This is a genomic window from Maridesulfovibrio spiralis (SeqCode), assembly GCF_048571135.1.
Taxonomy (GTDB): domain Bacteria; phylum Desulfobacterota; class Desulfovibrionia; order Desulfovibrionales; family Desulfovibrionaceae; genus Maridesulfovibrio; species Maridesulfovibrio spiralis.
Genome location: NZ_CP182344.1, coordinates 4,204,214 through 4,261,884, shown reverse-complemented (window position 1 = coordinate 4,261,884; position 57,671 = coordinate 4,204,214). Strand labels below are relative to the sequence as shown.

41 protein-coding genes (2 of these 41 running past the window's edge) are annotated in these 57,671 nt (G+C 47.8%); 10 read left to right on the top strand and 31 right to left on the bottom strand.

Features of this window, described 5'->3' with window-relative positions; translation table 11 throughout:
• Nucleotides 1–399 carry the 5' portion of a cytochrome c3 family protein gene (locus ACNI29_RS19100; RefSeq protein WP_419779957.1) on the bottom strand. 348 nt of this gene lie to the left of the window's left edge, so only the first 399 of its 747 coding nucleotides appear in the window; the start codon lies at nucleotides 397–399; its stop codon lies beyond the left edge, outside the window.
• 334 nt (nucleotides 400–733) lie between these two features.
• Here ACNI29_RS19100 and ACNI29_RS19095 point away from each other — a divergent pair, with 334 nt between their 5' ends.
• The 3 genes from ACNI29_RS19095 to ACNI29_RS19085 all read left to right on the top strand — a co-directional run bounded on the left by ACNI29_RS19095 (nucleotide 734) and on the right by ACNI29_RS19085 (nucleotide 4,235).
• Nucleotides 734–2,248 (top strand): alkaline phosphatase, encoded by a 1,515-nt coding sequence (locus ACNI29_RS19095; protein ID WP_419779956.1) that lies wholly within the window; start codon nucleotides 734–736, stop codon nucleotides 2,246–2,248.
• 100 nt (nucleotides 2,249–2,348) lie between these two features.
• Nucleotides 2,349–3,476 (top strand): YibE/F family protein, encoded by a 1,128-nt coding sequence (locus ACNI29_RS19090; protein WP_419779955.1) that lies wholly within the window; start codon nucleotides 2,349–2,351, stop codon nucleotides 3,474–3,476.
• Between the two features lie 153 nt (nucleotides 3,477–3,629).
• Nucleotides 3,630–4,235, top strand: a complete 606-nt coding sequence (locus ACNI29_RS19085; protein WP_419779954.1) for an HAD family acid phosphatase — start codon at nucleotides 3,630–3,632, stop codon at nucleotides 4,233–4,235.
• Nucleotides 4,236–4,389: 154 nt separating this feature from the next.
• Here ACNI29_RS19085 and ACNI29_RS19080 read toward each other — a convergent pair whose 3' ends face one another.
• From ACNI29_RS19080 to ACNI29_RS19070, 3 genes are all read right to left on the bottom strand, one after another.
• On the bottom strand, nucleotides 4,390–5,301 hold the full coding sequence (locus ACNI29_RS19080) for an NAD(P)/FAD-dependent oxidoreductase (protein ID WP_419779952.1): 912 nt from the start codon (nucleotides 5,299–5,301) through the stop codon (nucleotides 4,390–4,392).
• Nucleotides 5,302–5,410: 109 nt separating this feature from the next.
• Nucleotides 5,411–6,172, bottom strand: a complete 762-nt coding sequence (locus ACNI29_RS19075; RefSeq protein ID WP_419779951.1) for an HD domain-containing protein — start codon at nucleotides 6,170–6,172, stop codon at nucleotides 5,411–5,413.
• A gap of 3 nt (nucleotides 6,173–6,175) precedes the next feature.
• The gene (locus tag ACNI29_RS19070; RefSeq protein ID WP_419779950.1) at nucleotides 6,176–6,502 is read right to left on the bottom strand and encodes an SHOCT domain-containing protein; all 327 of its coding nucleotides are present in this window, start codon (nucleotides 6,500–6,502) and stop codon (nucleotides 6,176–6,178) included.
• A 222-nt stretch (nucleotides 6,503–6,724) separates the two neighbouring features.
• On the opposite strand from ACNI29_RS19070, the gene ACNI29_RS19065 reads away from it, so the two are divergent.
• Together ACNI29_RS19065 and ACNI29_RS19060 are read left to right on the top strand one after the other, a co-directional pair.
• Entirely contained in the window at nucleotides 6,725–7,660 is a 936-nt protein-coding gene (locus ACNI29_RS19065; protein ID WP_419779949.1) for a Tim44 domain-containing protein, read from the top strand.
• Between the two features lie 128 nt (nucleotides 7,661–7,788).
• Nucleotides 7,789–8,085: an Hpt domain-containing protein gene (locus ACNI29_RS19060; protein ID WP_419779948.1), complete on the top strand. Its 297-nt coding sequence runs from the start codon at nucleotides 7,789–7,791 to the stop codon at nucleotides 8,083–8,085.
• Between the two features lie 7 nt (nucleotides 8,086–8,092).
• Here the strand turns inward: ACNI29_RS19060 and ACNI29_RS19055 are convergent, their stop codons facing one another.
• Complete coding sequence (locus tag ACNI29_RS19055; RefSeq protein ID WP_419779947.1) at nucleotides 8,093–9,235, bottom strand: HD-GYP domain-containing protein; 1,143 nt, start codon at nucleotides 9,233–9,235, stop codon at nucleotides 8,093–8,095.
• A 429-nt stretch (nucleotides 9,236–9,664) separates the two neighbouring features.
• Here ACNI29_RS19055 and ACNI29_RS19050 point away from each other — a divergent pair, with 429 nt between their 5' ends.
• Together ACNI29_RS19050 and ACNI29_RS19045 are read left to right on the top strand one after the other, a co-directional pair.
• Nucleotides 9,665–10,600 carry a MerR family transcriptional regulator gene (locus ACNI29_RS19050; protein ID WP_419779946.1) on the top strand — a complete coding sequence of 312 codons (936 nt, stop codon included), beginning with the start codon at nucleotides 9,665–9,667 and terminating at the stop codon, nucleotides 10,598–10,600.
• Nucleotides 10,601–10,698: 98 nt separating this feature from the next.
• On the top strand, nucleotides 10,699–11,127 hold the full coding sequence (locus ACNI29_RS19045) for a hypothetical protein (protein ID WP_419779945.1): 429 nt from the start codon (nucleotides 10,699–10,701) through the stop codon (nucleotides 11,125–11,127).
• A 31-nt stretch (nucleotides 11,128–11,158) separates the two neighbouring features.
• Here the strand turns inward: ACNI29_RS19045 and ACNI29_RS19040 are convergent, their stop codons facing one another.
• From ACNI29_RS19040 to ACNI29_RS18980, 13 genes are all read right to left on the bottom strand, one after another.
• Nucleotides 11,159–11,563 carry a PqqD family protein gene (locus ACNI29_RS19040; RefSeq protein ID WP_419779944.1) on the bottom strand — a complete coding sequence of 135 codons (405 nt, stop codon included), beginning with the start codon at nucleotides 11,561–11,563 and terminating at the stop codon, nucleotides 11,159–11,161.
• Nucleotides 11,547–12,443 carry a hypothetical protein gene (locus ACNI29_RS19035; protein ID WP_419779943.1) on the bottom strand — a complete coding sequence of 299 codons (897 nt, stop codon included), beginning with the start codon at nucleotides 12,441–12,443 and terminating at the stop codon, nucleotides 11,547–11,549. Before ACNI29_RS19035 ends, ACNI29_RS19040 begins: the two co-directional genes overlap by 17 nt.
• Before the next feature lie 174 nt (nucleotides 12,444–12,617).
• Nucleotides 12,618–14,579, bottom strand: a complete 1,962-nt coding sequence (locus tag ACNI29_RS19030) for an OPT family oligopeptide transporter (RefSeq protein ID WP_419779942.1) — start codon at nucleotides 14,577–14,579, stop codon at nucleotides 12,618–12,620.
• A 230-nt stretch (nucleotides 14,580–14,809) separates the two neighbouring features.
• On the bottom strand, nucleotides 14,810–16,783 hold the full coding sequence (locus ACNI29_RS19025) for a DUF6785 family protein (protein ID WP_419779941.1): 1,974 nt from the start codon (nucleotides 16,781–16,783) through the stop codon (nucleotides 14,810–14,812).
• A 17-nt stretch (nucleotides 16,784–16,800) separates the two neighbouring features.
• The gene (locus tag ACNI29_RS19020; RefSeq protein ID WP_419779940.1) at nucleotides 16,801–21,669 is read right to left on the bottom strand and encodes an FtsX-like permease family protein; all 4,869 of its coding nucleotides are present in this window, start codon (nucleotides 21,667–21,669) and stop codon (nucleotides 16,801–16,803) included.
• A 19-nt stretch (nucleotides 21,670–21,688) separates the two neighbouring features.
• Nucleotides 21,689–22,423, bottom strand: coding sequence for an ABC transporter ATP-binding protein (locus ACNI29_RS19015; RefSeq protein WP_419779939.1), 735 nt, complete (start codon nucleotides 22,421–22,423; stop codon nucleotides 21,689–21,691).
• Nucleotides 22,424–22,462: 39 nt separating this feature from the next.
• Nucleotides 22,463–23,137 (bottom strand): ABC transporter permease, encoded by a 675-nt coding sequence (locus ACNI29_RS19010; protein WP_419779938.1) that lies wholly within the window; start codon nucleotides 23,135–23,137, stop codon nucleotides 22,463–22,465.
• 295 nt (nucleotides 23,138–23,432) lie between these two features.
• Nucleotides 23,433–24,218 (bottom strand): polysaccharide deacetylase family protein, encoded by a 786-nt coding sequence (locus ACNI29_RS19005; RefSeq protein ID WP_419779937.1) that lies wholly within the window; start codon nucleotides 24,216–24,218, stop codon nucleotides 23,433–23,435.
• On the bottom strand, nucleotides 24,218–25,369 hold the full coding sequence (locus ACNI29_RS19000; protein WP_419779936.1) for a glycosyltransferase family protein: 1,152 nt from the start codon (nucleotides 25,367–25,369) through the stop codon (nucleotides 24,218–24,220). Before ACNI29_RS19000 ends, ACNI29_RS19005 begins: the two co-directional genes overlap by 1 nt.
• Nucleotides 25,366–25,983 carry a histidine phosphatase family protein gene (locus ACNI29_RS18995; RefSeq protein ID WP_419779934.1) on the bottom strand — a complete coding sequence of 206 codons (618 nt, stop codon included), beginning with the start codon at nucleotides 25,981–25,983 and terminating at the stop codon, nucleotides 25,366–25,368. The genes ACNI29_RS19000 and ACNI29_RS18995 overlap by 4 nt, the downstream gene beginning before the upstream one ends.
• Nucleotides 25,983–27,101: a glycosyltransferase family 4 protein gene (locus tag ACNI29_RS18990; RefSeq protein ID WP_419779933.1), complete on the bottom strand. Its 1,119-nt coding sequence runs from the start codon at nucleotides 27,099–27,101 to the stop codon at nucleotides 25,983–25,985. The genes ACNI29_RS18995 and ACNI29_RS18990 overlap by 1 nt, the downstream gene beginning before the upstream one ends.
• A 290-nt stretch (nucleotides 27,102–27,391) precedes the next feature.
• Nucleotides 27,392–28,654 (bottom strand): glycosyltransferase family 4 protein, encoded by a 1,263-nt coding sequence (locus tag ACNI29_RS18985; RefSeq protein WP_419779932.1) that lies wholly within the window; start codon nucleotides 28,652–28,654, stop codon nucleotides 27,392–27,394.
• Nucleotides 28,654–29,820 (bottom strand): glycosyltransferase family protein, encoded by a 1,167-nt coding sequence (locus ACNI29_RS18980; protein WP_419779931.1) that lies wholly within the window; start codon nucleotides 29,818–29,820, stop codon nucleotides 28,654–28,656. Before ACNI29_RS18980 ends, ACNI29_RS18985 begins: the two co-directional genes overlap by 1 nt.
• Nucleotides 29,821–30,068: 248 nt before the next feature.
• Between ACNI29_RS18980 and ACNI29_RS18975 the strand changes: the two genes are divergently transcribed.
• Entirely contained in the window at nucleotides 30,069–31,244 is a 1,176-nt protein-coding gene (locus tag ACNI29_RS18975) for a hypothetical protein (RefSeq protein ID WP_419779930.1), read from the top strand.
• Nucleotides 31,225–31,938 (top strand): class I SAM-dependent methyltransferase, encoded by a 714-nt coding sequence (locus ACNI29_RS18970; protein ID WP_419779929.1) that lies wholly within the window; start codon nucleotides 31,225–31,227, stop codon nucleotides 31,936–31,938. The genes ACNI29_RS18975 and ACNI29_RS18970 overlap by 20 nt, the downstream gene beginning before the upstream one ends.
• A gap of 11 nt (nucleotides 31,939–31,949) precedes the next feature.
• Here ACNI29_RS18970 and ACNI29_RS18965 read toward each other — a convergent pair whose 3' ends face one another.
• The 13 genes from ACNI29_RS18965 to ACNI29_RS18905 all read right to left on the bottom strand — a co-directional run bounded on the left by ACNI29_RS18965 (nucleotide 31,950) and on the right by ACNI29_RS18905 (nucleotide 57,317).
• Nucleotides 31,950–32,741: a LytR/AlgR family response regulator transcription factor gene (locus tag ACNI29_RS18965; RefSeq protein ID WP_419779928.1), complete on the bottom strand. Its 792-nt coding sequence runs from the start codon at nucleotides 32,739–32,741 to the stop codon at nucleotides 31,950–31,952.
• Between the two features lie 163 nt (nucleotides 32,742–32,904).
• The gene (locus ACNI29_RS18960) at nucleotides 32,905–34,599 is read right to left on the bottom strand and encodes a coiled-coil domain-containing protein (protein ID WP_419779927.1); all 1,695 of its coding nucleotides are present in this window, start codon (nucleotides 34,597–34,599) and stop codon (nucleotides 32,905–32,907) included.
• A gap of 166 nt (nucleotides 34,600–34,765) precedes the next feature.
• Nucleotides 34,766–36,763: an HD domain-containing phosphohydrolase gene (locus ACNI29_RS18955; RefSeq protein ID WP_419779926.1), complete on the bottom strand. Its 1,998-nt coding sequence runs from the start codon at nucleotides 36,761–36,763 to the stop codon at nucleotides 34,766–34,768.
• A 20-nt stretch (nucleotides 36,764–36,783) separates the two neighbouring features.
• Nucleotides 36,784–38,076 carry an HlyD family type I secretion periplasmic adaptor subunit gene (locus tag ACNI29_RS18950; RefSeq protein WP_419779925.1) on the bottom strand — a complete coding sequence of 431 codons (1,293 nt, stop codon included), beginning with the start codon at nucleotides 38,074–38,076 and terminating at the stop codon, nucleotides 36,784–36,786.
• 2 nt (nucleotides 38,077–38,078) lie between these two features.
• A complete protein-coding gene (locus ACNI29_RS18945; protein WP_419779924.1) occupies nucleotides 38,079–40,256 on the bottom strand; it encodes an ATP-binding cassette domain-containing protein in 2,178 nt (725 codons plus the stop codon).
• 10 nt (nucleotides 40,257–40,266) lie between these two features.
• On the bottom strand, nucleotides 40,267–41,205 hold the full coding sequence (locus tag ACNI29_RS18940) for a hypothetical protein (protein ID WP_419779923.1): 939 nt from the start codon (nucleotides 41,203–41,205) through the stop codon (nucleotides 40,267–40,269).
• 31 nt (nucleotides 41,206–41,236) lie between these two features.
• Nucleotides 41,237–49,444, bottom strand: coding sequence for an Ig-like domain-containing protein (locus ACNI29_RS18935; RefSeq protein WP_419779922.1), 8,208 nt, complete (start codon nucleotides 49,442–49,444; stop codon nucleotides 41,237–41,239).
• A gap of 2 nt (nucleotides 49,445–49,446) precedes the next feature.
• Entirely contained in the window at nucleotides 49,447–50,856 is a 1,410-nt protein-coding gene (locus ACNI29_RS18930) for a TolC family protein (protein ID WP_419779921.1), read from the bottom strand.
• 162 nt (nucleotides 50,857–51,018) lie between these two features.
• Nucleotides 51,019–52,101, bottom strand: a complete 1,083-nt coding sequence (locus ACNI29_RS18925) for a hypothetical protein (RefSeq protein ID WP_419779920.1) — start codon at nucleotides 52,099–52,101, stop codon at nucleotides 51,019–51,021.
• 595 nt (nucleotides 52,102–52,696) lie between these two features.
• Entirely contained in the window at nucleotides 52,697–53,593 is an 897-nt protein-coding gene (locus ACNI29_RS18920) for a phosphatidylserine decarboxylase (protein ID WP_419779919.1), read from the bottom strand.
• A gap of 123 nt (nucleotides 53,594–53,716) precedes the next feature.
• Nucleotides 53,717–54,553 (bottom strand): nitroreductase family protein, encoded by an 837-nt coding sequence (locus ACNI29_RS18915; RefSeq protein ID WP_419779918.1) that lies wholly within the window; start codon nucleotides 54,551–54,553, stop codon nucleotides 53,717–53,719.
• 38 nt (nucleotides 54,554–54,591) lie between these two features.
• On the bottom strand, nucleotides 54,592–56,805 hold the full coding sequence (locus ACNI29_RS18910) for a mechanosensitive ion channel family protein (RefSeq protein WP_419779917.1): 2,214 nt from the start codon (nucleotides 56,803–56,805) through the stop codon (nucleotides 54,592–54,594).
• 185 nt (nucleotides 56,806–56,990) lie between these two features.
• Nucleotides 56,991–57,317: a winged helix-turn-helix transcriptional regulator gene (locus tag ACNI29_RS18905; protein ID WP_419779916.1), complete on the bottom strand. Its 327-nt coding sequence runs from the start codon at nucleotides 57,315–57,317 to the stop codon at nucleotides 56,991–56,993.
• A 242-nt stretch (nucleotides 57,318–57,559) separates the two neighbouring features.
• On the opposite strand from ACNI29_RS18905, the gene ACNI29_RS18900 reads away from it, so the two are divergent.
• On the top strand, nucleotides 57,560–57,671 hold the 5' portion of the coding sequence (locus ACNI29_RS18900; protein ID WP_419779915.1) for a DUF3431 domain-containing protein. Its footprint extends 554 nt past the window's final position; 112 of the gene's 666 nt are visible here — the first part of the coding sequence; the start codon lies at nucleotides 57,560–57,562; its stop codon lies off the right edge, out of view.

Below are 57,671 nucleotides of genomic sequence, written 5' to 3'. Positions count from 1 at the left end.
GTGACATGTCTGACAGTCGTCTTCTGCATATTCTTCGTGGGCGGCGTGGTCGAAGTTCAGCCTGCCCAGTTCTGCGTGGTGGCATTTGCTGCAATAGCTGGTGTCAGGAAAGGAACGGATGTGCTCTCTTACGTAGTCTTTATCGAATGATTCCGGGTGACAGGCCCCGCATGGCAGTGGTTCCTGATCGCTGGTTTCACGTTCATGATGGCATTTTTCGCATGGAATTTCATAGTCCCGGTGGTGGCGTATATGAGTGAATATTACTTTTCCGCCACTGTTCTTAAACATAATGCGAACAGGCATTTTTTCTTTTTTTTCAGGGGTGACATATCCGGCAACAGCCAGCCCGAATAGAATGATCAGTATAACAATAATGGGAAGGAATTTCTTACGCACCGAACTTATCCTTACTTTGTTTAACAATATTAAGTGGATATTGTATACTTAATGTGGGTGGAATTGTCCAGTCATAAAATGTTTATGTTCAAAAAGTAACATGCTGTATCTGCCTGATATAATAGCATATGCATAGGATAAATATAAGCACTGGTGAATGTTTATAGAAATCGGTTCTGTTACACATAACATTTATTCATGGATAATGGCTACTTCGTTTTCATAATATCCTTATGTCTGTGACATAATAGACACATCCTGCTGATAATACTGCCACTTGAAACGGGGCGGGGGTCCCATTTTAGAATCATAAATTAATTATCAGGAGAAAGTGATGAGATTTTCCAACAAACTCAGAGTATTGATGGCTTTCATGCTCTGCGCAGTGATCATGGCTGCTGTTCCTGCATACGCTAAGGCCAAAAAGGTCCGCGTATACAAAGGCAAGTCAGCCAAGTACGTTTTCCTCTTTATCGGTGACGGTATGGGACTGCCCCAGAAAAGTGCCACCGAAGCATTCACCGGTGAACAACTCACCATGAATACCTTTCCCGCCCAAGGCATGACCACTACCTCTGCGGCTAACAGATTTATCGTTGGTTCTGCAGCGGCAGCAACCGCAATCGCCAGCGGTCAGGAAACCAATATCGGTATGCTCGGCATGGCCCCCAGCCAGAAGCATGTGAAATCTATTGCTGAAATGGCTAAAGCCGACGGAAAAAAAGTCGGTATTGTTTCCAGCGTATCCATAGACCATGCAACTCCCGCTGCTTTCTACGCGCACGTTCCCACCCGCGGACAGTACTACGACATCGATGTTGCTCTCTCCGAAAGTAATTTTGATTATTTTGCTGGCGGCGGTCTGAAAGACATCACCAACAAAAAGAAGAACTCCAAGAACTTTAAAGGTAATGCTCTCGATCTGATCAAAGAAGCCGGCTACAAAGTTGTTACCGACAAAGAAACTTTCAATGCAATCAAACCCGGTGACGGTAAGGTTATCGCATGGAACGCCTGGTTGCAGGATTCCAAGGCTCTTCCTTACGCAATGGATATGACTGAAAAGGACATCACCCTTCCCGAATTCACTGCTAAAGCAATTGAAATGCTCGACAACCCCGAAGGTTTTTTCCTGATGGTTGAAGGCGGTAAAATCGACTGGGCCTGCCACGCTAACGATGCTGCTGCTTTCATTCACAATACCGTTGCTTTCGACAACTCCATCAAAGAAGCTGTCGAATTCGCTAAAAAGCACCCCAATGAAACTCTTATCGTTGTTACCGGTGACCACGAATGTGGTGGTCTTACCCTCGGTTTCGCAGGAACCAAGTACGGTTCCTACTTTGATGCGCTTCAGCCCCAGACTATCTCCTTCCAGCAGTTCTCCGACGAAGTTGTTAAACTCTGGAAAGAAGAACATAAGGGTGAAGCAGGCTTCGAAGATTTTCAGCCTACTATCACCCACTTCTTCGGTCTTGAGTTCGAAGGTGATTCCAAAAAGAATCCGCTGGTTGTAAAAGACTACCAGCTTGCGATGCTCAAGGACGCTTACGCGCGTACCATGAATGGCGAGACGGAATTCAAGGACCCTGAACTGTACAATCTTTACGGCGGATACGATCCTTTGACCGTAACCATTACCCATGTTTTGAACAACAATGCAGGTCTCGGTTGGACTTCCTATAAGCACACCGGTGTTCCCGTTGCTACTTCCGCTATGGGTGTTGGTTCTTCGTCCTTTAACGGTTACTATCATAACACTGATATCGCTTACAAAATCATGTCCATCATGGGTATGACTCCTAAAGTGCATGCCAGCATCAACAATGCTGAGTTTGCTGCAAAATAGCACTCTCTTCGTACTTTAACTGTTTTGGGCGGGGCATCTCAAGATGTCCCGCCTTTAGCTTATCTGCAACTCCAGCAAGTAAAATTTAACCCCTGAGATTATGTCCGGATTACTTAAAAACAGAGAGTTTATTCTTGTTACGGTTTTTGCGGTTTTGACCGCCATTCTTTATTTCATCCCCACAGAATTTGACCAGCGTGTTGCCGGGAATGCCGAGCGTTGCCGGGCGGAAATCCTTACTGTGGATAACGCGGATATTGATCAGTTCGGCATAGTAAAAACCGGACCGCAGAGCGTGACCATGAAAATCCTTGATGGACGTTTCGCAGGGCAGGTTTTGCAGGGAACAAACGAACTGCTCGGCCAGATGGATAAAGACAAATTTTTCGTTGTCGGTGATGAAGCTCTTGCGGTTGTCACTTATGATGCTGAAGGCAGGCCCATGTTCGCTGTGCCGCAGGATCATTACCGTATTGATCTTGAGCTGACCATGCTGCTTCTCTTTTCTTTCCTGCTGCTGGTCTTCGGTGGCTGGACCGGGGCAAAGGCTCTTTTCTCCTTTATGTTTACCGCACTTGTGCTCTGGAAGCTGCTTGTTCCGGCTCTTCTGGAAGGGACTGATCCGGTCTGGATTACCTTGGCGGTGGTTGCAGGGTTGTGTGCGGTAATCATTTTCATGGTCGCCGGGTTGAACCGTAAGGGGGTAGTTGCATTTCTGGGATCGTTTCTCGGCGTGTTTACCAGCTGCCTGTTGGCAATCTATTTTACCGGAGAACTGCATCTGCATGGTGCGGTGATGCCCTTTGCGGAGACTCTGCTGTATTCCGGTTTCGGGCATCTGGACCTGACCCGTATTTACATTGCCGCCGTGTTTCTGGCCTGTTCCGGTGCGGTGATGGACCTGGCTATGGATGTGGCGGCCAGCATGGATGAAGTTGTCCGCGCCAACCCCGAGATTACCCCGGTGCAGGCTCTTGCGTCCGGTATCCGTGTCGGCAGGGCGGTTGTGGGGACTATGACCACAACTTTACTGCTCGCTTATTCCGGCGGCTTCATTACTCTGCTGATGGCATTTATGGCTCAGGGAGTTCCGCTCATGAACACTTTTAACTTTGTTTATGTCTCCGCTGAGATTCTAAAGACTTTGGTAGGCAGTTTCGGGTTGGTAACAGTCGCTCCCTTTACCGCTCTGGCCGGGGCCTTTGTCTTTGTTAACAAAAACAGATAGCTGCATTTTGCAACTTGTCGGATATGATCTCGTTGTGCTAATTTCTCTTTATCTTGTCGTTTTAGGTGGAGGGAAATTATTTTGAGATTTAAGCTTTTATGTATTTGTCTGATCTTTGTCTGTTGCAACGGATGTGTTGCAGCTAAATCACAAGTGGCTGAATCAGCTGGTGCGATGATTTCCCTGCCGGAAGCCCGAGAGCGGGTTGTTGTTTATTACGAAAGCGGCAAATACGAGAATGTTGTAGAGCAAAGCACAGAAGCAGTAGCTCAAACTGCAATTAAGGCCATTGGGGAAAAGGTTAAGTTTCCCGCGGTGGTGATGGTGGTGGAAGACGTGCTGCTATCTACCTACAAGGCACGTAAAAAGCAGGACTTCTCAGGGAATGCTGCTGCAAAGACTGATCTGGAAAATCATGTCATTTTAAGTGCGCTGCCACCTATTAAACCTTCTGTCGAGTTGATGGATACCTTGCTGCAACGCAATATTCCGGTCTTTCTGGTCTCCTACAGGCCGGAAAATATCCGTGTTCCGGTGATAGAGAATCTTTCCAAGGCCGGAATATCCGGATGGACCAAGCTGTTCATGCTGCCACCTAATTATCCGAAAAACAAAAGTTTTTGTGAAGAAGTTCGCAAAGGGCTACAGGTTTCAGGATACAACATAATCGCAACCCTCGGGGTTTTACCGGAAGATGTTATAGGTAAGCCAGCTGGAAGAGCGGTTTTGCTTCCTAATTACATTTATTCAAAACGCTAAAAAAACCGGATTAACTCAAGAGTTAATCCGGTTTTCATTTTGTACAAATTCCAAAACGAAGCGGCGAAGCCCCGTCAAAAAGTTTTGGGATTCTTAAACCCTTTTTCAAAAGGGTTTAAGGCCTCCGGCAGGATCGCCGAAGGCAAACTTCCTATCAAGTCTTGCGAACATATTTAGCGGCACTCAAGCCCGCAACACAACCTTCACCGACGGCTTTTGCCATTTGGAGCGGCGGCCCGCAGATATCGCCCGCTGCAAAAATACCGGGCACGTTGGTGCGCTGCTGTTTGTCGGTTTCGATAAATTTCATGGACTCATCAAGCTGGATACCGAGTTCAGCAGCAAGTGACATAACACCTTTCGCACCCAGTTCTATGAAGACTCCGGTTACCCCAAGTTTTTCTCCATCTTTGAACACGAGACCGTCAACTCCGCTTCCGCCGGTGATTTTTTCAACTTCAACACCTTCGTGGATGGTGATGTCTGCTTCTTTGAGTTTTTCCATCAGTTCCGGTGCAAAGTTGAACTCTTTGGAAACAAGATGAACTTTGGATGCAAGATGTGACAGGTGGAGAGCACCACCTGCGGCTGCGCTTTCGCCTCCGACAATAGCGACCTCTTCACCGCGGAAGAAGTTGCCGTCGCATTCAACGCAATAGCTAACGCCTTTGCCGAAAAGATCTTTTTCACCGGGGACACCGAGCTTGTTGCGGGTCGTTCCGGTGCAGATGATGATGGCTTTGGTTTTGAATTCCTTTGTTTCGGAAGTAATAGTGAAACCGCCACCGCCGAGGTCCATCAGGTCCGGGGTCTTAATTTTAAGGACGTCTTCGTTGAAAAAGACCGCACCGAAGCTTTCAGCCTGTTGCTGACCTGTCTTCAGAATCTGTTCACCGGAGATTTCCAGTGTGCAGCAGAAGTTTTCAATATGTGCCCACCAGAGACTGCTCTTGTCGTTTTTGCCGAGGATGAGGACTTTGAGTCCTTTTCTCGCTGAATGAATAGCAGCCTGCAATCCTGCAGGGCCTGCTCCTAAAATAATGATGTCGTAATTGGTTTCGGTCATTGGCAGCTGTCCGTTAGTGAGTTGTTATGTTTAAAAAGTATACTTGGAAATGTAAGTTTCAATTAACATATGACAAGAGCGGGTTACCCACATTATTCCATAAAATCTATCAAGAGTTAAGCTGTTCTATTACCTGCTTGTGGACAGCATGTACCTGACCTGTGTCAGGCAGTTGGGAAATAAGGGTCGCAACGTATCCCCGCTTGATCATCTCCTGCCGTGACCACACAAAGTTCAGATCGTATGCCCAACTCAACAGGAGCAGGCGGAAGTCATTAAGGCAGCGCATTTCGCTATAAATAGCAGGTTCTCCTTTTTTAAGGGAGAGCAGAATTGAATCAGTTATTTCATCGGGCTTTTCGGTTAGGCCCATGAGCGGAGCTTCGTTGCCCGGTCGAATGTCGGTCATGTGTGGAATCAGAACTTTGATGATGTCTATCTTATCAGAGTCACGCACGATTTCTGTGCATGTTCTAAGTTCATAGGAGATGAAGCCGGGCAGGGTGGTGCGGTTATGAAGGGCGATTGCGCCAATGACGGTATTGCGCTGTTTGCGGGGCAGGTTGTCCAGAAGCTTGTGCCGCAGCACTGTTCGTGCGCCGAGTGTCCCATGGTTGCAGGATTCGGCGTCTTTGAACGTGCCGTATTTTTCGTACTGCGGGAATCTTCCGGTGTCGTGAAATAAGGCTGCTATGCATGCGGATTGTGCAAGTTCATCGGATAACTGCTCAGACTCACAAATACTGCAGCTGTTTTCGAAAACATCAAAAGAGTGGTCGAACTTCAGTAGGAAGTTCGACTTCTCGTGCTCACGGGCATTTTGCAGGTAGGGACGTGCAAAATGCGTGAATATCTTTTTGTAGGTGTCCATGAACTAATGCATAATTCTTTTTTTCTTAAATTTGTAGTCAATCTCTGAAATATTTCCGGCAGCGAGATCTTCTTCAAGCTGTGCCAGTGCTTTTTCACGCATTTCAGCTGCCTCGCGGTCGAGGTCCGGGTCACGGAATTTTCCGTTAGGCCCGAAGAGGACGCGCAAAAAGAGTACAATCACACCTAGAATAGCGGCCACGAAGAGCATTTTTGTAATTGAGGCCCAGAAATCACCGTAACCTGGACCGAACGGCCAGTGGTCCCAGTGAGGGTTAGCTTCATATTTGCCGGATATAAAAGAAAATATGGAAAAAAATGTTTGAATCATGAGTACTTCCTGTTCTGTTTTTGTGATTATCTAACTCTCATTTCAAGTCTCCGCAAGATAAACCGGAAATGATAAAATTATGATTTTTGAAAGTGAACTTCCGGTTGTGAAAAAAATCATGAAATAGCTCCGATATTACTGGACAGGTTTGATTAGCGTACTTATCTAAAGGACTGCGGCTTCGGTCGCAGTTTTTTTATAACTTAAGAAATGAGGTATTAGATGAAACTACTCGGGCATTTGGTTCTTCCCCTCACAATAGCCTGTCTGCTGGTCTTCTCGGCCGGAAATGCGGATGCAAAAAGAATGGGCGGTGGAAAATCATTCGGCAGCAAGCCATCTTTTTCTAACACTTACAAAAAGCCGACTTCAACAACTTCTACCCAGAAGCAGGCAAGTGGTACCAACAAGCAGCAGGGTGGTATTGCCCGTCCCGGTATGGGGCTGCTCGGCGGTCTTCTGGCAGGAACCTTTCTCGGTTCTATGCTCGGCGGCTTTGGCGGTATGGGCGGAGGATTTTTCAATATCCTGATCATCGGTCTGCTCGTTTATCTTGGATTCAAGTTCTTTAAGTCCCGCAGGCGTGGGGCAGATGATATGTACCAACAGGGCAATTATCAGCGCGGTCCAGACCGTTCTCAGCCCACTCGTAATATGAATGCTGATCCTCACGCGCGTAGGGAACAGAATGCGCAGAATGCTTGGGAACACCTTTCTTCTAATCCCGCATCCCAACCTGCTGCTGATTCTGCGGCCCCTCAGAGCGGCCCGGTTGTGAATACTCCCGCCGACTTTGATGAAGAAGATTTCCTTGAAGGCGCAAAAGCTGTTTATGCCCGTCTTCAGAAATCATGGGATAACCGTGATATGGCGGATATCGAACAATTCGCTACTGCCGGAGTTGTTGGCGAGATTAAACAGCAGGCCAAGGAAGATCCCGGTCCTTCTCAGACTGATATCTTGATGGTTAACGCTCGTTTGCTGGAAGTGAAGGAAAAAGAAGGAGTAACTCACGTTACCGTTTTCTATGACGTACTGTTGCGCGAAGATTCTTCCCAGTCTCAGCCGAGTCAGGTGCGCGAAGTCTGGCATTTCATCAAGCCTGTTGATTCTGATGGCATGTGGAAGCTCGACGGTATTCAGCAGCTCGAAGAGTAGTCATTATAGTATAAAACTATGGGCAAATTATTTTTGCCTGTGAATTCACAAATTGTTAAAAGAAAGGGTGTCGTTTTATTAACGGCATCCTTTTTTGTTTATTAAACTGGTGGTTCTGGAGGGGAGTTTTGAAGATTGTTGAAAATATTGATGGAGATTTGAAGGGCTTGATTCCGGTTTTTATGGAAATCACACATCAGGAAATTGAAGATCTCAGGATGGCATTGGATGCAGGAGACTTGGAAACCGCTTCCAGAATAGGGCACAATATTAAAGGTTCTGCCTTAAACTATGGTTTTCAGCATCTTGGTGCGATTGGTCGCAGGATAGAATCGAAATCGATACAACAGGATTTTGAAGGAGTCCGTGTGGAATTTGAATTGCTTCAGCAATACGTCAAACAGGTAAAGGTGGAGTTTAATTAACCTCGTCTTACCAGAGGAATCTATCCAGCTCCAGCTTGAACGTCTTGGGGTGAATGCATTCCACAATTTCCAGATTTTCACCTTCCATTTGCTCTGAGCGTTTAGCCAGATCTACGAATTCGGGATGAATAGCACGGAATCTGCTGTTGAAGACAATCTTTACCTGCGGTAGCAGGGGGGCTTTGGGCGTATTGGTGACAACGACCCCGTATCTTCCGTCAGAGAGCTTTACAAAGCAGCCTACTGGATAAATTCCTACACATTTAATGAAGCTCTCCAGATATCTGGGGTGAAATGCGGAATTCGCCATGGAGTATAAATGTTTGATGGCCGAATTCGGGGTGAGTGCTTCACGGTAGGGGCGGTCAGAAGTCATTGCATCATAGGAATCACATATTGAAATTATGCGAGCGAACTGCGGGATGTCATTCCCGGAAAGGCCTTCGGGGTAGCCGGTTCCATCATATTTTTCATGATGCGACTGCACTGATTTGAAAATAGTTTCAGGTGTGTTTTGGCTGAGAAGGTATTTACTTCCTTTCAGGGTGTGCTGCTTAATCAGCTGAAATTCTTCTCTGGACAGTTTTCCTTTCTTTTGCAGCAGTTTCTCAGGCATCCAGACTTGGCCTACGTTCATAAGCATTGCGGCCATGGAGAGTTCTTCTACCATTTCATGCGAAAGCCCCATGTAGCGCCCGAGAATAGCACTCAAGATTGCAGTATTGAGGCTGTGTGTAAAAAGATATCTGTCTGAACGGGCAAGAACTGTCAGGCTTGCTGCTGCACTGCTATTTCTGTTTATAGATTCGATAAGCGGGCTGACATCTTTTTTGTATTCGGAAATTTCAAGGTCGCCCTTGTTCTTGATGGTTTCATATATCTTATGAATGCAATTGAGGGCACTGTTGTATGCTTCGCGCGCAAAAAGAATTTCCTCAGAGTAGGTTGTCTGGGGAAAGCTGTTCTGAATAGAGCTTTTTTCGGAATCGATTAGAACTTCGCTGATGTTCAGCTGGAGTATGGCGGATATATCAGTTTTAGAGGATATGGATTTGTTTGAAAGGTCCGGTGGCAGGCTGGCAAAACCATTGGCGGAGCAAACAACAAACATTCCTTCCTGAAGATTAGTAGTCTTAATTTTTTCTAACATTTATAGCGCTTTTATAGTTTTGGAGAATGGTTCGTCTTGGACCCTCCTTGAGTTCGATTACCCTTTATCATGTACGCAGGGCAAGAGAAAAGTGCGTGTTCCGCGCTACGCGGTTGTGGGATGTTACTCCGTCACTATACGCATTCATATGTTTTTTTTAAGGCGACTCAATTCGCATTCTATGTAAATTTTAGATCCTATTCTCACGTACCCTCCGTCGAAGTTCTTCCCATCTGTATTAAATATAATCACTGTCTTCAGCTTGTCCAGTTTTGTTGAGCCGCAATGGTTTTGTTGATGCTGTGTTTTTATATTGTTCAAAGTGCTGTTCAGTTGTTTGATTTATGGTTCAAAAGATGTTGATTTGTGCAGTTAGTTGGGTTATTGTGTAATTAATTTAAAAAAATGAGCAACAAATGAGCAGTTGGTATGTCTAGTCAATATTTGAGTTTAAGAGAGGTTGGGAGAAGATTGGGTATCCCTCCTTCTACAGTAGTCTACTATAAGGATAAATATTCGAAATTTATACCTTCTATAGGGGACGGCGGGCGCAGGCAGAAGTACTCAATTGAGGTGGTAGAAATTTTCAGGAGGATTCGTGAAATGTATGGAATGAATTGGACAACTGAACAAATTGAAAACGAATTAAGCTTAAAGTTCGGTGCATTAGTCAATACAATAAATTATGATCAACAGTTGATCAACTCAGCGGGGCTTGAGCCCAGCTCTGACATGCAGACCGTTATCAAAGGGTTGTCCTCTGTTTTGGGGAAGGTTTCGGATCTGCTATCAAATCAGGCTCTTTTCCAGGTGGAGCTGCGAGATTTGCGTGAAGAGCTTTCCACTCTGCGTAGCGAAAAACGTAAGCTGTCAGCGGAAACCAATGAACGGATAATGGACATGGCAATGGAGATCGGCCGTCTTAAGCGTGACCGGGCTGAATTGTACAGGCTGTTGAAGGCAGGAAATAACGAGCCGGATGATTCTTCTTTTCCAACTGCTGAATATCTTGAGCAGCCTTTGGTCATTCGCAATTCGGAAGGGGAATATCTTGGTGTGGCGGGTAAAGGTCGCAAGCACTTCTCCTTGGAAGATTTTGTAAAGCTTCTTGAGGATAGTGTGACTTGTCATCGAAGTGTTGATCTGAAATGGAAAGACAACGGCGGAAAATGGGTTTTAGTTATTGATGCCAGTGAAAGTGATGCTCCTGCCCAAAAGAAAATTGTATTGGTTACTGAGGAGAATGTAACGCCCAATAATAACACTGTTGTGCGTATTGATAGTATGGAAATTAATGGTAAGTCTGTTCCCGGAGCACTTTTATTTAGTCTTTTTAAACAGATACGTGAGAGTTTTGATCGCTAGTCAGCTCTGATGATTTTCTAGAAAAAGTCTTGATATATTTGGTTAATGCGGTTATTAAATTATTGTTATCAGTAGAGGAGTATTTTCAGGAGGATGATATGCCGCAGGTTGCAGCCAGAATTACTCACGATCACGAACAATGGCTTAAAAATTATTTCAAAACCAAAAGTGCCGGGGCTGAATTTATTCTTCCGTGGGCTGTGGATATGTTTTTCAAATCCATGCGGTCTGTTGCGCAGGAGCTTAACGTTGCTGAGCTTAAAACTGTGTTGGAAGCGTATGAGGGCGTTAAGATTCTGCCTAACCAGTGTAAAGGAGCATACCTCTTTTTGCAGGTTGAAGAAGCATGTGAAAGCGAGAATGTCCATAGCAGTCATGGCGTTAGTTGGCCAAATCTTGAGGCCAAGCTGAAGCGCTTGTCTGACGTTCAGTCTTCTTCTCTGATGATATGGGCTTCTGCCTACTGGGTGAGTAAGGTTTGGAACGGTGTCAGTTTTGAGGAATATATAAAACTGACTTGCGGCTAGAACTATTTTACTTGCGCTTGATCTGTTTCTGTTATCCTGAGTGTTTGCCTCTGAAAGCTATCAAGCCCCTCTTTCCTAAATCTCTGAGAAATGAAGCCGTCGCAACCTCTGCTTCTCGGGGCAGTACCTGATATTTAGCAGCAAACTCTTCCGCAATCTTGCGGACGCTGTTTTTTCCGTCGATCATATCCCATACAAGTGTTCCCATTTCATCGAGTTCCAGTCTTTTTATGGGCGGGGAACCGTCTTTCCACATGCCGAATCTCTTCGCAACATCAGCAAATAAGGGCTTCAACCGCAATGGATAGGACAGCATTAGCAGTCCACTATCCATGCGGGTTTCATCTATATCCCGGTTCTTGACTGGTTTGCAGGACATGGCCTCTCCACGAGTCATTTCCGGGATAATTTGTTTTTTCTTACTGAATAATTTCATATTGCTTGAAGATAGTTTTGGCTCGGTCTTCAGGGATCTCCTGACGGGATTTGACCATTACAGCCAGAATACGGTTACTTTCCTGCGTGTAACGGATTTCGATTTGTCCGTACGGTCTGCGTTTGGAACTGAGTTTTGAAAGCGCCAAAGCTGTAGTTGAGGGGCCTTTGGCCTGACCGAACATGCAGGTTGAGCCTTCGCCGTACTCAAGTTCAGCGATTGAAAGGCTCATCTTCTTGATATCTTCATCAAACAATTTTTTGGAAAATTCACCTAGGGTTTGCTCTTTGAGGATTATCTCTGCAGGACTGAAGCGGTATAGACCGATGGTTTCAGTCTGGTCGGCAAGTGTTATGTTGAATCTTCCGGGTTTAAATTCAAAAGATTCAAGCTTCATGCTGCCGGGAAGGGTGGCCTTCATGTCGTAGATATGCCAGCACTGATCCTTCTCCGGATTGCTGAATTGCAGGGTTTCAAAAAGAATAACAGCGGCTTCGTCGATTTGTTCGTCATTTTTACCGATGAACTGAATCAGCATAACTTTACTGGCTTTATTGCAGTAGAACATCACCCCACGTCCGGTGGCTAGGTCGGATTGCCAGTAAAAAGCAGTGGTATTGTATTTTTTGAGTGGAGTTTTCCACGAAGACGGCAGCACTGTGGATTCGATTTTCAAGCCGGAGGCTGATTCAATCTTTTTAGCCAGCTGTCTGAAATAAGTCTTTTCTTTGTAGGTCCGTCCTGCATCATACCAGCGAAGTTCAATACAGGGTTGTTCTCCGTTATCAAGCTGCAGGAATCTCTTATCAATTCCGCTTACTTCAAATCTATGAGGGACATCAAAACTGATGCCGTCCCACGCTATATTCTTACGATCCATCACTTATCCTTTATGCAAAGCCCTTACTTTACAGTTCAGCTAAGGGCGCGAAATCATTCAAGGCACTATAAAACGGATTATTAATCCAGAGCAAAGTTACTAAACTATTTTTAATCCATCCGCAAAGTAATAATTATTATCCTGTTCTGGTTTAAACATAGCAGTTTTGGATAATTAATAAGCCATTTTGCCCAGTGATTTCAGGATAAGGGTACAGCCCATTGCAAACATACCGGTCAAGCCCATTCCGCATGAGAAACCTGCCAGCAGAACCGGGGCATACTGACGCCACATTGCGCCGTATTTTTTCTGGAAGAAGTAGCGGCCGATGAGTGCTCCTGTTACCTCTAGAATAAATCCATGCGGCGTACTTTGCCCAAGCCCCCTGACAACACCGTAAACCAGCAGTACAGGCAGTCCCAGAGTGTTTAATATCGCATAGAGAATCAACCCTAGACTGATACCTCCCATGACCACAGGTCCGCTTAGTGCTTGAAAGAATAGTGAGTTGCCCTCAAGAGTGGACGTTTGCATGAGCAGGGTGTTCAGTGCCTGCAGATGCCATAGTTCCTGCGCATAAGGGTAGTTGGAAGAAGGAATGGGCGCCAGTTGCCAGATGAACTGTGAAAAGAGCAGGCTGGCGATCATGACTACCGGGAAAACAACCAGCTCCGCTTTGATGATGCCCCGGATGGATGTCCCGGTTAGCTCGATCTCGCGGAAATGGACTGTTGCTTCTCCGTAGTTGTGGATCGGGATCGGCGCGTACCAGATTTCGATACCCTGATAGCCGAAAAACTTAGCCCCGGCGATAAAGCTCGCTTCACGCACAAGGGGCAAGCTAACAAACTGTCCGGCAATACCTTCCATTCGAGCGGTAATGTACGAGATTACCGGTGTGTAGATAAATCCGTAGAGCAGGAAAAATATCCACGGGAAGTTGGGGACGAGCAGCAAACTCATGCCTACGTAGGCAAGGGTTGAGAACACATAAATCGCAATAGAGACCCAGAAGTTGATGTCTCCGCGTCCTTCCGGCGGTTCAAAAAGTTTACTCCACGATTCTCGGCTTTTGGCATGTTCCCCCCGGAAGGATTTGACCACGTAGTAAATACCGATGAAACCGATGGCCAGACCAAGTCCGATGGAGAAACTCATGTAAAAGTCAAAGTTGTTGGCAAATACCGTTTCAACGGTTTCCATGCCGGGATGCCAGCGGTGCAGGATTCCGTGTTCATAGAGAACAGGGTTGGCTACAATTGTGATCACGATTCCGATAAGACCACCTATGACAGCCCAGAATGGCAGTACCATACCAATGAAGAACAGACCCAGATCAAACTGGATACCGGTTGCAACAGCTGGCAGAATCTTTTCCGTATATGGCGTTAGTTCAACCCAAGGTATGGGAATAATCCTGATTGGTTCGGTGAATAGCAGCCCTGAAACCGCAGGAAGCAGGACGTAGATGGCCCCGAAAGCAAGGCCGATAACACCCCCGACAGAGAATACCCGCCATTTCCAGCTGGCCTTTTTCTCTTCTGTAGATTCAGCAAGTGCCATAGTACCCAGTGCGCCGACCGGAGCCATGGGGAAAGGCAGCTTTTCAACATCAGAAGTGATGCGGTATAGGGCGTAACCCAGTCCGAAATGGTCTATTCGTTGAACAATCTGCGCACCGACCAGCAGTAAAATCGGTATGAGCCAGTCGCGGTGGAAAAAGGTTCGCTCAATGAGAGAATCGGAACCCGGCTGCGGAGCTACCCACGCAGGGATGAATTCCGTAAGACCCAGCATTCGTGCCGCATCTGACTGCACTAAATATTGTTGCCATAGAAGGCCCGAAAATGGCGAAGCCAACGCCGCCCCGGCCATGTAGTAGAGCAGGAAAATTTCCTGTTGTTTCAGCTCGGTGTACGATCTTTTGGCGATCTCGGCGAAGAGGATGATGGTAACCCAGCGTGCAGCAGGGCCGATACCCTGACCGATGACCAGCTGCAGGTACATACTACCCGGCATCATCAAAAAGCCGATGAAGATGGCACCGACTACAGTTTTCCAGTCGAAACCTTCTTCAAATTTGGTCGGCGTCTTCAGTAAGTCCCGATATTCTTGTAACTCTTTATCGTCGTGCATATGGTTGCCTCCGGCGGCCCTCCGGGGGCTTAAACCCTTTTGCAAAAGGGTTTAAGAATCCCAAGACCTTATATTGGGCTTCGCCGCAGTTGATGTTAATGCGTCTATTTAAAAATTATTTTACTCTTGAATACTATCCAGCGAAGCTTAATAAAAGTTTTAGGAGAGTCCAGAGAACCCTTTTTCAAAAGGGTTCTTTGGTCCCGCTGAAAGCGCCGCCGGAGGCATTTTTAACCCGGCAGGACCTGATAGCTCTGTCCTGCGTATAGTCCGTAGAGTGCCCACATTCCACCCATGAGAAAATCTCCCATGATCAGTCCGAAGAATAGGTAGCGTACTCGTTTAAAAAGTCCCACGCCGCCGTAGCGGAGTGTCAGCTGGTTGCACATCCATCCGAGGAAAAAGCTGAACCAGAGGATTTTCATGGCTGAGCTGTATGCGGTCAGATATCCGATCGGATGCAGCGGCCACCAAGGCAGTCTGTTATAGGCCAGCACCAGCGTGAACATAACCACCGCTCCAATAGTGGCGAAGGTGGTCACCCAATGTGAAGCTGCTGCCGGTTCCTGAATTATGCGTACCACATTGTCGTACACGTTCATGGAGGTACGTGTGGCCCAGTCCAGTTGTAATTCGCGAATTCCGTATTTGTAGCAGACAACGAGCATCGCTCCGAAGGAAACTATCACGCCGAGTAGCAGAATGATGGTTATGCCTAGCAGGAAGAGTCGTTTGTTATCCAGCCACTCATTGACCTTGGAACCGTGCACCAGTGACGGCATTAGTGATTCGCGAAGGTCTACGAATAGAATCTTCTGGCATATGGCGGTGATGGCGATCCCTACCGATCCGAAAAATTTGGACCCGAACAGGGTGGTGATGCTGTCGATGGGGGCGGCTGTCAGGGTAAAGTAGGCAATACCGCCCTGACAGATTGCCTTGGACGCAACCAGAGTAAAAACGAAGAAGGCCAGCAAAACCACAACCGCCACCAGCAGCGGAATACCGAAGTACACGCACCAGCCGGTGAGCAGCAGGCCGGATACGGCCAGTCCCCAGAACGAAAATCGCAGGGACATCCATTCTGCTTCACCGCGAGTTGATTCAGCACCGAATGCTTCTTTGATCACCTGCTTGAGGTGCTGGCGGGCCAACCAGATAATGAAGATGAAAAATACCAGATACGCACCTATCATCTGGGTTTCTTCTGGTCTGGTCAGGGTCGGGCCGAAGGTAACACCCAGCGCGGAAGCGGGGATATTCAGACCCGCAGCACCGAGGATTCCGTAAAATAATCCGCCGAGCAGAAAGAAAAACCAGAAGCTGAATGAAATCTGGCGCGATGCCAGAAACGCGAAACCCACAAATGCGGGATAGAAGTAAATTTTCAGTTTGTAGAAACCGGAGAAGAGTCCGGTCTTGGAAAAGTATTTACCGGCCAGAATCAAAGTCGGTATTTCCGGCACGGACGGAATATAGAAATGCAGCCCGTTGATCAGGTGCAGGCAGATGCAGAAAATCAGGCCGATCATGAAAAACTTGTTGCCGAGGAAGGAACCGTACAGACCCTGATCCATGGCTTCTTCCATGAAACGGGGCAACTGCAGGAGCGGGAAATTCAAACGCTCGTTTTCCACCCACTGTCTGCTGAAAATGTTGGTCAGGCAGAGCATCATGAAATAGCAAAGCAGAATGAAGAATCCCCACCACATCAGCGGAGTCAGCCATGCAGCCCACGGGATAGCCTTGAATATTTCAAGGTTGTCCATGAACGGTCCACCCTTGATGCCGTTGTAGAGCTGTTCCACCGCTTTGGGATCAGTAGGATGCAGTGCTTCTGGCAGCAGCGGCTGCAGCACTTCTTTCCACCTGTTGCCGATAGTGGCAAAGTGAAAGGGGGCGGTCAGATTGATGAAGAACGTTCTTGCCAGTCCGGTGTAAGAAATACCGGAAACAATGACCATCAGAATCCACATGGACATCAGGTCCAGACCGGTCAGCAGCGGACGTGAGTGCAACAGTTTACGATGCAGTGCGCAGATCGCGGTCAGCCAGGCCAGTATGAAGAACGGGGCCAGAGGGAAATGTCCCCCAGCCAGCGGTGTCGCATTCAAGTAGGCATTGTTGAAAGGTGTGAAAGCGCAGATGAGCAGCCCGAAAAGTGTGCCCAGCAGAATCGCTCTTTTCCTTATTTTACCATGCATCAGTGGAATCCTTATATTTAAAGGTCAGCAAGTTTGTTGCTTGTGTTCAGTCCGGTGAAACCAAAAGCCATCATTTCAGGAACTTTATCGCGGAATGTCTTCTGTTTTTCTGGGTCAAGTGAGCGCCAGATAAGGAACTGTTTTCTGATGGCGTTAATAAAGTCTTTATTCAACCGTTTCCAAGCTCCGATTTCACCTGATTCACGGGTGATGAACAGTACGGCTTCAAGGAATTGCGGATGTGCTTCAGAGGGACGGAACCTCAGTTCGACCATCTGTTTTACACCGAAGTCAAAAGGAGCAAGCCAGACCCGCACGTTGAAGCGGAAGCAGGTGATGTGGTCCGGGCAGCCATCAAGGATATCGCAGACCGATTCCGGCAACGGTTCCTGACTGAAGTTTACTTCAATCTCGGATGTGGAGAACAGTCCGTGCGAAACTTCGGTATGTGATTCAAGATATTCAAGCAGGAAACCGCCTGCGTCCTGCTGCTCCTTATGTTTGAGCAGGAAGGGCAGGGTGGCTTCAATGGTGTTGGTTTCGGTGTCCGGCATTTTCCATGAGCGGTTTACGTCCGGGATAGCGATGTTCGCTGCTACCTTTGAGGGATAGATGACCGAGATCAGGGTAACCGCGATGACCAGAATCATGGCCGCGACACCGGCCATTGATGAATAGTTTGCGGTCATGCCTGCCCAGAGCGGGGTTCCGGCCAAGAGGCCCGATGCGGTCTGGGCGATCAGGTAACCTACGACTACGCTGATTACTGCAAAGGCGATGGCCTCGGCAATGAACAGGAATGATACGTGGGTCGGGGCCATGCCGATGGAAGTGTATACCGCAATTTCTTTTTTACGCTCGTAAACACTAGTGATCATGGTGTTAAGTACTATGAGCGCGGAAATGATCAGCGGAATGATGATGTTCGGCACACCGGAGTAGTTCATGGTGTCCGAAGACTGGCAGATATACGTACCGCTCGAATCACAACTGAAGATCGGCAGGCCGTAGCGGTCAATAAGACTGTTGACGGTCTGTTTTGAAAAGTCCCCTGAGATGGGAGCGATAGCAAGGGCTTTTAAATGTCCGCCCATTGCCATGAGAGTTTCGTAGGGGATAATGGCTGTTACGTCGCCCGAAATATGGGTGTAACGTCCTTGAAAGGTGTCAATGTCTTCACCTGATTCAATGGCTTCTGCCTCAACTTCACTCAACTCCTGTGCTGCGGCGGAAGGGAAAATGACCGGGGTCATGGGTTCGCCGTCAAGGTCGGTATGCTCGGTGAATTTTTGTCCGTCGAATATACCCACGAGCAGGAATTTGCTGCCCCATACATCAACATAGTCACCGGCTGATGCGCCCAGCCGTGCAGCCATTTCCTGTGAGAGCAGAATCTGACTGTTGTTGCCTGGAATGAGCCAATTTCCGTCAATCAGAATTTTATCAATTCCGCTGACATGCGGTTCCATTGTTCCTAGGCCTACCAGCCCCTTAACTTCTTCCTGCTTGCCTCCGAAGCTGACCGGGGTGACTGCGGAAGTGGTTTTGTCCTTAAGTTCCATCCAGCCGCGTGGGGCGACAATGCCGTTTTCATCAAAGTCGTTGCTGACAATGCCCAGAGTTTCGCGGGGCAGATCGTGCCAGCCTAGGTTTTTCATAAACAGGCCGTAGTAAGGCGTTTCGTCATTGAACTTTACATAGGTATGTTCACGCAGTGATTTTACTGCGGTGAAGCTCATGATGGTAAAGGTCAGGATGGTCAGGGTCAGGCAGGTCAGAAAAGTCCTGAGCTTTCTGCGGCGTAGGTTGCTGACCCCGATTACAAATGCGGAAGTAAAAGCTTTCCATTTGCTGATTTCAGAAGTCTGGGTCTTATGCGCGCGCTGCTGCAGCAGGATCATTTCTTTTTCAAAGCGGAAGAAAATAATCAGCGAAACCATGACTGAGAGGCCGAGAATGAAAAAGGCCAGAATAACAACCATGGGGCTGTAGGTTAGTTCAAATGCGGGATGCACAGAGTAAATAACAGCGATAACCGCTGAAAGAACCGCCAGAAAACCGAGGATTCTCTTGTGGATGTCCGCGAAGGAGAAGAGCAGCCTTTCCATGCAATAAGCAAAGGGAATGAACAGGGCGATGTAGAAGAGAACACCGACCAGTACGTCTTTCTGGGTCTGGTCTACATCAAGGTATACCTTGGAGGCCAGTGCCCAGGCGTTACGCGCATTGGTCATGAAGTCGTCGTAACGGCGTTCTTTCCATGCTGTTTCGGCATCCGCCAGAGCTTTGGTTCCTTTTTGTTCCAGGTTTCTGATCTGCTGGTTAACAATCCCGTGCGATTCAAGGTTTTTAATACGCGGGTCGAGAAGGGTCCACATATCCCGTGCAGCTCGGTAGTCGGTTGCGGGGATGATGGGCCATTCTTTAAGGAAGTAACCTTTACCGGCAGGATCACTCGGTTTGGAATGGATGAGGATCATTTTCCGGTTCAGTACAGTATCTGAAAGGGTCATTTTCAAGGGCACTTCCGGCTCAAGAAATACGCTTGCAATCGTTGAAGAACGGGTGTCTATGCGGCTGTACCAGTAATGCATGGGTGTGGCATCACGGGCTCCGTCCAGCACTTCGACTTTGGTCATGTAGCGGAATGTGCGCGGGGTCAGCAGGTCAAAAAGCGTGGTCTGGCGGCAGCCGAACATGACCAGTTTGGTCTCCATGTCCAGTCTGCGCAGCTTAAGCCTGTATGCGCTTTTGCCTGTTTTCTGTTTATCAATGGCCCAGATTATCCTGCCGTCTTTATCATATTTGTAGCCTTCGATGATCAGTTTGGACTGGACTAGCTTTTTTGAGGCCACGCCTTGATATTTGAAGTCTCCTTCAGAGTCGGATAGGGCGTAAAATCTGGTTTTACCCTGAAATCCCATGAAGACTGCATCCGGAGCGGCCTGATCTGCGAAAAGTTCACCTTGGCGTATGAAACGGGCCTTGCCGTTAACCATGCCGAAGCCTTTGCGCGGCAGCTTGGAAGTCAGCGGACCTTCGCTGTTGGAAATTTTTCTGATCAGTCCTTCAGTCAGTTCGGCCTGTTTTTCGATTTTATCCCAATTTACGTTCTCGATAGTATCGAAAGGAGTTCCCCAGAATGCGCGTCCGTCGTTTACAGTCGCGAAAGTAAAGCAGAGTTTGCCGGACATGATTCCGATTTCACTGCTGAACTGCGGCTCATCAAGCAGCCATGTCTGCCAGGGGCGGGTACGGTCGGGACGCAGGGTATCCTTGTACATTCCTTCGGTTCCGGTCTGTTTTTCAACTTCCGGGACCGTATCTTCAAGGATGTCGTTGATACGTGCAAATGTTCTGGAGAGATTGACTCTAGGCCTAAGTTCATAAAACCAGCCCTGATCGAATGCCCCGACTCCCTCACCATGACTGGAAAGGTGTAGGGAAATACCGCAGACAAGCTCCTTGGAACGTACAATTTTACGTAGTTCACGGGCACTTTTGATCGCAGTAAGTTGCTGTTTGATATCATGTTTGGTCTTGAGAACTTTTTCCTTAACCATTGGGAATAGGTTCTGTACCGCTGCCATTTCATCCGCTGGCAGGGTGGAGTAGTCGGATTTCCATGAAATTCGACGCAATAGCTTGCGGCGGTGATCAATTTCAGCAATGATTTTAGGATCAGCATCCTCTTGCAATCTAAGGTGCATGAGTTCTTTGCTGATGATGTCAACTTCATCCTTGATCTGGTTTTTCAGGGTTTCGGAGAGCAGAGCGAAAAGCTGCGGATTCTCGGTGGCCAGTTTTGTTGCCAGTGGATTGTCCAGCTCAAGACCGTCAAGGATTTTGGAGGCGTCGTTTTTCTTTTTACGCAGCTCAACCTTGATCTTTTTGAGTGTCTTACTTTTACCTGAAACTGCGGTGGCGAATTCGCGCATACCGTGTAAAGACTGCCCATGTCCGGTTGTGGCCAGCAGGAGCACAGATCTTTTGGGTGGATTGGCGGCCATTTTTTTGCCGATCTCAAGAAGAGAGGCAATGGACAGAGCTTCGTCCGCACCCGGTGAATCTCCCATGACGTATACGGAGCTGTCGTAGAATGCTTCAATAATGACCAGTTCTTCGGCCATTTCTTCGTCAGTGCCCTCGATGAGGCAGTACACGTTTTCAGCTTCTATGCGGTTCCATTTACTGCGGGACTTAATCTCTCCCGACTCGGCAACAAGCTTGCTTCCGATTTTAGCATCTAAGCCAAGTTCAAGCAGTGCATCGGCACCACTCATGTAGTAGCGGGGAAAATCAAGCGGGGACAGTTCCAGCTTTTCTTCGAAAAAACCTTTTTGGGTCGGTCCGTTATCAATATAAATAAGGGCGGAAGCTCCGAGACTGGCAGCATTAAGCCAGTTTTTACCGGATTCCATATCCATCAGTACAATTGCGTCTTTAATCGGAAGGCCGTTAAAATCATCAAGTGAGCCTTTCCCGACATAAATAACCGGGCCATTCAGTCCTTCCAGAGGGGTGGCCGGGGGGGAAATCGCGTTGAATTTTGCCGGTCTTATGCTGAGTTGTTTCCCGCTGTGAATACTGAAAACAGTATCGCTGGCGGTCATTGCCGGGGCGAGGAAAAGATGTTTCCCGGTTTTAAAACCGCCCAGTTCTTTGAATTTTATCTCAATGTAATCGGCTGCCCTTTTAGCTCCCTGTGAACCGAAGGAGCGGTCTCCGAAAGATGAAAGATCAGTAATTGTCTGCTTGATGGCATCAGTTGAACTGAATGCCATAGCGGGAACTGTGGTGCATAGCAGCATCAGGGCGGCGACAAACAGCAGGACTGAACAGCCGTGCCCGCGCTGGGGATTGTTCTCAGATGGAAATTTGGACATTAAGGGAAGCCTCCGGTGATCAGGCCATGCGGATACAGCCCACGTCAATGTTGAGCTGGTCGCGGTCTTCGATTTTCTTGATCAGTCCATCCTCAATCCAGACAACCCGGTCGGAGGCGTTGAGCATTTTGTAATCATGTGTCGCGGTGATAATGGTTACGCCGCGTTCCTTGCTCAGTTCGTTCATGAGCTTGATGATTTCTTCCCCGGTGGAAAGGTCAAGGTTACCTGTCGGTTCATCAGCTAGGATGATGGCCGGGTCGTTGGCGAGTGACCTTGCGATGGCTACGCGTTGCTGCTGACCGCCGGAAAGTTCCTGCGGCTTGTGATTGTAGCGTTTGTTCAGCCCTACAAGGTCCAGCAGTTCAATTCCCTTGGCGACTGCGGCATCGTTATGGACTCCGGCAAAAATCATGGGCAGGGTGATGTTTTCCAGTGCGGTCATAACCTGAATGAGGTTGAAGGTCTGGAAAATATAGCCGATTTTGCGGTTTCGCAGCCATGCCAGCTCGAAGGCGTCAAGTTGGGCGATATCCACTTCATCAATGTAAACTTTGCCCTCAGTTGGTTTGTCCAGACCGCCGATCATATTGAACAGGGTGGATTTACCGGACCCGGAAGGCCCCATGATTGAAAGGTATTCTCCGGCATAAATTTCAAGGTCCACGCCTTTCAAAGCCTGAACATTTGTGTTGCCGAGTTTGAAATTACGTTTGACTCCGGTTACCCGGACTATGGTGTGCTGGTCGGCCATATCTTTCGCCTTTTATATTTATGTTGTTCAGTTTGAAATTTATTCCTCAACCCGCATAGCCTCGATGGGACGCATGCGGGCCGCTATGAATGCGGGATAAAGAACACCCAGCAGGCTCAGTCCGAAACCGACACCGATGGAGTATAGCATCGAAAGGCCGACCTCATTCAAAGGCAGCATGGTTACGGCATCGAAACCGAAACGCAGCAGCCCGATGAGAATCGCGATGAGTGCCCCGAATAAGGAACCGAGCAAAGCTCCGGCTGTTCCCTGCATGGATGCTTCAAGCAGAAACAAACGCAATACAAAGCTGTCCAGTGCTCCGAGGCATTTCATGGTCCCGATTTCGCGAAAGCGTTCGGTAACAGCCATGAGCTGGGCATTGATAATTCCTACGGTGCAGACCAGCAGGGAAAGGATGACGATCCAACGTTCCTTGGCACTTCCCCCGGGTTCATAGCCTGTTTTCTCGAGTGTTTTGATAAGACCGGGATCACCTGAATGATACAATCCGCTGGAAATATCGCTCCCCACGAGTACATAAGCCAGAAAAGAGACCGCGAGAATCAAGCTGGTTACGGTGACCATGTTGCGCAGGAATCTTGACTTCAGGCTCTTCAGGCTGATTTCAAGTGATTTTTTAAAAGGCAGGACAACTTGAGCCGCGATATCCGGCTTGGTATTCTGACTTTGAAATGGAACTTTCTTCGACATGTCTGGCTCGGTTTATGTACCGGGGTCAGTACCGGAGCTGTTGACGGACTGCAGAAAAAGGCAAGGGCGCAATCAGTCCGCCTGTCAGTAACGGCATTTCATGGATCGACCCCTTGACCCATGAATGATTTCATTACGAATTAACACTAATTAAATAACTGAAATGTCCTGAAATGCAAAGGGAAAATGCTATCTTCGCCATTACTTTGCAGCTCGTGATAAACAATTAGTGTTATACTGAGAATTGTAATGCTTTTGCATTGCAATGCCGTAAAATAAAATTTTGGATGATCGTTTATAGAATTTCGCGAATATCTTTGACCCGGAGTTCCGGGGCCGTTTTTATTTTTCCGAGCAGGTAAGAGAGAAAAAGTTGCGAAGTTCTGTTCATGCGTTGATGATGGAGCATGAACCCGGCATGCCCTGATTCAATTGCTTCAATCATCAGGTTTTGTAGTTTAACCAGTCCATTTTGCGGGGTGTCTGTTCTTACGGTGTGCAGATCAATATTGACCGGAATGTCCGGAAGATCCTGCGGTGGGTTGGGTGAAACTTTGGTACTGCGGGAAATGGCATTGAAGCCGAGTTCCACCAGTCCTTCCATTGTTTCAATGGAGCAGCGGTTCCATGGCGGGGTGAAGAATGGGGTGAAGTTATTCCCTAAAAGGTTCGCAAGTTTTTCCTTACCCCGGCCCAGTTCTCCGGTAACGGTTTTTTTTGAACGGGAGGGGCCGAATTCGAATTTCTTGCCTTCTTTCTCGTGGTTCATGTGCCGATAGCCGTGCTGGTGCAGACACCATAAATCCAGATCTGGTCCCAGTTCACGCAGCAGGACGTCACGATGGTTTTCATTCATCCAAGCCGGAACAACGGCAAGAGCCAGAGGTGTTTCATGTTCCTTGAAAGTTTCGATCATGACGGAAAACTGCTGGCCCGGATAGCCGATATCATCAGCCCTGAAAAAAACATCGCAGCCGTTTTGAGGAATATGTCTTTCAAATTCCGGCCACCAGAGGTCGAAAGATTCTGTGAGGTGGGAACTATTGTTTTTCCAAATTGATGATACAGGTCTGGCGGACATTAGCTCAACCTCAGTTTGCGGATAAATTTAGATGAGTTACTTGCGCCTTCGAGATCGATAGTGTGATCCGCTGTTGTGCGCTGGCGGTTCAGCAAAGATTCAATAGTGGATTTCATATCCGGTTCGGTAGCAAGTACTTCCAGCGGGATGTATTCAGCCAGCCTTTCGGCACGCATTCGTTGTTCATGGTTAAAGGAAAACGGCTGTACTGCTGCGGGTATACCTGAAGTGAGTATGTCCATGCAGGTGTTGTATCCGGCCATGGAAATCATTGCGTCACCTGCGGTCAGCAGGTCAGTGAAATCTGACGCAAAGCGTTGGATAGTAATATTTTCGCGGCCTGTTGCGGTGTCGCATAATGAAACATATTTATCCTCATCCAGAAAAGGTCCGGTAAGCATGAGCAGTTTGCTGTCCGTTGAGTCCAGTTCAATAAATGATTCCAGAACTGATTCCATCAAAGGGCCGCCGACCTTGCCTCCCCCGGCACTGGCAATGAGCAGTCTTTCATTCTCCGTCACCCCCAGTTCATCGCGTATCCTTCCACGAACATTGAGCGCAGGCTTGCGGGCTGCAAATCCGGTATATTCACAGGTAATTTCAATTTGATCGAAAGCTTTAAATGTTTCATCCAGTGCGGCGATTCTGGGGTCGGAATGGATGAGCAGCAGATCGAAATATTTATTCAGGTATTTTACGCAGCGAGCCTCATGCTTGCCGCCGTCGTCACGCTCAACTAAAATATCCCGCAGTGAGCAGACTACATTAATATCACCGAATCTGCCTGCCCGGATTTCATCCAGCACTGGCAGCAGTTCAAAGCGGAAGGCTTTGCGTCCGAAAGGGAAAAGCTCAATCAGGAATACATCCGGTTTTTCTTCGGCGAAAACTTTGAGCAGTGTCGCGCTGCGTTCTTTTTTGACTTCTTCAAGCTCACGGTCTTCGTCAGTAGGCATCAGCCCGCCGAACTGTTCGTTCATGCACAGACCGGGCAGCTGGCGGTACTCGACATTGGGCGGCAGCGGCTGATCAGGGCGTTCTCCCCCGGCAACGAAGATTACTTCTTCCTGATCCAGCCCTTTGGCTATTTCCAGACTGCGAAAGAAGTGGCCCATTCCGAGTACGTGTTGGCAGTAGTGGATAATTTTCATAATTTTTCGTTCAGGCTTTCGATGGAAAGTTCTCCGTTCCAGTTCAACCAGTGCAGTCTGCGTTTCTTCACGAGCTTTTCATCTCCGGGCATGAAGTCGTGATCCAGCAGCTTGTAGATGACGGTTTTCATTGTCCCTTCGTGGGTGACTGCCAGAATTTTAAGTTCGTCCTTATCCACGGTGCGGATGATCTCGTCAATGCCTTGTTCAAGAGCAGCTATGCTGCGTTCGGCGCAATCCAAACGGTTTTCGCCCGCATTGGGGGTGAAACCCCAGCCTTTAGCAACTTCTGCCTCGAGCTTTCCGGGAAATTTATCATGTAGTTCGGCGGTGGTCAGACCGGACCATTCGCCCCAATCCTGTTCGCGCAGTCCGGGCAAACTGATCAGCGGCAGGTCCAGCCCATCGGTGATGATATTTGCGGTTGCGATGGTACGCCCGAGGTCGCTGGTCAGTACTGCGTCGAATCTTTCCGGTTCCAAGGTCTTGCGCCATCCGGCGGCCAATTCGCGGCCATGCTCGGAAAGCGGGGAATCAAAGTGTCCCTGAATGCGTCCGGCCTCGTTCCATTCGGTTACGGAGTGGCGGATAAATGCTATTTTTACGGATTTCATTAATATCTCCAGTGGCTGATTTCGTTCAGTTGCTCTTCAACTTCGAGTAGGTTGGTGCTGAGATTGAACTTCTTTTTTATACGAATCGGTGCGGCCTTCGCCATGGCCGCCCGCAGTTTTAAATCAAGCAGCAGCTTTTCAATATTTGCAGTCATGGCCGGGATATCTCCTTCCGGTGAGAGCAGGCCTGTTTCGCCATGCGCTACAGCCTCTTTCGGTCCCGAAGTCGAGTAAGCCACAACGGGAAGGCCGCAGCATTGAGCCTCCAGGTAGACCATTCCCAGTGCTTCATTGATGCCCGGATATGCGAAGATATCTGCTGCGCTGTAGTATTTGTATAGTTCTTCGCGTTTTACCCGGCCAAGAAAAACAATGCTGTTTCCGGTTTTTTGCTCTGCTGAATCCTGCAAGCGGGGGCGGGCTTCACCGTCCCCGGCGATGAGCAGAATTGTTTGAGGAAACTTTTTACTTAACGGGGCAAAAGCATTGATGAGGTCCGTGATGCTTTCGGCCTTCACATCTTCGCGAAGCATGGCGGTACTCAGGATGACTTGCTTGCCTTCAAGGTTATACTTCCGGAGTATTTCTGCGGCTCCGGAAGAACTATATTCAAACTGCTCTACATCAATTCCAACGTGGGTGCGTGAGAGCTTTTGCGGTAAAATTATCCGGGAGAGGTTATGGAAGTCTACTTCTTTGTTTGCAAATACGTGGTCGGCATGAAGCAGGGCATGTTTGTTTAACATGTAGCCCGGCCATGTCTTGAGATTACGGCGGTACTTGGTGGCAAAGACACCCTGATAGATTGTGTAAGGTATGCCCAGTCTGGCAGAAATGTATGGTCCCAGCAGGTCCGGGGATTTGTAGTAGCTGTGGTAGGTCAGCCAGATATCGGGATTAAAGTCCCAGACCCGTTTCAGGGTGCGTTTAAATTCCGGAATCAGTCCCGGCCACTTTAAAGGTTTGACGGTGATGTGGCGTAATCTTGTCCGGCTGGCAATAAGCAGGTCATGACCTTGGGCTTCAAGAAAATTGTGCAGGGTGCGCCCAATGATCAAATCCCCGGATGGAAGGGGGTGATCAATATGCTTATGAGGTGCAAAAAAAGCTATTCGCATTGTGCTGCCTCCGGCGGCCCTTCGTGGACCAGAGGAGAGGGCCCTATGAACCATAACTTGGCCTTTTGCTACCGCCCAAAAGTGTTTCCCCCTTTCCTCTGGACTCCTCTCCCCCTTCCCAAAACGCGTTGGTTGGGGGATGAAATTTATTTTTTATGCAACCCGCAGTTCCCTACACTAAGCAGGCGAAGTCCTACTAAAAGGTTTTGGGATTTTTAAACCCTTTTGCAAAAGGGTTTAAACCGCCGGAGGCGAAATCAATTTATCAAAAGCGCGAAGCGCATCAAATCTTATGCTTTTATTCCATATTGTTCATAAACATCCGCCAGTACGTTAATCCAGTAGCGGTTGTCGAAGATTTCATGAACTCGTTCTTTTGCAGCCGGGATCAGGCTTTGACGCAGTTCCTGATCGGTGAGCATGCGTTCCATGGCGTCAGCCATTGATTCATGATCACCCGGTTCGACGAGCAGTCCGGTCTTGCCGTTCTCGATAAGTTCGGGAATACCGGAAACAGTGGTTGTAACAACGGGAACGCACATGGCCATACTCTCAGCGAGAACGTTGGGGATACCGTCACGGTCGCCGTTAGGGGCGATTTCACAGCCGAGCGCAAAAAGGTCAGCTTTGCGGTAATGTTCCAGAACTTCTTCGTGAGGCTTGGTTCCCAGCCAGTTGCAGCGGCCGTTCAGGTCCAGCTCATCCAGCAGCTTGAGGGTTTCTTCGCGTTCGTCACCGTCACCGACGATGTTGTAGTTGAAGTCGATACCTTTCTCTTCAAGTTTCTTGAGAGCCTTGAATACAGTAGGCAGTCCCTTCTTGGTGGTGAAGCGGGCCACGGTAAAAATTTCATAAGGACCTGAACAGGAGTATTCCTTATCGGAGCTGAACAGGTTCAGGTCAATGCCGTGGTAAACTTTGTGGATAGGTTTGCCTTCCGGGGCAATGGATTGCAGGTAATCGCAGTTGTATCCCGTGCAGGTTACGGCAAATTTAGCTTCGGAAATTTTGGCGGTGATCTTTTCCGGCTTCTGGGTGTAAATGTCTTTTGCATGCGCGGTGAAGCTGAAGGGCAGACCGGAAAGACGGCTGGCGTTCCTTGCTACTGAGCAGGGAGAGTGTGCGAAATGCGCATGGAAATGGAAAATATCTGATCCGGGAAGGACTTTTTCTACAATGTATTCAGCCTGCAGCATGTGCTTGAAAGAGGCTTCGCTACCGGTTTCGCGGTAGACATTCCAGATTTTATCAATGCGGGTGGTGAACTCTTCATCTTTGCCGTAACGCTCATCATTGAGCCCGGCATCCATGTCTGTTGAACCGAAAAGTTCTTCAAGGCAGCCTTCCACAGTTGAGGGCAGGTAGGATACCTCGGCTTTGATTTCGGAAATGGATTTGTGGGTGAAGTTCTCACGCGGCTTGCGCATGGAAATGATATGAATCTTAACTCCTCTTTGCTCAAGAAGTCTGATTTCATTGGAAATAAATGTCTCTGAAATGCGTGGATAGCCCTTGAGAATCATTGCAAGGACTGGTTGTGTAGAATTTGTCATCAGCAGTTGTCTTTAAAGTAGCCGACGCGGTCATGCATGACCTCAAGGCCGGTGAAGTTGAAGTTGTTAATGGCTTCCCGAATGGAGTTGGAATTGCCCAGCAGGTGGTTAACCTTTTCCATGATGGTGTCAGGACCAAGCAGATGCCAGGGGAGAAAGTCGGCAAGATTCTGTTCTTTCAGCACATTGGCGCGAATAGTTTGTTCAAGGCGCGGGGTTTCGCGGGGAACAATCAGGCTCACCTGTTTGTGTGAAAGGATTTCGCAGATGGTGTTGTAGCCGCCCATGCTGACCACGAGATCCGCATTGCTGAACAGTTTTTCCATCCTTCTGTAGAAATGGTAAAATGTTACCGAAAGATTTTTTGCCCGGCGCGAAAGGTCAAGCCGCTGTTCTTTGGACATGAAAGGACCGGTGACCATGACCGTTCTGAAATGTTGCGGATTGTATTTTTCAAGGGCTTTCAGGTATGCATCCATCATCGGGTAGCCGTCACCGCCGCCTCCGGCTGTGATGACTACGAGTTTTTTGCCGTTTTTGCGTTTTTCCGGGCAGGAACGGCTGTGGGTTTTACGGGGAATGTATCCGGTAAAGACCATTTTCTTGCTGATGGATTCAGGGATGGCGTATTCCTTGATGGGATCGTAGTATTCTTGATGGCCGTATACCCAGATCTCGGAATACAGATTCTCCAGCACGTCGTAGATGCCTTTGTCAGTCCAGTCCTTGATGGTACTTTCGGAGTCATCCATGATGTCACGTAGGCCGAGGATTGTCCGGGTCTGTCCGATCTGCTTCATCCACTCAAGAGTGGGCATGATCTCATGCTTCATGCCTTTCGGAGCCTTGTCTACGATGAACAGGTCCGGGCGGAAGCTTTTTGCGGTGGCATCAATGATTGATTGGCGGATGGACATGGCGTGCACAGGTTCGATCTTGATGGAGTGCGGTACGTAAAGGTCGTTGGATCTTTTGATCATGCCGGGAACACGCACAAAATCAATCTGTTCAGGAAATTCGAATCGTCCCACAATGGGGGATCCGGTAAGGATAAGGATGTTTACCCCTTTGCATTTCAGCTGTGATGCGATAGCCATCGTACGACGGATGTGCCCAAGACCGTAAGTGTCGTGGGAATACATTAAGATGTTGTAAGTCTTGTCCATTTATCGTACCGATTCTCAGGGGTTAAATCATTACCGCTTTATGCGGATCGTTGTAGCAGCACCGTGACCGCTGGCATACCTAACGGAAAGGTAAACTTATGTAAATCCTTATTCACAACGAATACATGCGTGCTAATTTCTATTATTTTTTTTAATTGGAAGCAATCCCTTTTCTTATTTTTTACTGATATGAGAAATAGTTTTTATTTCGTTGAAATAACTATGCTTAATTATACACAGGTTGTTTAATGGATTCTAATTTAGATGTTTTGATTTATGCCCATGACGGCAGGGGACTGGGGCATGTCAGCCGCAGTGTCGGGATTGGTCTTGCTTTGCGCCGATTATTTCCCGATTTGTCTGTGCTTTTGGTTACCGGTTGTGCAAGTACTGCCGAATTGATCGGTGACGGTTCTCTGGATTGGATCAAGCTTCCGTCATATAAAACAAATGTTTCTTCCGGGAAATCTTCCGGCGTGAAGGGCGATTCCAATATCGACGACAAGCTGTTGGGCGAACTAAGGGCGGTTAATATCCGCGATATAGTTGCTTCCTATCAGCCGAAGGTTTTTCTTGCCGACCATACCCCGCAGGGAAAGCATAAAGAGTTGTTGCCGTCATTGAATGTTTCTCCTGCAACGCGGCGTGTGTTGGGAATCCGGGCTGTTGTCGGGGACGTCGGCAAGGTCTGGTCGGAGCTTGCACAGGATGTATTCAAAGAAGGATATAGCAATATCCTTTGGTATGGTGACACTTCTGTGGCCGGATCTGCGGAGCTTGCGCGGCTGGAAAATCATTATGGAGTGCGGCCACATGAAGCAGGATATGTGTCCCGGATGGCTGAACTTCGGGCCTTACAGAGCAGCAATCCTGACGTTGAAAAGCTTGCCGGGGTTGTTTCTATCCCATGGTCCGGTGAAGGGACTGCTGTTCTGCTTGATAAGCTGGCGCAGACTTTATCGGAGATTGGCGCGGAACATGGAAATTGGAATATTTATATGAATCTGCGTGAACCCGGTGCTGTGGCGGGCATAAGCTGTTTCAACGGGTTGAAGAACGTAACTTTCAAGCAGGTTGGGCCTCAATTCCTGCGTGATTTGGGTGGTTCCCGCAGTGCGTTAATTTACGGCGGTTACAACAGCCTGACCGATGTGATGGTTTGCGGGGTTCCTTCAGTTGTTCTGCTGCGTGGAATGAAGGATAACGAGCAGGAAGAGCATGGCGCTGTTCTCGCGGATAAATCATCCGTGATTCAAGGTGTTTTTTCTGATCAGGATGTGTCTGTTGCTGAGTTGCGCGAAACCCTTTGCGTTTGCCTTGAAACCGTTGTCGAAGAGGTTTCTGTAAATTTGAATGGTGCTGCACATGCGGCCCGGTATCTTGCTGCATTGACAGGAGTTTGTGATGTTGACTGCGAATCCTGAGTTGAGAAAAAAAATCCGTTTGTTGACCAAGGAATTGTCCCGTCATGAAATGAAGCAGTGGGAGAAAATTCTTGCGCCTTTGGACCGTAGCATGCGTATTCTTGAAGTAGGCTGCGGAAGGGGCGGCAAAACTGATTTCCTGATTGAGCAGGGCTTCAGGAATATTCTGGGAGTAGAGAAAAACGAATTTCAGGTCCGGGAATGCGTTAAGCGCGGACTGGATGTGGTTACCCTTGATGAGTTTGCAGAAAACCATGCTGATGAAAAGTTTGATTTCATCGTTCTCTCGCACATCATTGAGCACTTTGAGTTCAGCAGTCTGGTTGAATTCATTGACGGTTATCTGGCTTACTTAAAGTCCGGAGGTCTGATATTAATTGCCACGCCCATGCTGCATCCGCATTTCTGGCTCGATCTGGATCATCAGAAACCGTATTACCCGCAGGGAATAAAGAATTTCTACAGCGGTGCTGATGAGCAGGTCGGTTTCACCTCCAAGTACAGGTTGAAGCTTAAGGATATCCGCTTTCGCCGGAGTCCGTTCAGGGTAAAAAATGATCGCAGCCTGCTCTTGAAGAAGAATGATCTGCCCATGCTTCTGTTCAATGCTTTGACTGCGGCCTTATTCAAACTCAGTTTTTCCGTATTTGGTTATAAAAGCGCATGGATCGGTCTTTACAAAATGAAATCCTGACCGTTTAAGGATCAGGCCAGTCCCAGACGCTGGCGGAAATCTTTGACCCGACCTTTGCTGATGATGATTTCCTCTTCCGGAATATGCTTCATCGTAACTACATATTTCCCGTTGAACCATGGGGCAAAGTCCCGCACATGGGTCAGGTTGACCATTTCGCCCCGGCTGGTGCGGAAAAAGGGCTGGCCCTGCAGGCGCTCTTCCAGCTTATCCAGAGTCTTGTCTCCGTAGCAGGGGAAGACTCCTTTCTGGGTGTGGATCATAATTTTACGGTCCTCAACCCGGCAGAGAATTACATCGGACGGTTCGAGAAGCAGTATTCTTCCATTGGCTTCCACTGAGATGCGCAGCACCACACCTCCAATGCCTATGCTGCCGAGCAGTCCATTCATGTCCGGCATTTCCACTTTTTCTTCACAGTTGGCGTAAATGAGACAGCGCACTCTTTGAATGCTCTTAGTCAGTCTCTCGCTGGAAAGGGGTTTGAGAATGTAATCCACGGCATTTTCTTCAAAAGCCTGTAATGCATATTCATCGTAGGCAGTAGCGAAGACCACCAATGGTGGTTCCGGCAGTTGCATCAATTCATGGAGGACATGGAATCCGTTTTTGCCGGGCATTTGAATGTCCAGAAAAACAAGGTCCGGCTCTTTTTCCGTGATGAGCTTGATGCCTTTGGTGGCTGATGTTGCCGTGCCTATGACATCAATATCCTTGAAGTCTGAAAGCAGAAAGCTAAGTTCATCAAGGGCCGGGGCTTCATCATCTATGAGAATGCAGCGTATTTGTTGTGCAGTGGGCATGGGTTGTTTGGTGTGCTGAAGAATTATTTAAATAAAAAGAACGGGTACAAGCCTTAACCTGTACCCGTTTATATGCCCTATAGATTATCAATTGGTCAAACGTGCTTTTGAGTGGATGTAATTAAAAAGGGTGAGGTAAAATATTACCTCACCCTTTTCTGTTTTATTCCGCTTTATGAATGACCAGCTGATTGAACGGGATTCCCCATCCATAGTGGGTGCAAGCATCGACGCTGTATCGTTGAAGTGCGCGTTTTAAGCGTCCGTACAACTCTGCAATATCACTATGGAAGTCAGCTATGATGACGATATTGAGTGATGAGGCAGCCGCTGATTCGAATTCAACATTCAGGTTCAGCACGTGTTCGGTGTAACCGTCCTCATCAAGCCGCGCGCGAATGAATTCCTTGGCCTGAGCCAGAATGGTGGAAGTGCATTCTGCCTGATGGGAGTAGTCGATACCGAATACTGATTTCAGGCGGAAGTTGCGGGACAGGTTCTTGGGATTGAGGCCCAGAAAATCAGAAGTCTGGTAGGTCACGTAGGCTCCGCCGCGCTGGATCAGCTCCACCATATCCGGGGATTGGCTGATTACTTTACCGCGAACACCATCCGAGAGAATTACCCAGTCGTCAATCATGCACGGGAACCAGGGTTCGCTTTTCCCCACTGGACGGGAAACAACATTTTCCAATTCACCGATGGGTAATCTGATTCTGCTGGGGCTGAGAGCGGGGTTTTTGAGCTTTGCATAGAGTGCAAGCCTATCTACCTGCCAAGGAACCCCATTGTAAATTATGCGTTCATTTTCCCGTACGGAACCGAGGTTAAGGATGAGTTTTACCTGCTCATAGTAGCGGGTAAATCCTTCTCGAGCGGTCCAGAGAGCACCGATGATAAAGATTATTGCGATGCTGAGCAGGAACCAGTCACCAGATACGTAGAGAGTGAAAAGTGATGCTGAAGTGGCTGCGATAACTGTGAAAATAAGCAGCATTACTTCGATCAGACGGATATAAAAAGGGCGTTCCTTGCTTTTGAAGGCCGGGTGGCTTTTTTTGAAAACCCGGTCCACCAAGCGGAAAAAGAAAAATACTCCGGCAAAAGCCAGCATGGCAAAGAGGATGTTTTTACCACGGCTTTTGAAAAAGATAGCCATTACCTTTTTGGTGGATTCAAAGAATGACTGTTTGTCTTTGGTCAGTTCCGCCAGTTCAAACTGTGCAACATCCAGCTGGTTGTCGATGTTGGTCTGACGCTTTTCAAACTCGATTTTAAGGATGCCGAGTTCCGCCTTGAGCTCAGGGGATTTGGCTTCGTTGATCAGTTTTGTGATGGTTTCAACTGCTTCCTTGGCTCTTGGCAATCTGCTTTCGAAGTATGCAACACGGCTTTTCAGGCGTTCGATCTGGCGCGGCCGTTTGGTCATTTCCTTGAGTTCCTGAAGCAAAGGCCTGACCAGTGTTTTTACCTCTTCCTGCCAGATAAAATTCTGCTGTGCTTCTTCGTCGAATAAGGAAAGATCCAGTCCGGTAGCTACCTTTACAAAGTTCTGGCGTACTTTCTTCAGCTGTTCTTTAAGGTCGCTCAGCTTTATGGAAAGAGTCTCCTTATCCATCTGGTGGGGAGTCTTTTTGAGTTCCTTCTTGGTTTCTTTTATCTGTTTTTCCAGCTCGGATTTGTATTGGAGCAGGTTGGCGAGTGTTTCCGCTTTGGTGTCGATCTGGGGTACTACTGTCTGGACTGTTTCTGGATTAACTGCAGTTTCAGTCTGTGCTATGGTTTTAACCGGCATCAGCAGAAGGAAAGAGGATAATGCAAATATGATTGGGATAGTTCGTAATATTTTTGATTTCATGGTTTTTCCTGAAAAGGGGTATGTTAAAAGGGGCAGTGCCAATATATTTTAATTATCTAAAATTGCATGCGAGGATCAAGTATTATTTATGGAGCGTACCAAATTCAGCACAAAAAGGACATGAAGAATTCCTCATGTCTCCTTCTCTTTTTAACTGTCCAGAGTGTTAAAATTCAACTTGGCTTTCTGCCAGAATCAATTTTCCAGACTGGGTTTCAATTACAGCCCCCAGTGCTTCGATTACCGAGCTGTCGTATTTTTTGTCCGCCATGCTTTGCAGGATTTCAACAGCCTGCCTTGCGGTTTTGGCTTTGCGGTAGGAGCGTTTCTGGACCAGCGCACTGAAGGTGTTTGTTACCCCGAGGATTCTGGCCAGCATTGAAATGTTGCGCCCTTCCAGCTGGTTGGGGTATCCGCTTCCATCAAGGGTTTCCTGCATCTGCCAGATAGTTTGGGTGATTGGCAGGTCAAATTCCACGCCTTCGAGAATTTTGCAGGTATGTTCAATGTATCGCTGAGTCTCTTTAATTTCCTCAGGAGTGAGTTTACCTTCTTTTTCCATGATTTCCTTGGGAACAAAGGTTTTACCCACCTGTGAAAGAATCGCTGCTGCCTCAACTGTTGCGCAGTCAGAGTCGCTGAGGAGTAATGTTTCTGCAATTTCGAGGGCCAGCTTACGCATGAGTGAGGTGTGCCCGTCCAGAAAAGGAACGCTTTCAACTGCCCGGATCAACGCGTTGATTACCTGCTGACGTACTTCGATTCCTTTTTCAGCACTATTTCGTTCCTGAGTCACATCACGGTATACTGTGAGAATGGAGTCTCCGTCGTCATTTACGGAGCAGGGGACAAAAGTCACTTGCAGGGTGGATTTGATGGAACCCCGGATCAGGGTCAATTCCTCGCTGTATGAAGAATTGGACATGCTGACCATCTCGTCGCCATGCGAAAGGGTTTCCGCTTCAGCATGGTCGAAGACCTGTTTGTCGGTCAGGTTTATGACTGCATTTCTTTGCAGACCGCGAAAATCTGCGAAAGCTTTATTGACGTGCAGGAAATTTCCACCATCGCTTTTTTTCAGGGATACCGGGTCCGGAAGGGCATTGTTAATGATGCGCAGTAGGGAAAGTTCATGTTGCAGAACCGGGATTCTGGTTTCAAGACGGGAGCTTTTGCGATGGTATTTCCGTGTTGCGGCAATGAAACGTACTGTGAGGATAAAGAAAGTTGCGGCTGCTAAGGCCAATGCCGCTAAAACAATGCTCTGCTGCTGGTAGATTGCGTAAGCACGGTCAGCCGCGGATGTTTCGGTTTCAATCATCACCCACCAGTTGACTACAGGAATGAATTGAGCCGAGGAGTAGACTTCCTCCTCATTGGAAAGGGACGGTCTTTTATCAAATCCTACTTCATTTACCGCGTCGAATGAAGCTGTCGTCGCTTGCAGTTTGAAGTTGTTCTGATGAGTTGAAACCGCCTGTTCACTGGTTTTGCCGTTTACTTGAATGAGGTGGATGGAGCTTTTGTATTTGAATATATCAGTACCTGAGAAAGCCCGCAGGACCGAGTTCATGGGGATTTCCAGCATGAGTATCTTGGCCGGTGCTTCTGCCGTGCTGGTGGCATAGGCATCATAAACAGGGATGAGCAGGTCGGTGACAAGTCCGTTACCTTTCATACGCAGCGGGGAAAAAACAGGCTTCCTGCTCTGCATGATTTCCAGCACAGTCTCCTTGTTATCAAGGGCAAGAATGTCTTCCAGGCCGTCTGTGGTCGCAAAAATGTCGCCATTCGGCTCAAAGAGCGTTCCCGCAGAAAAACCGCAGACCTTCACAAAGTTACGGAGGTCTTCCTCTGCTTTTGATATTTCTGTTGCATCGGAAGAATTGAGACTGTCCATGGCGACCCGGAAAATCCTTGCACGGGCAAGTTCCTTGGCGCGGGTAACGTAATCAACCAGTTGAGATGAAATCAGCTCGGTTTTATCTTTGACAACAATTTGTTGATACTGCTTCAACTCTGCATCAAGGGTCTCTTTTTTATCATTCCAAAAATAGGTGAGCGTTTCAAAAGTACCGCCCGACATCGCGAGAATCAGTACTGCAAGCAGTATGTTTTTTATTGAAAAAAAACGTTTCAATGTTTCAGCAGTTTTATTCGGCATTATTGTGTCCTGTTCGAATTCTAGCGGGTGTTGTGTTCAGAAAGTGCGCCGCGCATTCCTCTGGTAATTGGTGAAAGCAGGTATTCAAGCACGCTTTCTTCACCGGAGAGGATGTTTACCTCTACGATCATACCGGGCAGGAATTCTTTAATTTTTTCCGTGTCCTGATTGACCGTATTAAAAATAACCCGATAATACCATGTCCGGGTCAGATCATCGAAATATGTTTTTGCTGAGATGTTTACAATCTTGGCTTTGAGCATGGTCCTGTCGGAAAATTCATATGACGAAGGCCTGATTTTGGCCGTCATACCGTTCCAGATTTTGGTCCGGTCGCTGGGCTGGACCTTGCCTTCAATGCGGATGGTCGCATCAAGGGGGACAATTTCCGCCAGAGCTTCACCGGAACGGACAATCCCGCCCACAGTATTTGCGCTCAATTTGTAAATGGTTCCGTCAATTGGCGAGCGGATAACACTGCGCACAATCTGTTCGTTAGCTGCATTGAGTTCTTCGCGAACAGCTTTCAAATCGGAGCTGGCGAGGTTTATTTCCTCGCGTATGTCACGGTAAAAATCGAGTTGTTCCTGATTGATACGCTGTTGTAGTTCCCGTATTTCAAGGGAATATTCATCGCGTTTGTTGTAAATTTCAGCAATGCTGGTGGTGATTTTTGCCAGTTCTGTCTTGCGTTGCAGCAGCAATTGCCGGGAGCCGATTCCTTTTTTTACCATGGGTTCAAGCATATCGTGCTGCTCTTTGAGAACCTTCTGTTCATCAAGCAGGTTGCGGACATGCTCTTCGCTGGCGGATAAAGCCGCTCTGGATTGTTGAATCTGGGTTTTAAGGATGTTGATTTTCTCATCCAGAGCGTCGCCCCTGAATCGCGCGAACTGGATTTCACTCTGCTCTTCCGGGGTGAAAGCTTTCGCCGCGAACTCGTCGGTATTGTTGTTGCTTTCTGCGATCAAACGGTTCAGCTTGGCCTGTAATCGTCTCATTTTGATCTGCGATTTATTGCGTTTTTCGGTTATATTTGTGTTGGCAATAGCTACAATTTCCTGTCCTTTGCGGACAGTATCGCCTTCCTCAACAAATACTTTTTCCACAACCCCGCCCTCAAAATGGCCCACGATCTTGTCGGTAAGGTTTGTTTCCACTACTCCTTGAGCGCGGACGGTTTTTTCAATCTTGCTGAAATGCGCCCAGATCAGAAATACGGTAGTGAAAGCAAGAATGAGCAGCAGCACAATGAAGTTGCCGATGCTTTGTTCGAGAGACCACATGAGGTTGCTTTTCCAGTTACTGCCCATAGTTAAGCCTGCTTGGCCGGAGCCGGGCTGGAAAGTTTTCGGAGTACCTCATCGCGTGGGCCGTCGGCGACTATGCGGTTTTGGTCAACAATCATGATGCGGTCAACCACCTCAAGCATTTGCGGGCGGTGGGTGATGACGAAGATGGATTTGTCGGCCATGGTTTCCTTGATCTGGTTGATGAGCATCCTTTCCTGAGCGGTGTCCATGGAGCTGGTCGGCTCATCAAGAAGAAGCAGAGGCGGTGAGCTGATCAGCGCACGGGCCACGGCAACCGCCTGCCGTTGTCCCCGGGACAGGTTTTTGCCGCCTTCAAGAATGGGCATTTTGAGGCCCAGCGGGTGTTTGGACACAAATTTATTTATCCCGGAAATGGTCAGGGCCTGTTGCAGTGATTCCCGGGTTGCCGTGCGCGAGCCCATGAGCAGGTTCAGTTCCAGAGTGCCATGGAAAAGCACTGGTGATTGCGGCACAACGCCAACAAATTCACGGACTTTTTCAATGTTCAGGTGGGCCATGTTGTGCCCGTCCAGCATGATTATGCCTTCGCTGGGATCGGCAAGTCCGGCCAGCAGTTTGAGCAGGGTGCTTTTACCGCTGCCCATCGGCCCGATGATCCCGATTTTTTCTCCCGGTCTGGTTTCAAAGGAAACATTCTCAAGAGCATAAGGGGATTCAGGCATATAGCGGAAGGAAACTCCGTCGAAGCGGACTCCACCACCCAGCTGTTGGATTTTATACTGCCGGGTTTCGTTGGTTTCCTTTTCCAGCTCAAGAATATGGCGCAGGTCTTTATAGGACCGGCGCGCAAACAGATATGAAGTAATCAGGTTGGACATACTGGCCGAAACCGCGATGCAGCGGCTGGAAAGGACCATGGTCGCCAGCAGACCACCGCTGCTCATGTGTCCTTCTTTGATCAGGAAAAAGGCGACAATCAGCAATCCGGCAGAGTTGAGCTGGCCCAGAAATCCGGTCGTCATGGAACAACGGGACTGGGCAATGCGGTATTTCGATGCCATCTCACCGGACTTTTCAACCTCGGATGCCCAGCGGGAGACAAAGACCCGCGCGGCATTGGTGATTTTGATTGATTCAACGCCGTTAAAGACTTCATTCAAAAAGGAAGTCTTACGCGATTGCAGTTTGCTCTGTGCGGAAACATTGCTGTCGATGAAAAAGCCGTAAACAATGGCAACAATCAGCACCAGCAGCGATGTAACCGCCGGGACAGCAAAGAGCATCCCGCTGTTCAGATAAATGATGAACAGGAAAAAGAATAAAAAGAAAAAATCTATGGAGCCGACCACCAGCTGAGTCGTGAATAGAGACTTGATGCGTGAGAATTCCTGTACAGCATGAGCCATGTGCCCGGCAGATATCGGAAGCTTCGAAAAGCTGGTATCCAGAAAAAGGGAGAGCAATTGCGGTTCCGCATCCTGCTCAACACGCAGGGCAGCCTTTTCAATCAGCGAAGTGCGTACATTTTTCAGAATGTAATCAAACGCGAGCACAATTACAGCACCGGTAATCAAGACCCGCAGTGAGTTTTCAGCAAGGTTGGGCAGGATTCGGTCGTAGAAAATACCCATCAGCAGAGGAATAACCAACGTGAAGCAGTGGATCAGCACGGTTGCCAGAATCACTTGCGAATACAATGGCCACATCTTGCCAATCTGGCCCATGAACCATGTCAGGCTTAGAAAAGGGACCTTGTCGGTTTCAAAGGTCGGCTTCAGTGAACAGGACCAGTCTTTGAAATCCGGGAATTCTGATTTCCTGTTGCGGATGATTTGCTGTTCGCCGTTCCAAAAAACAAGTTTTCTGCCGATTTTCTCTTCAAGAAGTGCAAAGCTGCCGTCATTGTACTGGACAATGAGCGGCAGCATATCTTCATCGATTTTATACGGCAGGGGAGCTATTGATTTTTCAAGCCCCATGTTGTCAGCCTGAATGCGCAGGTATTCATGAGCCGGGGAAGAACTTCCCAGTTGCAGGGAGTTGTCGGAGACAACTATTCCGAATCTGTCTGCAATTTTTTTAAGGCAGACATTGAGCGGGACACCTGCTTGATTTTTACCGGCATTGAAGAGGTCTGGATTCTCTTCCGGCGCGAACTCTTTTACCTCAGCGGTAATGTTTTCGGGCTGAGGTGAGAGGGGATCTTTTTGATTATCCAATTCCGGCCTCTTATTTATTCACGGAAATATCCTTGTCCGTGTTTTTGCTTTTTTTATTGCTTCCAATACTGACAACAACCTGATTGGTTCCCGGCACGCCTTCGTTCAAAGCGCGGAACTTGATTTTGCTCTTGGGAATATGTGCTTTGTTGTTTACGAACTTGATCAGCCCGTAAAGCCGCTTGAAGGAGACAGAATTGGCCATGCTGTTTGAGACCCCTTTGTGACTCAGGGTCGCGGTCAGGTTCAAGCCGTGCTGCATTACGGCTGACTCGTTGTTTTTGATCCATGCCAGCAGTTCGGATTCTGTTTTTTCTTCAAGTGTACTGGTCAGTTTGTTGTAAAGAATAATAACCCGGTGTTTGTTGTTCATGCCCTTGACCAGTTTAGTGATAAAAGCCGGAGGCACAAATTCATCTTCGGTCTTAATGTTCTTTTCTTCCGCACCGGAAGCTTCAAGGCGTTTTATTTTAGCCAATGCAGCCTTAAGCTTGGTTTCTAATTGCGGATTCTGGGTTGTCTGTTGTTTTTGTTCTGCTTTTAATTTTTCAAGCTCCTGATGGGCATTCCAGGCCGCGCTTTCAGCAAGGGCTACTCTTTTTTCGAGCCTTTCTTTCTCGCGTTGCAATTCTTTGATGTCCATGCGGGTGGGTGCAGTGCTGGTGACGATGTCTTCGGTTCCCAGAACCGCACTCTGGGTCATGGTTTCCGTGAGTCTGTCCATGGAAGACGGCGGTTCCATAAAAGAAAGTTCCTGCGCCGCAGCCACCATGGTTTCCACCTGTTCAGTGGAAGTGGCAGCACCGGGCTTAACTTCCTTTAACGCAACAATGTATGAGAGAGTGCCCGTAACCAGAACCATGAGCAGGGTGAAGAATACCATCATCATGAGAACTGTGGAGAGCGCATCAACAAAACCCGGCCATGGAGGGCCGCTATCAGCAGACATTTATATTATTTCCTCGTAATATTTTTTCAATTTATGCGATGTCGAATTCAATATGATTCTGGTTGATTTCAACGCTGATTATGGGCGCGTCAGCGGGAGCATTGTCAGCATCACTGCCTCCGGCTCCTTCCTTTGTTCCGTTGAAATCCTGTGCATCGTCAGTAGTGAAAGAAATTTCATTAGAATTGTCAGCTGGAAGCAGGTCTTCAAGGCTGAAATCAAATGATTTTGTGTCACCGATGAGATCTCCACCGTCGTCCTTGCCCTGAATTGTGAGGGTGTAGTCGCCCCCTTTAAGCAGGCCGCTTTCATCTTTTAAGGCGTCACTGAATGATGCGTTCCAATCATTGCTGATTTCAAAATTCTGACTGACGTGAGTGTCTGTGTTTGTCAGTGTTGCCGTATATGTTTTGATTCCGGCAGTATCTCCGAAATCAGCAGTGTAGTTCAGGTTGTCGTCGTTAAGGTCGTAAACGTATGATTCGGATTCGTTACCGGCTTTGTCGACGATCTTGATTTCTGCATATTCGTCGTTGTCGGTTATTTCATGGAGGTAGCTGCTAATTGTACCATCGCTCTTAAGTGGTGCTGTGATCGTTTCACTCGTATCCGCCCCGGAGGTGTGGATGGTTATTTCCGATTTGTAGTCCGAGTAGTCGTAATCAGGAGATTCATCATGGGAATATGCGCTGTCCATGGAGAACTTGATTGCTTCTCCACCGAACTTTTCTTCTGCGGTAATTGTCGGGATATCCAGAGTGTTGTTGTCAATTTCAAAAGTGAGACCTTTCGGATCGGATATATTCCCGGAAGAATCAATTGCAGCAATCTTTATTGTGTAATCCCCGTCAATGAAAGTGTCGTCGCTCATGGTCAGGGTGTATTTACCTGAATTGTCAGCATTAAAATTGAAGTCGATATCCGGGCCGCCGTCATGGCTCCCTGTTCCTTCCGAGTTGTAAGTCCATTCGGTCCCGTTTTCATGGGTGACGGTTATCTGGTATCCGGCTTTATCTTTGTCGAAAGAACCTTCACCTGTTTCCTCAAATATCCCGGTAAATGTGAAAATTTCACCGCTAGTGAGGACCACTCCGTCAGGTTCTTCATTGAAGCCGCGATCAGATTCGTTGGTGATCTCAATTTTAGGGATCATGGGCTGTGTGTCCACGATAACGTTGACGTCAACATCATTCCCTTCAGAATGGTTGCCAACGTCATCGTAAAATTTGAGGATATATTCCGTTGTGCCCTCTTTAAGTATATTGCTGGTTAGATCGGTTATATCCAGTGTTGTCTGGCTTCCGGTAATTCCTGAATTAGTAACCAATGCACTGGAGCCACCTTTTTCCCAGAGTTCGACCCTGCTTGTGTCTGCGGAGAGGGTCACAATAAGGTCTGTGGTATTGTTGTTGGTATGAATTGTTACTTCTTTAGTATCAGGAACGACTTCTGAATGGTCGATAAGATTATCTGCAGTATCTTTGGTTGTGAACCCGATTTGGGTTGCAGGGGACGGTGCCAGCGTATCCACATCCAGAGTGAAATTAGAGGTCTGGTAGTTTCCGGCCTCATCAATTGTGACAAGTTTGAAATTCAGCTCGTGTGCGCCGTCATCAAGGGCAGTGGCCGGGTAGTCACTGTCTTTTACTGTGTAGTCGGCACCGTGGGTTCCGAGGAAACCGGACTGTACGTTGTGGTAGGTCCCGTCAGCTTCAAGGCGGTAGAGCACGTATGCTGCACCGTTTTCGCCGTGAAGATGAACCCGGGAGTCTTCTTTGGCGGTATAGAAAATATTTGAATTGCCATAAACCCCATGCCCATCGAGATCATCGTATATTTCAATGTCGGCTGTTCTGCTTAATCTGCCGTCCACTGTGAGTGTCAGTGAATCACTTGTCTTATGGTTTCCGGCACCATCTGTAGCTGTGACCGTTATAGTGTGCTCTCCGTCAGGAAGCGGCAGTTTACCTGCCAGCGGCGGTTCACTGCCCAGATCTAAATTCCAGTCTCCGTTTACGTCAGCCTGAGTGGTATAGGTATGAGTTGAGCCGCCTGTCTGGATGGCAATGCTGATGGTCGCGTTCGCTTCGGCTGTCCCGTGCAGGTTAGGGGTACGGTCATTTGTTAATTTATCTTCCTGAAATGTTGTTTCCAGCTTTGTTTTATAGTCGTCGCTGATGAGCTTGAAGTCATCAAGGACATCGAAGTTTCCCGAATCCCCCTTGAGAACCAGTTTTCCTGTTGAAAAGAAAGAATCGCTTTCGGCATTGAGCTCAAGTGTCGGTTTGTCCGTGCTTTTGTCCAAATCAAGGATTTGGTTGACGGATTCACTGACGTTACCGGCTTTATCTGTTGTTGTTACGGTAATCTGGTATTTACCGTCAGCAAGCTGGGAATGTTCACTGATATTCAGGATATCGTTTGTGTACCTGCCGTCAGCGGTGTTGTCGCTGGATACAGTGTATGAGTACTTTTCTTCAGAAACATAGTATTTGCCGTCAGCACTGATGGTGCCGTCGCCCGGAACATTCTGTGGGTCTCCGTTTTCATCAATATACTTGCCTTCTGCATTCAGGGCGTAAATGCGGGTGGCTTTGATCTCGACAGTGGAACCTTTTTCCACAGCCCCGGTCAGGGTCGGATTGTTGGTCAGCCAGTCGCCGTCTGTTCCGCTGTCGGTTTTCAGGTCTATTGTCGGGTCAACTGTGGTGTTGTCGATATGCACGGTGTACGGATCAGATGATTTGCCATCACACTCGACGATGTATACATGGTCACCTTCAGAGGGATTCTGACCGTCTGGGAAGGTGATTTCCCAGACGCCGTTCTCTCCGGCTGAAGTCTTGCCGATTTCGACATAACTCTTTGTGCCGTCCGCAGCGGTAATCACTTCTTTAAGGACGACTTCATAAGTAGCCATCGCCGATCCGGTCATGGTCAGCTCTCTGGCCTGACTTACATTCGCACCTTCTCCGAATTCTTTCTCAGCAATGAATTGAAGACTAGTATAAGCTTCGTTGGAATTTCCGGTATCTGCTCCGGTGATGTCTGTGTTCAGAAGCTTGAGTTCGGGCGCAACAATTTCCTGTTTGATTTCAAAGTCAAACTTGTCGGAACTGATGTTGCCTGCATCATCTTTACTTGTGATGGTTGCTGTGTAGGTTCCGCCCTTGAGGAACTTTTCATTGGCAGCAAGATAGCTGTTGGCGGCATCACTACCGAACTGAATTACATATTTCTCCTCTCCGTCAACGGTAACGGTTTCGGTCAGTTCGCTCGCATCTATGCTAATGGTGGTTCCGTCATCTTTCGTGATGGTTATGACAGTTTCATCGGCATCAGCAAAGTCGACCAGAAAACGCGGAGATAAATCAGTTACACTGTTGAGCGCATCCCCGGTGATGGAAGTGTTGCTGTCATCCGGGGTCATGATGATTTCCGGGGCTGCCGGAGGTTGGTTGTCATGATGGAAGTCAATCGTTTCGGCAGAAAGGTTTCCGGCCTGATCTTCGGATACAATAACTACCCGGTAGTACACGTCTTCCGGCTCGGTTCCGAAAGCAGGGCTTGCAGTCCATTTGCCGTTTTCCACTGAAACCAGCCCGCTGCGCAGGGTCTCAAGATTAGTTCCTTCGTTCAGGAAGTTCTGCAAGTTTTCTGCTGTTGAAAGGTCGGGACCATTGGCATTGAGATCAGCAATAGAATTGTATTTCAATACCATCATACGGACCTGACTGCCCTCTTCCGCATCACCGTTAATTGCGGGCGAGTCTATTTTGGTCAGTATTGTACCGTCTGCCCCGGGAGTAACTGCGGCATTGTCGACCTTGTATTCAAGTGTCAGGTCATCGGCATTGTATTCGGTGTCTATGCTGACGTTTTTGGTGACCGAATCACTGCTGTTTCCGGCATCGTCGGACGAGATAAATTCAAAAGTATAGTCTTCTCCATTCAGAAGAACAGGATTACCACCTGCATCGGTCAGCTCTCCGGTGTCAATGGAATCGGCTGCTTTTTCGGCATCACTGTCATAGGTTACGGTGGTCTTGCTGGATTCTATCTTGTTCCCGGCTGCATCAAGTTTCCAGTAAGTCATGGTCAGGGTTGTGCCGGCATCTTTGGTTACAACAAACTTGGGCTTGTCGTCGGAAGTTACTCCGTCAGTATCCAGCGAGATTGCAGGGTCGCTGGGAGTGAAAAGCAGGGGAACCGTATCATCACTCATGGTTATTTCAGGAGTGCTCGGTTTGGCGGTGATGGTCAGCGGCATGCTGGCGGTATCAGTGTTCCCTGCAATATCGGTGATAGTGGCGGTTACGCTGTATTCACCGGAGGCAAGGGCGGTGGTGGTCGGAATCTCCCAGTTGCCGTCATTTCCGGCGATTATGGCCGCAGTGAAGGCTACAACGGGATTGCCGTTGTCCAGAACCGGGTTGCCGTCGGAGTCCACCTTGATGATTCGCAGTTCGACCTTGGAATTGGGTTCGGTCTTGCCTTTGAGGGTCGGCTTGGTGACTGTGGTGATGGTATCATCCAGATCACCTGTATTTGACCCGTCTGCAAAATTGATGGCCCCGGTTTTGACTTCATTATCAATAACGAGTGTTTCGCTTAGCTGGCTTTTGTTGCCAGCGGTGTCAGTAACGGTAATATCAATGCTGTTGGAAGTATCAGCCCCGACTTTCAGACTGTAGCTGTCTTTGGCAAGCTCGGAGGTCAGGTTGATGGTCGCTTTTCCGGCGGTCACTTCATCAGCTGTAATCGTATGGCTGATTTCATGCCCATCTACATCAACAACAATAGTTCCTAATTCATTAATGGCGACATCAATCTGGATGTCCTGATCGTCGACCGAGGTGATCCAGTCATCAGCGTAAGCCGCATTCTGGGCCGCGCTCAGGAGGCTTGCATCGGACAGGCCGGTATCAAGATCACCGGCAAGGGAGGCATCAATAACCGGGGGAGTGCGGTCGATGTTGATGTCAACAGTAGTGCCGTCGGAAGGAACAGTGGTCGTGTTCCCGGCGGCGTCTTCAATTTCTATTTTGAAGGAGTGATCTGTCTCGGAAATATCATTTACATCGTAGGTCCAAGTGTACCCGCTGGCAGCATCTCCGGTCACTGTGGCTGTGCCGATTTGTCCGCCTTTGTCGTAAACCCGCACAACAGGCTTGCTGACCGAAACGCTGGTGTTGATACCGTCGGTAAAGGAACCGCTTAGGGTCAGTTTGGTGGCGTTGGAATCGTCACCGCTGGCGTAGTTTACTGTCGCTCCTTCCTTGTCTATGGAACTGAGCGCAATGGAGCCTGTGTCCTGTGGTCCTTTGTCATCAAGGATCATGGTGTAGGTGTCGGAAATGTTGGTGTTTCCGGCTTCATCCGTAGCGACAGTGACAAATTTAAGTTCTGTTTCGGTGTTATCGTAACCGTCTGCGGAAAAGGTAACTGTGTCGCCGTCTGCTAAATCTCCGGCTGTGTTGACAAGCTTTCCGTAGATGTTGTTGTCAGCATCAACAAGCACGATGGACGGGTCACTTGGGTCAGCATCAACAACCTGATAAACCTTCAGTCCGGCATCCTCGTCGGCGGAAAGCTTGAGCTTGATGTCGTGGTTTTCAGTCGGTGTGCCGCCTTCATCCGTGGTCACAAAATCGGTGATGTGGTCACCTTTTGTGGATGTATCGGTGGAAGTATCCAGAGTGATGGCGGGTTTTCCGGTATTCTGGTCAGAGGTAAAGGTCATCACCTCTGATTTGGACATGTTCCCGGCTGCGTCTTCAACTGTGACGTAATATGAATACTTGTCGTTATGGACCACGCCCTCGACCTCAAAGGACCATTTATAAGCATCCCCGTCGGCAACAATGGATAGACCGGTTCCTGCTTCCTTGCTGAAGGTAACCAGTTCCGGGTTTTCGCCTTCTGCATCGCACTTATAGAGGGTAACGATTACATCATTCCCACTTTCAGCAATAATTCCGCTCAGGGTTACATCTTCGCCTGTTACCGAGGTGTGATAACCTTTGTCGTTGTGGGTTGTTTCAAGGGCATTTTCCACTTCGATGGAGGACTGGACCGGGTCAGCATTATCAACGGTAACTTTGATTTCCTTGGACTCGACGTTACCCGCTACATCGGTAATTTCAGCACGGAAGGTGAGTTCTACTTCTTTGTCAGTGCCGTAGCTGCTGGCGTCAAACTTGTCATAGGACCAGTTGCCGTCACCATCGGCTTCGATGAAACCGTCCGTGTTGAGCGGGGTTTTGGTGCCGTCGCTGTTGATCAGATAGAGATCGATCCGTCCGTCAGCTCCGGCATTTGTTCCGTTGAATTTCAGAAATCCTTTCTGGATACCGACAGTCCCGGCTTCGGCACCGTGGGTGTATCTGTCTGCATCGGAATCAGCTCCGTCCCTGCCGAGAAGCTCTCTGCTGTCTTCGGAATCACTTGCTGCGTCAAGGTTGAAATCTAGGCCGCCCTGAACCGGGGTAACAGTTCTATCAATTGTTACGTCCAGAAATGAAAGCGGAGGCGTATAGGTGTTTCCAGCTAAATCTTTGGCTTCGACAATAAATTTGTATGTGTCGTCGTCTGGAATGTCTTCTTCTTTAACTGTGTAAGTCCATTTACCAGAGACTTCATCAAAGTCCGCGTTGCCCAGTTTTTTATTAGGACCGTCGTTATTGTAAATAAAGACTGTTACCTGACGTGTGCTTGTGTCAGTGATGCTGATGTTCAGGTCTATATCGTCATCTTTGGTGATTCTGTCGTTGGCTTGGGCTTCTCTATGAGTCCCCGTGGAATCTGTTGTGGTATCAAGGGAGATGGTAGCCTTCGGCGCAAAAGTTGTTTTAACAATTACATTTTCAATTGTTGTAGGATCTGCAATTTTATTTCCGGCAAAGTCTTCCCCGGTGATCGTGAAGGTGTATTTCCCTTCGCTGAGCTTGTTTTCATCAGTAAGCTCGTAACTCCAGCTTTTATTGGCGTTTACTGTGATGTTTTCAATCGTGCCTGTGTCTGATCCGTCTTCATTCGTGTATTCGATGGTCAGAATTGTATTCGCTTCACCTGTGCCTTTTAGCGTAGGGGTGGTCTGGTTGGTATAAATTTTATCTTTATCGATATCTAAAGCAATATCTTCATCTGATGTTTCTTTGACTGTTGCTTCTACTGATTCCGGATCAGTGGTATCAATCTCTAATTCCAGCTTGTTCGATTGCTTGGGTTCTTCCAGAGTGCTGTCGACCACTTGTGCCTGGAATACGTGTTCGCCATCATCTTTTCCGGCTACGCTGTAGTTGAATGTGAAGCTTCCGTCATCTTCATCTGTAGTGACCGATCCTACCTTGCTGCCATCCATATAGATGTCTAATTCAATGTTAGCATCAGCTGTACCGACAATTTTAAGGTTGGTCTTATTGGTGATACCGTCATCATCAAATTCATTGCTGGCTGCAGTCCCTTCTTCGGCGGTCGGGTCATAATCTTCGTTTTTGATGCCGGATTCAGATTCTTGTGAGAGTTTTATTGTTACTTTGCCGTACTCTTTGTCTGTTTCGGTCGTTTCCTTTTCGCCTTCGTCTTTTTTTTCCTTTTCCGGTTCTGGATCAATGACGGGCTCAGTTATAGGTTTATCTCCTGTATCATCTTTAGGCTCTTCCTTTTTCTCCTCGGGCTCTTCTTTCTTTTCTTCGTCCTTCTTGTCTTCCTCCGGCTGATCGCCGTCCTTGGAGTCAAGTTTTTTACCGCTGTCTTTGCTTACGTCACTGGACAGGCTGTCCTGCTGGGCGAATTTAGCGATGTCATCGAACATGCGCTGCTGGCTGGAGAGGGTGTTGGCATTGGGGTCGGTCAGCAGAGCTGCCTGCGCAGCCTGAAGTTGTCCGAGCATATTTCCGTTGAGGTTGCCGTCCTCTGCGTTGCCTTCATCTCCTTCAGGGGTGGACTCGTCGGACACAGCCTGCCATTCCGGTGCTTCTTCATCCTGCTTGTCCATGTCTACCATTTCGGAGCGGTTGAAGATGTCTTCGGATTGCAGGGAATCCCCCTCGGAAAACTCCATGTTTACCTTACCGTCAAGGCTCATGATGTTACCGACAAAGAGAAAGGTCTGTGACTCATTGGTCTGTTTGTTGACCAGAATGAGGTCTGCACCTTTGAGGATGTACCTGTAATCGTCAGCGGAGCCTTGGACGTTGTATACGGTCGACGGGGAAACTTTCTGAGTATCAGCCATGATTATTCACCTATTGCGGAGTAAAGAGAATTGCTGTTTTCAAAAGGAGTCTCGTTCATGGGCAGCCCCAGTATCTCGGGCAAGCGTCCCTGTTCGAGGAAAATATTGAGAGCGGCTCTGATTCTTGAATAACGGGCGCCGACTTCACGTACCGCAGCACTGGTCTGTCCTTCGCGTGCGGTGATCAGATCAAGCAGGGTACGTATGCCGAGATCGAATTCGCTGAGATACAGACCCATGAGGTTTACGCTTGCATCATAAGCGTCACGGGCCAGTTCGAATTCTTTTTCGGAAGATTTGTATGCGTTGAAAGCATCGGAAAGGATGTTCTGGACTTCCAGTTCCGTAGCTTCCTTGGTGGCCATCAGTCTTTTGAGTACGGCTTTTTCTTTTTTGACATTCTGATCTGTGTAGAATCCGTTAAACAGGTTCCAGTTTACGGTCAGCTGACCGTCCAGAGAGTTTTCATAGCCGTCGATTTCTTTGAATTCGTTTTTGGCCTGCACTCTGTACCCCAAAGAGGGATAGTAGCCTGCTTCTACAGTGGAAACTGCTTTTTCTTGTGACTGAATTTCAGCATCGTAAGCACGGAGGTTTACGTTGTTTGCTTTGGCTTTTTCGTAAGCCTGTTCCAGAGTTTCGGATATTTCCATTCGGGTCATGGGAATATTGGTATCAACCCTGTCCACCGGCTGCTTGATGATGTTTTCCAGCATCAGGCGCGCGGTCTTCATCTGTTGTTGCTGGACAGTGACCTGAGATTCAGTGGCACGCAGGGAGACCTCCACCTTGCGGGCGTCAGCTTTGGATGAAATTCCGGCATTGTAACGTTCCCAGAAGGTTGCGAGCAGTTTGTTGTAAAATTCCAGAGTGTTGTTGTAGACATCAAGGGTTTCCTGAGCCTGCATCACACTGAGATAGGAGTTGATCGTCAGGGCTGCAATATCTTCCTGCGTCCTGGCCAGACGGTATTTTGCACCTTCCGCTTTAAGCCTTGCACTATCTACACTGGCATCCAGACCACCGAAATTAAAGAGGGTCTGGGTCATTTCAACGGAAGACTGACCGTAGCTGGTGGTGTCTGTGTCGAGGTTGTGGCTTGGGCCTGCCTGACCGGTTAAGTCGATGCGGGGCAGGTATACGCTGCGGGCCATTCCGAATTCAGCCTGCTTTTCAAGCATGGAATAGCGGGAGGAAGCTACAAGCGGATGGCCGCTTACTGCCAGAGTGCAGGCTCGCAAAAGGGTCATTACTGTACTGTTGCTTGTGCCGGGGTCTCTTTTTTGCAGTGATGCTCCTTTCTCAGCAGATGTATCTATTGTGATGACTTCTGATTTGAAGCTTTCAATGCTTTCAGCACTGTTGTACTCCTCGTCTGTATTATCCAGATTGGAAAGGCCGGAAGTTTGCATGTCTTCTTTATTCTTTACCTGAGAAGAAACGGCGGCAGTAGAATCCACCGCAAAACAAACATTGCTTTGAAGTACAAACAGTGCACAAGCTGCACAAAATAAACCTAATTTCTTAAACATCATCCCTGACATATTCTATCCAATTCAACCGTTCATTCAGAATTAATTTTTAAGTCCGTTTCCATTGGCGGAGTTCATAGCCTCAATGCTTTTTTCAAGCGTTGTGACCATCTGGCGCGATTCTTTGATCAGTCTTCCGGTAAGTTCGTTTCCGAGACCGATTTCTTTAGTGGTTTCGAGTGATTGGTCCTGAACGGTATTGATAGCTTCTGCTGAACGCTGCTGAAGCAGGGTCAGTTTAAGCAGGAATTTGTTCGTGTTTTCCAATGATTCCAGAAGGGCGGCATTGTTGCGTTCCAACTGATCAGAAATAGCCGCCATCTGGCTGCCGAGGTCCTGATCTGCGGATACAGCACTTCCAGTGCTGGTTTTATTTGCGGAGTATTCTGTTTTATCATTGAGCCAGTTTTCAAGGCGTTGTTTGAGTTGGTCATGCATGCGGCTCATGAGGATGGACAGGACACCGACAACGGCACTCCCTGCAAGGCCGAACAGGGAGGTGGAGAATGCGGTCCCCATCCCGGCCATGGGGTTCTTCAGCTCAACAATAAGTTGAATCATGACCTGCATGATGGATGTATCGCTGGAATCGGTCAGGCCTCCGGCAAGGGTGGAAAGGATTTCACCCATGGATTGCAGAGTCAGGGTCAGGCCGAGAAAAGTACCCATCAGCCCAAGCAGGACAAGGAATCCGCTGAGAAATGAGATCAGTGATGAGCGGGAAGATACATTTTGTTCAAGGCTCTCTATAATGGAACGACCATCACTGGACGATTTAACGATCAGGACACCATTTTCCTTTATTGAGCAGCCGATTGAAACAAGCACGTTTCCAAGGAGACCCTTATTCAAGTCGTCAAGCTCAAAAGAGCTTTGTTCAGGATGTTCGCACCATTCTGTGAATTCACTGAAAAGGCGCATATCCCTGCGTACAGAGAGAATGTAGTGGAAAGCAGTAGCCACACTCCCGGTGAAAACAATGACGATGATCGAGTTTATGATTTCTGAGGTGGCGAAAAGAGTTTTCAGAAATGCAAAACTGATTGCTACACTGGTAATCACTGCAAGGAGAACGAGTATGGATAAGGTTAAGTAAAGTTTATATTTATTACTGTTATACGCCATGTTTATATTGTCCTTAGGGGGTTGGTCTACAGGATTAAACCTATTTGGATCCAAGTGAATATAAAAAAAATAATCAAAAGAAAAGTTATAAAGAAAGTTTATAAAACGATTTCTATTGAATGATGACCGCTTGTCTGGATATTTTTATGATGAAAATCGAGTTTCAGGGCTTGATGGGTAGCCCTTGCAATCAGATTCGGAGTACGTCTGAAAGATCATGATCTTTACATGGTTGTTCGGATATCTTCCTGTAGCTTGAGAAAAAGAGGGCTTGTGGGATCTCAATAGGCGCGAGAAAAAAATACAAAAGGAGTCAAACGCTCCGAAAATAAAATAGATGGCTTTCACAGACTCCCTCCCCGGATCAGTGAAATGAAATTATGTCAGCGTAGCCTTGTTTAGCGTCAGCTTAAAGATGTTTTAAGTGCTATGGTGTGAATCTGTGTATTATACTAGCTGATATAAGTGAAGTCCTTAAATATATTTTTCGGTAATTGTAATCAAACTTTTAAAAACGTATTTGTATGTATGATTGTTTTGCATTTTAAAAGTGAAGAATATTAATAAATAAACAATTCTTCACTTTTAGTTTTGCCTAAATTTTGGCAGTTGCTATGTGTTGTCCCATTTTTATACTTGTTTCCAGTCCCTGGTCACTATTCCGCAGAATGTCGGAGTCAATACTTACTTTGCCTTTTTCGAGCAGCATTACGACTGTTGACCCTCCGAATTTAAACCAGCCCTTTTCCTGCCCTTTCTCGACTTTGCTGTCAGGGGCATAGTTCTGGATTATTGAACCTACCATGGTCGCGCCAACTTCGCAGAGCAGGATGTCTCCGGCATTTTCGGTCTTAAGCACGCTGTATTCCCTTTTGTTTTCCCAGTATACGCTAAGCATGTCTTTAACAGCGTATGGCGAAACGGAAAAATAGGAACCGTTGATCAGGGTTGAAGCGGAAATCAGCCCGGAAGCCGGAAAATGGAAACGGTGATAGTCTACAGGAGCAAGACGGAAAATGAGCAGGGTTCCATCTTCATATTTGTCGACTAAATGACCGTTCTGCAGGAATTTTTCCAAAGAAAATGATTGTCCCTTAACGAAGAAGGGATTCATATTGTACATGTTTTCGAAAGCAAGGACTTTGCCGTCTGCAGGGGAAACAACAGCGTCTGCCGCATTATCCACAGGTCTTGCTTCCTGTTTGAGTTCACGGATGAAGAAGTCGTTGAAGGAGGTGTAATCTTCAATAGGACGGGTAGCTTCATTCATGTCGATCTGCAGGTCTTTTACAAAACCTGCAATCTTTTTGCATGATTCAGGTCTGTCCATGAGGCGTCCGTAGCATGCGGATACCAGTTTTTTCTTAATTACACTATGAAGCGCAATTCTTCCCATGGGGTGATGATAGAGCCATTTGAGCCATTGCTCTCCCGGCACTGTCTCCCGGCATAGGGAACCGGTTTCCCGGTCAACGTATTCGATATAATCCATATTTGCCTCTTGTTTGAGTTGCTCGCTTGGTGCGATTGATATCACTAGAAAGGTGGCGTCGCAAGAGGTCGGGGAATATGAAAAAGGGGGAAGAATTTACTATAAATTCTTCCCCCTTATACTTTAGAAAGAGTTCACAAAGTTTAATGCGCCGGGTTTACGTTGAACAGTACGTTTGTATTGTACTGCCGGGCTGCCGAAAACCATGCAGTATCCGATTTCGTGGTCTTCGGGGACGCCGAGTCTGGTGGCCAGTTCCGGGAAAAAATCATCCACACACCATTTGAGCATGCCGTTCCAGAGTGTTCCTACTCCCATGGTTTGGGCGAAAAGGTCGAAGGTGGACAGTGCGATGATACAATCTTCCTTGGGCAGAGGGATTGTCTTGGGTGCACTGGCAATAAGGATATGCGGCGCACCTCGCAGGATCACATCTACATTATGGTTTGTGTATGCTTTGTATGCCATGTTCATATACTGGAAGCGCAAGTCATCCTTATCGTAATCACAATTTTCAAGCAGTTTGCCGACCTTTGCATATATTTCCTTGCGCAGCTCTTCAGTCGCTTCCGCTGTGGTGGTGGCGGTGAAAAGCACTCCCTGTGCGTTTACTCCGGTGGGCGCATGAAAGGCTGTTTCCAGCAGTCTGGTGATGATTTTTTCATCAAGGGCATTCTTTTTGTATTTACGGATGGAGCGGCGCGCTTTGATGAGCGTTTCCATGGAATGTGCAGTGGGCAGCTCATATTGCAGTTCAATGGAATCTGCGGGGTCTGCTCCCATGATGGAAATTGCCCCGGTAGGGCAGACAGCCAGACAGTGCTGACAGAGCATACAGTTGTTTTCGTCTTGAATTACCGGGAAATCGCCTTCCTGCATGGAGATGCACATCGGCGGGCAATCGGTGATGCATTTGCCGCAACGTATGCAGAGTTCTTCATTTATTTTGAAGTTGAGCATTATTTACCTCGTTCTGGATTTGTACGTTTGAACAGCAGTTATTTGTCTTCCTGCTGTTCTTCCCGGGCCAGACCAGTTTCTGCCGCTGCTGCGGCTATTGTGGTCAGCTGTTCTTTAGTCAGCATTGTATTTTCAATGTTTGGCAGATGGACTGTGACCTTCTTGGGCGCAAATTCAATGCCGTTTGCCGCGAATGACTCACGGACCCTATGGAAAACTTCCTTGCGCAGGGAGAACTGATCTCCGGGACGGCAGCGGAATTTGATTCTGATAACCTGTGAAGAATCATCAATTTCCCTAACACCCTGAGATTTGATCGGGGCAAGAAGCAAAGGACCGAGTTCTTCATCGGCAGCTATCTTTTTACCCATCTTTTTGATTATCTTGCGGACCTTTTCCGGGTCGACATCAAAGGGCACGCGTACCTCAAGCTTCATTGCAACCCAGTCGCGACTGAAGTTGGTTACAGAACCCAGTGAACCGTATGGGATAACCTGAAGTTGTCCACGGCTGTGACGCAGGCTGATTGAGCGTACCGAGATTCGTTCTACCGTACCTTTTAATTTCCCGGATTCAACATAATCTCCGATTCGGAAGGCATCATCAATTAGAAAGAATACCCCGGAGAGAACGTCTTTTACCAGAGTCTGGGCACCGAAACCTACGGCTAGACCGAAGATACCTGCACCGGCAATCAGCGGGCCGATGTTTATACCGATTGAGGATAGGATGATCAGGGTGCTGATTGTTATAATGCTGATGGTCATGAATTTTTTGAGCAGCGTCAGCAGGGTGTTTTTGCGCGAACCGCCTTTGCCCATTTCGTCCATTTCATCTGATTCTTCATCCTGGCTGTCAAACTGGTTATCAATTAGTCCGCATAAGTATTCCCAGAGCAGGTAGCTTAGCAGTACGGTGATAAAAATACTGAGCGCACCTTTGGAAAGGGCATGCCCTAGATTGAAGGATATGCCCCATACTTCCAGCAGGTAGAGCACAAGGCCTGCGCCGAGTATTGCTTGCAGGCCGGAGTGTACGTGATTTATGTATCCGAAATCCTGTTGTTTTTTATTGTCATCCTTCAAGTTCTTGTTTTTCTTGCTGATGATGTTTTTAAGTGCGGCCAGCAGGGTCATGTCCAGCAGTATTGCAGCCGGGACAGAGATAAGGCTCAGCAGTAGGGCGTTAACCATTTCCTTGCCCTGAAGAAGGCTGATTTGGCGCATGGCAATCAGCACACACATATAAACTATTGCAAGCCGATGCCAGTTGTTGGCCAGCCAGTAATTGAACGTGCCCGGTTCTTTGTTGATCGAGTTCTCGAGAATGTAATTCTTGAGCTGTGTTTTGTTTCTCCAGATGAGCATCATGAGCAGGGAGGTCGGGACAAGTATCTCGAGCATGAACAGGGCAGCGGTTGTTTCGTCAGCCATTCCCATATTTGAAAGGGTATATATGATCCGGGAAGTAAGCGGCGAAAGAACCAGAGCCATCGAAACCCAGTAAGTAATCTGCCGGGCGGCATAGCAGGTGATCGGGATAAGGCGCGATTCCTTTGACCGGGGTGAAAAGATAAAACGCAGGATAAGTATTCCTATTCTTGCCCGGGTTAAGGGAATAAGGAAGCCTCCGGCGACAAGGGTTACGTTGGGTACAGGCGAGAATAGGACCATTGTGTTGATTGTAACATACAGAAAAATAAGGAAATAAGCGATTTCTAAGCCTGTAAGGATTAGATCATTGATAAGTCTGTTGAACAGGTTTCCTGTATGGCGGGCTTCGATTTTGTGGCGTATTTTGGATGAGATGCGCCTAACCGCAAATTCCACAGCAAGCCCGACGCCGTATATGAAAAGCACAGCAGCGATAATTGTTAACAATCTAGCTGCTCCCTGACCGTCAGTCAGGTTGTGCAATGCTTTGCTGATCTCCTGTGGAGCTATGCTGAATCCCTTGGTAACATAATCAATTCCCTGATCCAGGTCTGAGTAACCTTTCTCGGTGCTTTGAATGCTGTCGCGGATAGCTTGGGGCAGAGTCAGTTCTTTCCCTGCATCTTTAGCCTTTGCAAGGTCTTCTCCGCTCGGGGCGTAGCTGGCTTTCTCGCTTTCCGTTAATTGTGAAAGAGCGGATTGGTTTGTCCCCGGCAGATTTTGTCCTGCTGCGGGGGAACCGGACAGTACAATGATTAGGGTAAATACTGCAAGAAGTGGTGATATTCTGCTGAGTTGTTTTATGGAAAAAACAGCCATTGTCCTAGGGGCTCCGTTGAGTTTGCTGGGTTAATTATTTTAGGAACCTTCAGGCCGGGAAAGGCTTACAGGGTTCTTGAAGGTCGTATCTTACCGACCATAGTGAATGATGAAGACTAGCATTTTGCAGTGCCACTGTCTTGTCATTAAACAAAATTATTGCAGGGATTTAATCTAAGAAGTTTTTATAGGCCGAAATGCTTTTTTCCCCAGTCGCGCATCATCATTATTAGCGGACGCAGGGTTTCGCCGTATTCTGTGACAGAATACTCAACTTTGGGCGGAACCTGTGCGTAGACTTTGCGGTGGACGATTCCTTCTTTTTCGAGTTCTCGCAGTTGTTTGGTGAGCATGTGCTGGGTTATGCTGGGCATAGTTCGTTTCAGCTCTCCAAAACGGTAGGTCCTCTCCAGCAAATGGTAGAGAATCGCACCTTTCCATTTGCCGCCGATGACCTCCAGTGTTGCCTCCACCGGGCAGCCCGCATTGCAATTATACCTGTCATGACGCATTGATTTTCCTTAATTGTCTGTTTTTTGATACTACCTGATTATGTGTGGATATATAAAAAATTATCAGTACCAAGTTTTATCTTTGTTTTGTCCATAGGTAAAGTGTTGGTAACTGCCATATAATCAATTGAGAACCCCGGCTTTTGGTTGCTGGTTGTACCTTTGGTGTAATTGACTTGATTTTTTACAAATTTTACATCTAAAACAATCTATTGCATGAACATAACGTATGGAAGCGACTCATGAATGAATCCAGTGTTGAAATAGTAGTGGCCAGATATAAAGAAGATATCTCATGGCTTGATGAATGCGGATGGCCTGCAGTTATTTATGATAAAGGCGGGGATCTGGTCG

Coding starts and splice junctions, on each gene's coding strand:
- ACNI29_RS19095 (WP_419779956.1), top strand. CDS start 734: ATGAGATTTTCCAACAAACTCAGAGTATTGATGGCTTTCATGCTCTGC.
- ACNI29_RS19090 (WP_419779955.1), top strand. CDS start 2,349: ATGTCCGGATTACTTAAAAACAGAGAGTTTATTCTTGTTACGGTTTTT.
- ACNI29_RS19080 (WP_419779952.1), bottom strand. CDS start 5,301: ATGACCGAAACCAATTACGACATCATTATTTTAGGAGCAGGCCCTGCA.
- ACNI29_RS19075 (WP_419779951.1), bottom strand. CDS start 6,172: ATGGACACCTACAAAAAGATATTCACGCATTTTGCACGTCCCTACCTG.
- ACNI29_RS19070 (WP_419779950.1), bottom strand. CDS start 6,502: ATGATTCAAACATTTTTTTCCATATTTTCTTTTATATCCGGCAAATAT.
- ACNI29_RS19065 (WP_419779949.1), top strand. CDS start 6,725: ATGAAACTACTCGGGCATTTGGTTCTTCCCCTCACAATAGCCTGTCTG.
- ACNI29_RS19055 (WP_419779947.1), bottom strand. CDS start 9,235: ATGTTAGAAAAAATTAAGACTACTAATCTTCAGGAAGGAATGTTTGTT.
- ACNI29_RS19050 (WP_419779946.1), top strand. CDS start 9,665: ATGTCTAGTCAATATTTGAGTTTAAGAGAGGTTGGGAGAAGATTGGGT.
- ACNI29_RS19045 (WP_419779945.1), top strand. CDS start 10,699: ATGCCGCAGGTTGCAGCCAGAATTACTCACGATCACGAACAATGGCTT.
- ACNI29_RS19040 (WP_419779944.1), bottom strand. CDS start 11,563: ATGAAATTATTCAGTAAGAAAAAACAAATTATCCCGGAAATGACTCGT.
- ACNI29_RS19035 (WP_419779943.1), bottom strand. CDS start 12,443: ATGGATCGTAAGAATATAGCGTGGGACGGCATCAGTTTTGATGTCCCT.
- ACNI29_RS19030 (WP_419779942.1), bottom strand. CDS start 14,579: ATGCACGACGATAAAGAGTTACAAGAATATCGGGACTTACTGAAGACG.
- ACNI29_RS19025 (WP_419779941.1), bottom strand. CDS start 16,783: ATGCATGGTAAAATAAGGAAAAGAGCGATTCTGCTGGGCACACTTTTC.
- ACNI29_RS19020 (WP_419779940.1), bottom strand. CDS start 21,669: ATGTCCAAATTTCCATCTGAGAACAATCCCCAGCGCGGGCACGGCTGT.
- ACNI29_RS19015 (WP_419779939.1), bottom strand. CDS start 22,423: ATGGCCGACCAGCACACCATAGTCCGGGTAACCGGAGTCAAACGTAAT.
- ACNI29_RS19010 (WP_419779938.1), bottom strand. CDS start 23,137: ATGTCGAAGAAAGTTCCATTTCAAAGTCAGAATACCAAGCCGGATATC.
- ACNI29_RS19005 (WP_419779937.1), bottom strand. CDS start 24,218: ATGTCCGCCAGACCTGTATCATCAATTTGGAAAAACAATAGTTCCCAC.
- ACNI29_RS19000 (WP_419779936.1), bottom strand. CDS start 25,369: ATGAAAATTATCCACTACTGCCAACACGTACTCGGAATGGGCCACTTC.
- ACNI29_RS18995 (WP_419779934.1), bottom strand. CDS start 25,983: ATGAAATCCGTAAAAATAGCATTTATCCGCCACTCCGTAACCGAATGG.
- ACNI29_RS18990 (WP_419779933.1), bottom strand. CDS start 27,101: ATGCGAATAGCTTTTTTTGCACCTCATAAGCATATTGATCACCCCCTT.
- ACNI29_RS18985 (WP_419779932.1), bottom strand. CDS start 28,654: ATGACAAATTCTACACAACCAGTCCTTGCAATGATTCTCAAGGGCTAT.
- ACNI29_RS18980 (WP_419779931.1), bottom strand. CDS start 29,820: ATGGACAAGACTTACAACATCTTAATGTATTCCCACGACACTTACGGT.
- ACNI29_RS18975 (WP_419779930.1), top strand. CDS start 30,069: ATGGATTCTAATTTAGATGTTTTGATTTATGCCCATGACGGCAGGGGA.
- ACNI29_RS18970 (WP_419779929.1), top strand. CDS start 31,225: ATGTTGACTGCGAATCCTGAGTTGAGAAAAAAAATCCGTTTGTTGACC.
- ACNI29_RS18965 (WP_419779928.1), bottom strand. CDS start 32,741: ATGCCCACTGCACAACAAATACGCTGCATTCTCATAGATGATGAAGCC.
- ACNI29_RS18960 (WP_419779927.1), bottom strand. CDS start 34,599: ATGAAATCAAAAATATTACGAACTATCCCAATCATATTTGCATTATCC.
- ACNI29_RS18955 (WP_419779926.1), bottom strand. CDS start 36,763: ATGCCGAATAAAACTGCTGAAACATTGAAACGTTTTTTTTCAATAAAA.
- ACNI29_RS18950 (WP_419779925.1), bottom strand. CDS start 38,076: ATGGGCAGTAACTGGAAAAGCAACCTCATGTGGTCTCTCGAACAAAGC.
- ACNI29_RS18940 (WP_419779923.1), bottom strand. CDS start 41,205: ATGTCTGCTGATAGCGGCCCTCCATGGCCGGGTTTTGTTGATGCGCTC.
- ACNI29_RS18935 (WP_419779922.1), bottom strand. CDS start 49,444: ATGGCTGATACTCAGAAAGTTTCCCCGTCGACCGTATACAACGTCCAA.
- ACNI29_RS18930 (WP_419779921.1), bottom strand. CDS start 50,856: ATGCAAACTTCCGGCCTTTCCAATCTGGATAATACAGACGAGGAGTAC.
- ACNI29_RS18925 (WP_419779920.1), bottom strand. CDS start 52,101: ATGGCGTATAACAGTAATAAATATAAACTTTACTTAACCTTATCCATA.
- ACNI29_RS18920 (WP_419779919.1), bottom strand. CDS start 53,593: ATGGATTATATCGAATACGTTGACCGGGAAACCGGTTCCCTATGCCGG.
- ACNI29_RS18915 (WP_419779918.1), bottom strand. CDS start 54,553: ATGCTCAACTTCAAAATAAATGAAGAACTCTGCATACGTTGCGGCAAA.
- ACNI29_RS18910 (WP_419779917.1), bottom strand. CDS start 56,805: ATGGCTGTTTTTTCCATAAAACAACTCAGCAGAATATCACCACTTCTT.
- ACNI29_RS18905 (WP_419779916.1), bottom strand. CDS start 57,317: ATGCGTCATGACAGGTATAATTGCAATGCGGGCTGCCCGGTGGAGGCA.